Raw genomic sequence first — 47,957 nt, forward strand, 5'->3', positions numbered from 1 at the left:
CGCGCGCGTGTTGTAGTGCTTTTCGTAATACAGATAGAAGAGCGCGGTGATGAGGCTGAACAGCACGAACACTTCGTAGAGGTTCGAGATGGGAATGTGACCGACGTCCGCACCGATCAGGTAGGACTCGTACCAGCGCACCATCAGGCCGACGAACCCCATGAGCACCGCCGCCCACGTGAGCTTCGAGCCGATCGAGCCGCCCGAGGGCGAACGCGAGAGCAGGCCGATCCAGTAGAACAGCGTGGCGAGCACGAACAGCGCACTCATCCACAAGATGGCCGACTGGCTGGAGAGGAAATACTTGAGGAAGAAGGCCTGGTCGGCGCGCGCGAGGTCGCCCTGGTAGATCTGGATCGCGAACAGCGCGAGCACCGCGATACCCGCCATGAGCAGCCGCGCCGGCTTCCAGCGCCAGCCCAGCACGACGAGCGCCGGTGTCGTGCCGCAGAGCACCAGCTTGTCGTAGTAGTTCATGTGCGCGTGATAGCGCGAGAGCGCAAAGCCTGCGCCTGCCACGAGCGCCAGCGCGAACAGCCAGTCCACCACGCTCAGGCGGCGCAGGAAGGGGCGTTCGTCGAACAGGGCGTCGGCGAGAGGATCGTGTGCGCTCGCGGCGCCGTGCGCGTGAGCGGCATTGGCCACCTGAGCACGTTCGGCGCGGCGGGCCTTCGCGGAAGAGGAAACCTGAGACAAGTCCATGGGCTTACCGGTATTGATCGTGAGTGGCTGTCATCGCGTGCGTGGATCAGGGCGCACGGTCCTTGCCGCTGCCGTTCGTGTCGCCCGCATCGCTCGCTGCGCCGGTTTGCGGCGCCGCGCCTAGCGCACGGCCAACCGCGTCGCGGGTACGGGCGAACTCCTTCTCGAAGTCGAGGGTACGGCGGGCGGTCGACATCGCCATGATGACGTCGACGCCGTGGTCCTGATCATCCTGGCCCTTGCGGTCCTTCAACCAGAACCACAGACGCCGCTCACGCACGTAGAACATCGAGAAGATGCCGAGCACGAGCAACAGGCTGCCAAGATACACGACTTTCTTGCCCGGCGCGCGCGTCAACTGAAATACCGAAGCTTGCACCTGCTTGAATGAATCGAGCTGTAGATAGACGGGAGATCCATACAGGAAGCTGTCGGAAATCGCGTTGATCGAGTCTTGTACGAAGCGCGCGGCGTCGGCGTCGGGCTTCAGGTCGGGTTCGCCGGCCTGCTCGCGCGCGAGCTGCCAGAGGTCCCACGTCGCGCCCTCCAGCATGCGCAGCAGCAGGCTCGCCGCCTTTTCCTGCTGGTCCTTCGGCACCGACTTGTCGATGAAGGCGGCCACGGCCTGGAAGCCGCCGGCGGCGCCCGCAGCTGCCGTCGCACCTGTCGGCGGAGGCATTGCGCCCGCGAAAAGGGTCAAGACACGCTCTGCGCTGTCTTCGAGATGCTGTTGCAGTTCGCTGTTCGAGGCGGGGACCGAACGCGCGGCGAACCGCTTTGCCGCCTGTGCGCGGAGTGCGGGGTCCTCGAAGGCCGCGCGCAGCATCATCCACTCCTTCGGCGTGCCGCCACTGTCGGCGGGAATGCGCAGGTAGCGGAACGGATCGTCGGGATTCTCGCGCATGCCGGCGAGGAACATGCGGTCGCCGCCGCCCACGTCCACGGGCAGCATGTAGTTGTTGTACTCGCGCGCCTGGCCGTCCTTGTCGCGCACCTTGTACTGCACCGAAGGGCCGACGTTATGCAGATCGAGCGGCTTCGAGCTCTTCGCACCGGACCCGAGACGCTCGTCGAACGCCTCCTTGAGCGACTGGTGCGCCACGCCGCGCGCGTCGTTCGCGCCACTGCCGTTCGAGATGTTTTCGACGTTGATCGCGCGGAAGTCCGCGAATTCGATGGTTTGCCCATCCACGCCCGGCACCGTCTGGCCGGCGGGCAGCGCGAGCGGCGCCGAATTGCCGATCGTGCCGCCGAACGGGAAGCTCTTCGCGCTTGCGCCGGACATGGGCCACGCCGTCATCGACATCTGCGAGCCGCCGTCCTGGAAGCTCGACTGGTAGATCGACACGCCGTCGTACTCGAATGGCTCGTTCACCTCGATGCGCGCGGGAATGCGCTGCCCCGTCTTGTGGTCGATCACGACGATGTCGCTCGCAAAGAGCTTGGGCATGCCGGTCGAGTAGTAATCGACGATGAACTTGTTGAGCTGGATGGAGAACGGCAAGTCCTGGATCAGCGATCCGTCGGGCTGGTTCAGGATGGCCGTGGAAACGAACTGGCCTTCCGGGACCCAGGCGTAGCCGCGGAAGGTCGGGTTGGACTGCGAGAGCCGGTGCTCGGGCGGTATGTCGTTGATGACCGTGTTGCTGCGAATCGGCGTCTTGTCGAAGAGCCACATCTGGAATTTGATCGGCAGATTGCTGTCGAGCAGGCCGCCGAGACAAATGATCACGATCGCGAGGTGCGCGAAGATGTAGCCGATCTTCGTGAGCGCGCCGCGCTTGGCCGCGATGAGCGTGGCGCCGTCGGACTCGCGCGTGACGAATTTGTAGCCCATGCGCTGCGCCAGCTTGCCGAGCGTGGCGGCCGTTTGTGCGCGCGTGGCGCCCTCCACTGCGAACTCGCCCTTGTGATGGAACGCGCGCAAGCTGCCTTCGCGGACCTTGTCCTTCCAGCTCTTCATGTCCGCGAGCATCTTCGGCGCGTTGCGGATCACGCACAGCGAGACCGACACGACGAGAAAGCCGAGGATCGTCATGAACCACCACGCGCTGTAGACCGTGTAGAGGCTCAGCGAGCGGAAGATGTCGGCCCAGAAGGGGCCAAACTGATTGACGTAGTTCGGGTACGGGTCATCCTGCGTGAGCACCGTGCCGATGATGCTCGCAATGGCGAGCACAACGAGCAGCGCAATCGCGAAGCGCATCGAACTGATCAGTTCGACAGCGCTTTTCACCGCCTTCTGGCGAACATTCAACTGCAAACCCTGCGTGGTGACGCTCATTCAAACTCCGCTTTTCGCTCTTGCCGGCTTCTTGCCGGCTTCTTGCTGATGAGGCGCTACAGCAAAAAAGGGTGCAGGCGCGCCGCCAGCATGACGACGCCCTCACCCTTTTCTTGTTTTTCGGCCGGCCGCCCGATCAAACAGGCGGCAGGCCTATGACGCTCAATGCAGGCCGGCCGCGTAATCGGCGACGGCCTTGATTTCGTCGTCCGAGAGCCGGTGCGCGATGGTGCGCATCGGATCGTTATTGTTACGCGTGCCCTGCTGGAAGGCATTGAGCTGTGCAACGACATATTCCGACCACTGGCCCGAGAGCCGCGGATACTGGATCGGAATGCCCTGGCCCGTGGGTCCGTGGCACGCCGCACACGCCGGCACGCCCTTGTCGGCGATACCGCCGCGCCAGATCGACTGGCCGAACGGCACGGTCTTCGCGTCGCGCGCGTAGCCGGGTTTGGGTGTCTGGGAGGCGAACCAGGCCGCCACGTTGATCATATCCTGGTCTGACAGCGCAGCAGCAAAGCCCGCCATGATGGGGTTCGCGCGCGCCGCTGGCTTGCCGCCGGGCTGCGGTTTGAAGTCCTTGAGTTGCTTGACGAGATAGTCGGCGTGCTGGCCGGCAAGCTTGGGATAGGCGCCGCCGGTGCTGTTGCCGTCGGCCGCGTGACAGGCCGCGCACACCTGTGCGGCAATGGCTTGCCCCCGGGCGAGGTCGGGCTTGGCCGGCGTTCCCTGATCCGCCGCGCTTGCGTGCCCCGCCATCATGAATAAACCCGCTGTTAGACCCGACGCTATCGCACTCTCGAACACCTTCAAGCACTTGCCCAGTCGATTCATTCGCGCACCTTGTTTCGTCTTGTGGGAATCAGGTTCTGCAATGGACGACAGCGACCGATCTACCTCGAAAGGCCCGCGCTGGCCTCACTGGTATTCAGTAAACCATCGCATTGTACAATAGCGCGCAAGGCAGCTCCGCGCCAGTCGGGCCTGCCCCCGATATCCCAGATTCCATCCCGGGCGCCTCCGGGCCCGGCGGGCCACCCGCCGCGTTGTTTCATATTGTGGTCCTTTTCCGATGGCATTCCTGCTGCACCAAGCCCGCTTCTTCACGACGGTGAACCATATGCGCGACCTGCCCGCTACGGCGCGGCCCGAGGTTGCGTTCGCCGGCCGTTCGAACGCCGGCAAATCCACCGCCATCAACCTGCTGTGCAACCAGAAACGGCTCGCCTTCGCCTCGAAGACGCCGGGCCGCACCCAGCATATCAACTACTTCTCGGTCGGCCCCGCGGACGACCCCGCGGGCTATCTCGTCGACCTGCCCGGCTACGGCTACGCCGAAGTGCCGGCAGCCGCGAAGGCGCACTGGGAACAGTTGCTCTCGCTGTACCTGCAAACGCGCGCCCAACTCTCGGGCCTCATCCTGATGATGGACGCCCGCCGCCCGCTCACCGACCTCGACCGCCGCATGGTCGAATGGTTTGCGCCGACGGGCAAGCCGATCCACGCACTCCTCACGAAGTGCGACAAATTGACGCGTCAGGAAAGCGTGCTCGCGCTGCGCACGGCGAACAAGGCGTTCGACGAATACAGCAAGCAAGGCTATGAAGGGAAGCTGAGCGCGCAGCTTTTTTCGGCGCTCAAGCGGGTGGGGCTCGACGAGGCGCACGCCGTGATCGAGAGCTGGATCGTGCCGCAGGAATCGCTCGGCGAGACCAACACGCAAGCGTAATAGCACCGCTGGCCCGTCGCTCCAGGCAGGCCCTCAGCCGTCGAAAAGCCCACACAGTCGGGCGTTTCACGCGTTTTCATCAGATCTTTTCGCAACGCAGGCGCGGCTTTCGCCGTGCCATGTGCGTTACCGCACACAGACCGCACCGACGCCAGGCGCAAACGCCCTTTTGGGTCTTCGCGTCGGGGCCTTGCCACGCCAAGTCCGCGGCACATAAAAAAACCCGCCGTGATTTCCGGCGGGTTAAACAGCCTTATCGAAAAACGACAGGCACCCGCTCAGGGAGGAGAAGCGGGGAGCTCGGCGCCAGGCGCCTCGCTCGATCGGTATGATATACCATTGTCCCGAAAAGTTTCCTGCGCTCCCGGGACCCATCCCGTTTCAAGATATCCGCCGACATGAGCTTCTATCCGCATCATCGTCCGCGCCGCATGCGACGTGACGATTTCTCGCGCCGTCTGATGCGCGAAAACCTCCTCACCACGAATGATCTGATCTACCCCGTATTCGTCATTGCGGGCAACAACGTGCGCGAAGCCGTGCCGTCGATGCCCGGCGTCGAACGTGTGTCGATCGATCTGCTGATGGGCGTCGCCGAGCAGTGCGTCGAACTCGGCATTCCCGTGCTTTCGCTCTTCCCTGTTGTCGATCCGGCGCTCAAGACGCCCGATGGCATCGAGGCAACGAACCCCGACGGTGTGATTCCGCGCGCCGTGCGCGAGCTGAAGAAGCACTTCCCCGACCTCGGCGTGCTTTGCGACGTCGCGCTCGACCCGTATACGAGCCACGGCCAGGACGGCGTGCTCGACGAGAACGGCTACGTCATCAACGACGAAACCATCGAGATCCTCGTCGCGCAGGCGCGCGCGCAGGCCGAAGCGGGCGTCGATATCGTCGCGCCTTCGGACATGATGGACGGCCGTATCGGCGCGATCCGCGAGATGCTCGAGAGCGAGAACCACATCCACACGCGCATCATGGCGTATTCGGCCAAGTACGCTTCGGCGTTCTACGGACCGTTCCGCGACGCCGTGGGCTCGGCGTCGAATCTGGGCAAGGGCAACAAGATGACCTACCAGATGGACCCGTCGAACTCCGACGAAGCGCTGCGTGAAGTGCGCCTCGACATCGAGGAAGGCGCCGATATGGTGATGGTGAAGCCCGGCATGCCGTACCTCGACATCGTGCGCCGCGTGAAGGACGAATTCCGCTTCCCGACCTACGTGTATCAGGTGAGCGGCGAATACGCCATGCTCAAAGCCGCCGCGCAGAACGGCTGGCTCGATCACGACAAGGTGATGATGGAATCGCTGCTCGCGTTCAAGCGCGCGGGCGCCGACGGCATCCTCACGTATTTCGCGCTCGACGCCGCTCGTTTGCTGCGCGCACAGAAGTAAGCGCCGCGCGCACTGCATGAAAAAAGGCACGTCTGCGGACGTGCCTTTTTGTTTTTTGCTCGCGCAATACCGCAGATCCCGATCAGGCCGAAGGCGCTCCCTGCGTCTGCGGCGCGGGTGCCGTCAAGCGATCGAGACGCGCGAGGAAGCGGTCGGCGTTTTCGTAGCCGACCACGCGCAGCACTTCCCGGCCCTGCGTATCGAAGAAGATGATGCCAGGCGGTCCGAAGAGTCCAAAGCGCTTGAGCAGCGCCTGATCGTCGGAATTGTTGGCCGTGACGTCTGCGCGCATCAGGCCCAGTTCCGCGAGGCGTGCCTGCACGCGAGGGTCGCTGAACGTGAACTTCTCCATCTCCTTGCAGCTCACGCACCAGTCGGCGTAGAAGTCGAGCATCGACGGCTTGCCCGCTGTCTTGAGCGCCGCGTCCAGTTGCGCCGGCGAGCGCACGGGGGCAAAGACCAGCGCGTTCGCTGCGCTGGCGCCGGCGGACTGCGCCGCGCCGGTTGCGGCAACATCGCTCGTGCCACCCACGCGCGCGGCAAGCACCGCAAGCGGACGCAGCGGATCGGTCGAGCCCGCCGCAAGACCGACGATCAGCGTCGCCGCCCAGATTGCGAACGCCGCGCCGAGACCGCGCCCGAGGCGGCGCCAGACGTTGGCCGCACCCGCGTTCGGCGTGAAAAGCCCAAGCGCGGCGGCCGCGAGCAGCAGCCAGAGGGCGGCGAGCAGCATCTGCGCGGTGGCGCCGAGCACCGGCCAGACGATCCACAGCGCGGCCGCCAGCAGCACGACGCCGAAGAATACCTTCACGCCATCCATCCATGCGCCCGCGCGAGGCAGCAGCGAGCCCGCGCCGAGGCCGAGGATCATCAGCGGCACACCAAGACCCAAGCCCATCGCAAAGAGCGCTGCGCCGCCCAGCACGGCGTTGCCCGTGTGCGCGATAAAGGCGAGCACCGCGAAAAGCGGCGCGGTCATGCAGGCGCCCACCACGAGCGCGGAAAGCGCACCCATCACGGCGACCGCCGCAAATTTGCCGCCGGAGCGGCCCTGCGTGGCGCGCGAGGCGCCATCCTGCCAGCGCTGCGGCAGCGCGATGTCGTAGCCCGCGATCAGCATGACCGCGAACGCGGCAAGGAGCACCGCGAACACGCCGAGCACCCACGGATTTTGCAACCACGCCCCCAGGCTCTGCCCAACCAGCGCAGCGGCAATGCCCAGCACCGTGTAGACGAGCGCCATGCCGAGCACGTAGACGAACGAGAGCGCGAAGCCACGCGAGCGCGTGACGCGAACGCCCTCACCAACGATGATCGCCGAAAGGATCGGGATCATCGGATACGAACAGGGCAAGAGGCTCAGCACCATGCCGGCCACGAAGTACAGGCCGACCACGGCGAAAAAGCCGCCGCCCTGAAGCAACGACTGCGCATAGTCGGCGCTCGTGGCGCGCTCGTACCAGGGCTCCCCGGTGTCGCCAGCAGCGGGCGCTGCGTTGGATTGCGTCAGGGGCGTGGGCGTCGAGCGTGCCGCACCCGGAACGGTGCTCTGGCCAGCCGTAGCGGCCTGCAAAGCCGCGCCACTCACGTGGAACACGTGCTCAGCAGGCGGATAACAGATGCCGGCATCGGCACAGCCCTGCGACGTCACCGCGAGATCGAATGGACCGCTCGCCTTCTGCACCGGCACGTGAATCGTCAGCTCGCCACGATAGGTCTCGACGTTCTTCTGGAAAGTCGGATCGAACTTGATGTGGCCGGGCGGGATTTGCGCCTCGCCCAGTTCGGCCGTCCCGTTGCGCGCGGCGAAAGCGAAGCGCTCGCGGTACATGTAGTAGCCGTCTGCGATCTTGAAATGCACATCGACCATGCCCGGCGCTTCGCTCGCGCTGAAGGTGAAGGCCTGATCGGGCGGCAGAAAGTCATCGTCGGCGGCGCGCGCGAGTGAAGTGCCGAACAGCAGAGGCAGCACGCAGCAGACGAGCAGGAGGAAGCCGGACAGCGAGGCGTACGGCGCGACGCGGGGGCGCCGATCGAAGCGGTTAGACATGTAGGGTGCGCTGAGTCTCGGCATTGACCCATTGACCGTAGGCGTTCGACGCCGTGGCCTGCCACGAGAGAATCTCGGGCGTTTCGTAGGGATGCTGGGTCTGGATGAACTGTTCGAGCTCGGCCGCGCGGGCGAGGCTCGTCTTGAAGAGCAGCTGAATCTCGTTGCCTGACTCGATGCTGCCCTGCCAGTGGTACTGCGAGTGCACGGCGCCAAGGCGCGTCACGCACGCAGCGAGACGCTGCGCGAGCGCCCCGGAGGCGAGCTTTTCGGCGGTGCCCTCGTCGGGCACCGTGGTCAGCATCAGGGTCACATTGAGGGTCACGACGAACTCCGGCTGCGCCCTCTTTCAAAACAAGGGCTTGAGGCAAGACGTGATGCTACCACCGCCCCGACCGGCGCGTGCTGCGCGCCCGTTGATGCCCCTGCCGCGTGAGGTGCATGCGATCCGGTACTTTGTGTGCCGCCGGGCGCACTACACCACCGCTCAGGTTCCCGAGAGGCTGAGCGATGTGCGCACCACGGCTCCCGAGCGCTGTAACTTCGCGAGTTCGCGCGCCTGCACCACGCTCATGAACTCGGCCCAGTCCCGCGCCAGAGCGGCTTTGTCGACCTTGTCGGTGTCGCCGAGCTTGTAGCGCTCGCCAGCCCGATAAGGCAGTTCCCAAGGTGCACGGTGCCAGGACCGCTCGGCAAGCGCAAGCAGCCGCGGATACACCATGTACTCGAAAAGCCGATCGTTACGCATCACCTCGCCCCACGCCTGGCCCTGCATGCCTTCGACGCGCGGTGCGGCGCCCGTACCCGTCACCTCGAACGGATTGCCATCCCGATCGGGCATGATCTCGGCGTTCTGCGGCAGGTTATCGGGGGCAAGCGAGAAGACCTTGAAGCTGTCCGTTGCGTGCGAGCCCCAGTAGTAACCGCGCTCATGCGGATCGATCGTGTGAGGAAAGTCGAAGTAGAGGTAGTCGGGCAGCGCGAGGACCGCACGGTAGCCCTTCTGGCTCCACGATTGCGCGGTATCCGCGCCGCCCCAGAAGAGCGTGTCCCAGAGCGTCACCATCACACTGCTCGTGGCGAAGTCCTGTGGACCGCTGGCGTGCTTGAGACCGTCCTGCCACGCCGCCATCGCACCAATGCCGTTGGCGCTCACGAGCCGACTGACGTCGATCGCGAACATCGTGGGCAATTCGTCGACCGACGCCACCCTGCCTTGTCGAATCAGCGCGGCGCACCATGGCGAACGTGCCCACGGTTTGTCCTGTGCGGCGAGGTCGATGCGCCCCTTGGCGGGATCGCCGCCGTCGCGCGCCTGAAAGCCGGCGCCAAGCAGAATGTTCTTTGCCTCGTCGCCGCCGAAGTGCCAGATCGAGAGCGGCGCGCCTGCCTCGCGATGCATGGCGGCGATTTCGCCGATGACCTTGCCTGCGAAGCGGCGCGCGCCGTCGGAACAGGGGTTCAGATCGGTCCGTCGGTCGTAGAACTGCACCGACGTAATATTCGACGTGTCCTGAGGATCGAGCAGACGATACTCGTTGGCGCCTTGTTCGTCGCCCTGCGAATGCAGCTTGCGATAGCGCGCCTCCATCGACACCACCGCCGCGCGAGCATGCGCTGGCATATCGATTTCCGGGATGACCTCGATGAAGCGGTCGGCGGCATAGCGCACGAGCGCGATGTATTCGGCGCGGCTCAGGTAGCCGCCGCCCGATTCGTTGTTTGGCCCAGAGGCCAATTGGGGGATGAGGCACCGGGTTTCGCCGGGATCGTGGCAACGCTGTCCGCCGATGTCGGTCAACTCCGGCAAGCCGGGAATCTGGATGCGCCAGCCTTCGTCGTCGGACAGATGCAGGTGCAGGCGATTGAGCTTGTAGGCGCTCATCTGGTCGATGAGGCGCTGCAGGGTCGCAGGATGGCGGAAGTTGCGCGCGAGGTCGACCATCATCCCGCGATGTGTGTAGCGAGGCGCGTCTTCGATGGTCAGTGCCGGCACGCGACCGCCCCCAGCGGGAGTCAGGGAGAACAGGGTCTGCACGGCGTAGTAAAGGCCCGGTGCGTCGAAAGCGTCAATGGCCACCCCATCTCGCGCGATGATCAGCCGATAGCCCCCCGATACCGCGATGTCCGCTGGCAACGTGTTGGGCGCGAGGCGGCCCGTTATCTGCATGGACGCTCCCGTCAAGCCGAGCGCTGATGCGCGTGCCTGCAGCGCGGCAAGCTGCCCGCCCGGTAAATCCGGCAACCCGAGCGCCACCCCGCCGATCTGGACGTCACCATCGCCCGCCTGCTCGCGCACAACGGCGGGAATCGTTCGCGCCGCAATCCGTTCGGCGGAAGGTGGCGAAGACTCCGCACGCGCACGTTGAACCTGCGCGGGCGTCTGCAGGAAAGCGGCTGCGCTATCCGGGCTGGGCGGCAGGCTTTCGACATACTGGGTTTCGTCGTCGGTATTGTTCGCCTTGAGGACGATCGGCGCCGCGCCGTCGACCACGACATAGGCGCGCGGCAACACATCGCTATAGCGCCGGTACCAGTACTCCCCCACGAAGGGCACTTCGATACGCTGACCCGGCGCCAGCGAGAATGCGGCTCGCTGGGGCGACAACGCGTACAGGTCGCCCGTAATGTGGCGCCACGAAATCGTAGCGTTGTCGATCGCGAGTATGCGCCGGATGCTGTGCATGTAGAGCGCCCAACCGCCTGCGCTCACGCGTTCTGTTCCCAGATTCTCGAGGATCAGGCGGCCACGCGCACAACTCGCCCAATCCGCGCCAAGGTTCGCGCAGGAAACACCGCTCTGGGTCGCGTCGTTCGTGTCGATGGCCACACTGAGCTTCAGGCTTGACGCGATCCGTTGCGCCTGGGCCTGGGTTGCGCCTGCGCTACTGTCGTCGGAGCCACTGCAAGCAGCAAGTGACAAGGCAGCGGTCAGCGCGCAAAGCACTGCGACGAGCCGAGCGACTGAAGGATCCGAGGATCGTATTCGCGCGCAGCGAGCACTCCGTGGATGAGGCAAACCCATCGCGCACAACATCTTAAGTTGTCCGAATAAATCTCGAGAAAAATAAGACACGGTCTCCTCCGCTTTCAATCGCAGCTGCATTCGTGCCTGACTATACGTTGACGGTTCCGCATCGAGGTCGCGGTACATCAAACTCAGCGGCATTCGGTGGCGCTGCGTGCAATCGGGCGGAGCCAAAAGCAAAAAAGCCAGGCTAGGCCTGGCTTTTTTGCGTGCCGCTCGATCCGCAGTCAACAACTGCGTCAAGCGACTGAAAGCTTATTCCGCTTCCTGGACGTTCTCTTCCGCGACTTCCGGACGATCGAGCAGTTCGACCAGTGCCATCGGTGCGTTGTCGCCAACACGGAAACCGAACTTCAGGATACGCAGGTAGCCGCCCGGACGGTTCGCGAAACGCGGACCGAGCACGTCGAACAGCTTCGTGACCGAGTCACGATCGCGCAGGCGGTTGAATGCGAGACGACGGTTTGCGAGCGACGGCTTCTTGCCCAGCGTGATGAGGGGCTCGACAACCTTACGGAGTTCCTTCGCCTTCGGCAGCGTCGTCTTGATGACTTCGTGCTCGATGAGCGAGTTGGACATGTTACGGAGCATTGCCAGACGGTGGCTGCTCGTGCGGTTCAGTTTCCGCAGACCATGACGGTGACGCATTTCAATTTCCTTGAAACAAAGTTTTGGTCCAGCTCTTCTATCGCTTCGCGACTACCGAAGCACGGGCCGGTACGTGAAAAAGGCAAGACGCGGATTTTAAAGGAAAATCCGCGTCCGTGCCACATACATTACTTGTCGAGACCAGCCGGCGGCCAGTTTTCGAGCTTCATGCCGAGCGTGAGACCGCGCGAAGCGAGCACTTCCTTGATCTCGTTGAGCGACTTGCGACCCAGGTTCGGGGTCTTGAGCAGCTCGTTCTCGGTGCGCTGGATCAGGTCGCCGATGTAGTAGATGTTCTCGGCCTTCAGGCAGTTCGCCGAGCGAACCGTGAGTTCGAGATCGTCCACCGGACGCAGCAGGATCGGGTCGATCTGCGGTGCGCGCGACGGGGCTTCCGCCGCCGTTTCCGTGCCTTCCAGTGCAGCGAACACCGACAGCTGATCCACGAGGATGCGCGCCGACTGGCGGATCGCTTCCTCAGGCGAGATCACGCCGTTGGTTTCGATGTTCATCACGAGCTTGTCGAGGTCGGTACGCTGTTCAACGCGAGCGCTTTCCACGGCGTAGCTCACGCGGCGAACCGGCGAGAACGATGCGTCCAGCACGATACGGCCGATGATCTTGGCCGACTCGTCGCCATAGCGGCGCACGTTGCCCGGCACGTAGCCACGGCCCTTCTCGATCTTGATCTGCACGTCGAGCTTGCCGCCCTTCGTGAGGTGCGCAACCACGTGTTCCGGGTTGATCACTTCGCAGTCGTGCGAGAGTTCGATGTCGCCAGCGGTGACAACGCCTTCGCCTTCCTTGCGCAGCGTAACCGTCACTTCGTCACGGTTATGCAGCTTGAAAACAACGCCCTTCAGGTTCAGCAGCAGGTTGACCACATCCTCTTGCACACCATCAAGCGTCGAGTATTCGTGCACGACGCCTGCGATCGTCACTTCGGTCGGCGCGTAGCCCACCATCGACGACAGCAGCACGCGCCGGAGCGCGTTACCCAAGGTGTGGCCATAACCGCGTTCGAACGGCTCCATGACCACTTTCGCGTGGTTGTCGCCGAGCGATTCCACAGCGATGATCTTGGGTTTCAACAAACTGGTTTGCATAGGTTTTCCTTTTCAATACCCTCGGCTCGTTACACCGATAAGGCTGAGATGGCAACAACCTGAAAAAAACGGCCGAGGCCGCCTCCTGCGCGAAGCACAGAGGTTACCCCGGCCGTCAATCCGATTACCGCGAATACAATTCGACGATCAGGCTTTCGTTGATGTCGCCAGCGATGTCGCTGCGCTCAGGCATACCCTTGAACGTGCCTTCGAACTTCTTCGCGTCGACCGACACCCAACCTGCCATGCCGCCTTGCTCTGCGAGCGAGAGGGCTTCGACGATACGCGCCTGCTTCTTCGCCTTTTCGCGAATCGCAACGACGTCGCCTGCCTTCACTTGCATCGACGGGATGTTCGCGACGACGCCGTTCAGCGTGAGAGCCTTGTGGCTCACGAGCTGACGCGCTTCAGCGCGGGTCGATGCGAAGCCCATGCGGTACACGACGTTGTCGAGACGCGACTCGAGCAGTTGCAGCAGGTTTTCGCCGGTGTTGCCCTTGATACGGTCAGCTTCCGCGAAGTAGCGGCGGAACTGGCGCTCGAGCACGCCGTAGATACGCTTCACTTTCTGCTTTTCGCGAAGCTGCGTGCCGTAGTCGGACGTACGGGCGCCCGAAGTGCGGCCGTGCTGGCCCGGCTTGCTGTCAAGCTTGCACTTGTCGGCGAGCGAGCGGCGTGCGCTCTTCAGGAAGAGGTCGGTGCCTTCACGGCGGGACAGCTTGGCCTTCGGGCCGATATAACGTGCCACGTTGCTTTCCTTCGATAATTGATCACGCGAAACCTTAGTGGGAAAACCCGCGGTATCGCGCTAGTCCGGCCCTTTGAGCCGAACGGTGGGCTTAGTCAATTCAATAACGCCGAGAGCCTGGGTCGCCGTTTCCGGCGGCTCAGGCGTTCGGCTCAAACGACGCCTTAGATACGGCGGCGCTTCGGCGGACGGCAGCCGTTGTGCGGGACCGGCGTCACGTCGGAGATCGCGGTGATCTTGATGCCAAGACCATGCAGCGCGCGCACCGCCGATTCGCGGCCAGGACCGGGGCCCTTGATCCGCACTTCGAGGTTCTTGACGCCGTATTCCATTGCAACACGGCCAGCCGATTCGGCTGCGACCTGAGCTGCGAAGGGGGTCGACTTACGCGAGCCCTTGAAGCCCTGACCGCCCGACGTTGCCCAGGCAAGTGCATTGCCTTGACGATCGGTGATCGTGATGATGGTGTTGTTGAACGACGCGTGAACGTGAACCACGCCCTCGGCGACGTTCTTCTTAACCTTCTTGCGAACGCGTTGCGCCGCGGAGTTGTTCGAAGCCTTAGCCATTACGTTTTCCTGTAACTTTCAGTTCCGCTTACTTCTTCAGCGACTGTGCTGCGCGGCGCGGACCCTTACGCGTACGTGCGTTGGTACGCGTACGCTGGCCACGCAGGGGCAGGCCCTTGCGATGGCGCACGCCGCGGTAGCAGCCGAGGTCCATCAGGCGCTTGATGTTCATCGTCACTTCACGGCGGAGATCGCCTTCGACGACAAACTTGCCCACTTCCTCACGCAGCTTTTCCAGATCCGCGTCGTTCAGGTCCTTGACCTTCTTGTTGAACGGCACACCGGCGGCCACGCAGATGTTGCGCGAACGCGTGCGGCCAACACCGAAAATTGCCGTCAGGCCGATTTCAGTGTGCTGGTGGTTCGGGATGTTAACCCCTGCAATACGAGCCATTGTTTTTCCTCAAACAAAAAGCGCAAGCGCGCTAATCAGCCTTGGCGCTGCTTGTGGCGCGGGTCCGAGCTGCAGATCACGCGAACGACGCCGTTGCGCTTGATGATTTTGCAGTTGCGGCAAATGCGCTTTACCGATGCCATCACTTTCATGATATTACCCTTTTTCCTAAATCACTTCGCCCGGAACACGATCCGCGCACGCGACAGATCGTAAGGCGTCAACTCAACCGTCACCTTGTCGCCCGGGAGAATGCGGATGTAGTGCATCCGCATCTTTCCGGAAATATGTCCCAGAACGACATGGCCGTTTTCCAGCTTCACCCGGAAGGTTGCGTTGGGGAGGTTTTCGATCACCTCGCCTTGCATCTGGATTACATCGTCTTTGGCCATAGGTCCTTTTAACGCATCGGGACGCCGCCGCCCTTGAAGTTGGCCTTCTTGAGCAGCGATTCATATTGTTGCGACATTACGTACGACTGCACCTGCGCCATGAAGTCCATTGTGACGACGACAATGATCAGCAGCGACGTTCCACCAAAATAAAACGGCACATTCCAGCGCAGCACCAGAAACTCCGGCAGCAGGCAAACGAACACGATATAGATCGCACCGGCCAGCGTCAGACGCGTGAGGATGCGGTCGATATAACGTGCCGTCTGATCGCCCGGGCGGATGCCAGGTACGAACGCGCCACTCTTCTTCAGGTTGTCGGCCGTCTCCCTGCTGTTGAACACCAGTGCGGTGTAGAAGAAGCAGAAGAACACGATCGCCAACGCATACAGCAACACGTACACGGGCTGGCCAGGCTTGAGGGCTTCGGCCACATTGTGCAGCGTGTCCGCAAACCAGCCGGTTCGCGAACCCGAACTGAACCAGTTCAGGATAGTTGCCGGGAACAGGATGATCGACGACGCGAAGATCGGCGGAATCACACCCGACATGTTCAACTTGAGCGGCAGGTGGGACGACTGCCCGCCGTAAATCTTGTTACCGACCTGACGCTTCGCATAGTTCACGAGGATCTTGCGCTGGCCGCGTTCGATGAACACCACCAGGTACGTCACGGCTGCGATCAGAACGACCACGATGATTGCCGAGATGATGCTCATCGAGCCGGTGCGAACCAGTTCGAAAAGCCCACCGAGCGCATTCGGGAAGCCTGCCGCAATCCCGCCGAAGATGATGATCGAGATACCGTTGCCAAGCCCGCGTTCCGTGATCTGCTCACCAAGCCACATCAGGAACATCGTGCCCGTTACGAGCGTCACGACCGTCGTCAAGCGGAACACCATGCCCGGATCGATCACGAGGCCGGGCTGGTTTTCCAGCGCGACCGCGATGCCGAACGCCTGAAACGTCGCCAGCACCACCGTGAAGATCCGCGTGTACTGCGTGATCTTGCGTTGTCCAGCCTGCCCTTCTTTCTTCAGCGCTTCCAGCTGCGGCGAGACAATCGCCATCAGCTGCAGGATGATCGACGCCGAAATATACGGCATCACACCCAGCGCGAAGATCGTGAACCGCGACAGTGCGCCACCCGAGAACATGTTGAACATGCCAAGGATGCCGCCCGACTGGCTTTGAAAGAGCTTCGCCAGCTGGTCCGGATCGATACCCGGGACCGGAATATGCGCGCCGATACGATAAACGACCAACGCCAGCAGCAGGAACACTGCCCGCCGACGCAGGTCGCCGAACTTCGGAGCGCTGCGACCGGTTTTTGCGAGACTCGGGCTGTTAGCCAAGTAGCTTCTCCGATGCAGATGCTAGTGACGGCGGGCAAGCCCGCGCGCACCACTCACAATCACTCGGCAAAAGAACCGCCTGCTGCTTCAATCGCAGCACGCGCATTCTTCGTCGCACCCAGACCCTTCACGACGACCTTACGCTTGATCTCGCCGGTAGCGATGATCTTCGCGCTGCGGGTCAGTTCGCCCACGAGGCCTGCCTGCTTGAGAGCCAACAGATCGATTTCGTCGACCGGCAGCTTCTCGAGGTCGGCGAGGCGCACTTCACCAACGAATTCCTTCGTCAGCGAGGTGAAGCCACGCTTCGGCAGACGACGCTGCAGCGGCATTTGACCGCCTTCGAAGCCAACCTTGTGGAAGCCGCCCGAACGCGATTTCTGACCCTTGTGACCACGGCCAGCGGTCTTGCCGAGGCCGGAGCCGATGCCGCGACCGACGCGACGCTTAGCGTGCTTCGCGCCTTCTGCCGGCTTCAGGTTATTCAATTCCATTTCAAACTCCTGGAGTCTTTGGTCGACCGCTTAGCCGATGACCTTAACGAGGTACGAGACCTTGTTGATCATGCCGCGCACAGCCGGCGTGTCCTGCAGCTCGGAAACCGAGTTCAGGCGGCGCAGGCCGAGACCGCGCACGGTGGCACGGTGCGTTTCGCGGGTCCCAATCAGGCTCTTGACGAGCTGAACCTTGACAGTTTTTTCAGACATGGTGCCCACCCTTAGCCCAGAATGTCTTCGACGGACTTGCCGCGCTTCGCTGCGATGTCAGCCGGGGTCGATTGCTTGCGCAGACCGTCCAGCGTGGCACGAACGAGGTTGTACGGGTTCGTCGAACCGTGGCTCTTGGCCACGACGTTCTGCACGCCCATCACGTCGAACACTGCGCGCATCGGGCCGCCGGCGATCACGCCCGTACCTGCCTTCGCCGGAGCGAGGAGGACGACCGATGCGCCGTGCTTGCCGTGCACTTCGTGTTGCAGGGTGCCGTTCTTCAGGGGCACCTTGAACATGTTGCGGCGAGCTTGTTCCATCGCCTTCTGGACAGCAACGGGCACTTCCTTCGACTTGCCCTTGCCCATACCGACGCGGCCATCACCGTCGCCAACCACGGTCAGTGCGGCGAAGCCGAGAATACGGCCACCCTTCACGACCTTGGTCACGCGGTTGACCGAAATCATTTTTTCGCGGAGGCCGTCGTCGCGTTCGTCAGCCTGAACTTTCGCTTGCATCTTTGCCATGACGAATTCCTTCCTTAGAACTTGAGCCCGGCTTCGCGCGCAGCATCAGCCAGCGCCTTGACGCGGCCGTGATAGCGGAAACCCGAGCGGTCAAAGGCGACGGATTCGATGCCGGCGGCCTTAGCCTTTTCTGCAATACGCTTGCCGATCAGCGAGGCTGCTGCGACGTTGCCGCCCTTGCCCGACTGGTCAGCCAGTTGCGCACGCACTTCAGCTTCAAGCGTCGACGCGCTGGCCAGCACCTTGGTGCCGCAGGGCGAGAACACTTGCGCATAGATGTGCGTGTTCGTGCGATGCACGGCCAGACGCGCGACCTGCAGCTCAGCGATCTTGAGACGCGTCTGACGAGCGCGGCGCAGGCGAGATTGAGTCTTATCCATGATTGCGCACCCTTACTTCTTCTTCGTTTCTTTGAGGATCACGACCTCGTCGGCGTAACGCACACCCTTGCCCTTGTAGGGCTCCGGCGGGCGATAACCGCGCACTTCTGCAGCGGTTTGGCCGACTTTCTGCTTGTCGATCCCCTTGATCACGATTTCCGTTTGCGACGGGGTTTCAGCCTTGATGCCTTCCGGCATCTGGTGCACCACGGGGTGCGAGAAACCCAGCGACAGGTTCAGCTTGTCGCCTTGCGCTTGAGCACGGTAACCGACGCCAACCAGCGTCAGCTTGCGCTCAAAACCCTTCGTCACGCCTTGCACCATGTTCGCGACAATTGCGCGCATCGTGCCCGACATTGCATTGGCTTCGCGGCTTTCATCGGTCGGCTCGAACTTGAGCGTACCGTTGTCGTTCACCACCTTCACGAGGCGGTTCGCAGCTTGCGAAATCGTACCCAGCGGGCCCTTGACGGTAATCTTCTCGTCGCTGAGCGTCGCTTCTGCGCCTTGCAGCGCGATCGGGCTCTTACCTACTCGAGACATGTTTCTTCTCCTTAGGCCTTAAGCGACGTAGCAGATAACTTCGCCGCCGACGCCAGTAGCGCGCGCCTTGCGGTCCGTCATCACACCCTTGGGCGTCGACACGATCGCAACGCCCAGGCCATTCATGACCTGCGGGATATCGTTGCGGCCGCGGTACACGCGCAGACCCGGCTTCGAAACGCGTTCGATGCGCTCGATAACGGGACGGCCAGCGTAGTACTTCAACGCGATGTTCAATTCCGACTTCGCACCTTCGGTTTTCACCGCGAAGTCGTCGATATAACCTTCGTCCTTCAGAACCTGCGCAATCGCAATCTTCACTTTCGACGAGGGCATAGCAACCGAAACCTTCTCGACCATCTGCGCATTGCGGATGCGAGTCAGCATATCGGCGATAGGATCACTCATGCTCATTTATGTTTCTCCTATTACCAGCTCGCCTTGGTGATGCCAGGGATCTCACCACGGAACGCGATTTCACGAATCTTGTTACGTGCGAGACCGAATTTGCGGAACGTGCCACGCGGACGGCCCGTGATCGCGCAGCGGTTACGCTTGCGAGTCGGGTTCGAGTTGCGGGGCAGTTGTTGCAGTTCGAGGCGAGCTGCGTAGCGCTCTTCTTCCGACTTGCTTTGGTCGTCGATGATCGCCTTCAGCGATGCGCGCTTCGGCGCAAATTTCGCTGCCAGACGAGCGCGCTTCTTTTCACGTTCGATCAGTGCCAGTTTAGCCACGGTAACCTCAGTTTCTGAACGGGAACTTGAAGCCGGCGAGCAGTGCCTTTGCTTCTTCGTCGGTCTTCGCGGTCGTCGTGATGCTGATGTTCAGCCCACGCAGCGCGTCGATCTTGTCGTAGTCGATTTCGGGGAAAATGATCTGCTCTTTCACACCGATGTTGTAGTTACCACGGCCGTCGAACGCCTTGCCCGACACGCCACGGAAGTCGCGCACGCGGGGCAGCGCAACCGTCACGAAACGGTCCAGGAATTCGTACATGGCGTTGCCACGCAGCGTGACCATCGTGCCGATCGGGTAGCCTTCGCGGATCTTGAAGCCGGCGATTGCCTTGCGCGACTTCGTGATGACGGGCTTCTGGCCGGCGATCTTCGTGAGGTCGCCAACGGCGTGCTCGAGGACCTTCTTGTCAGCGACGGCTTCACCAACACCCATGTTCAGGGTGATCTTGGTGAGGCGCGGCACTTCCATGACCGACTTGTAACCGAACTTCTCGATCAGGCCAGGAACGACCTTCTCTTTATAAAATTCTTGCAAACGTGCCATTTTTTACTCCGCAGCGTCAGGCGCTCAGAACAGCACCGGTCGTCTTCAGGAAACGGACCTTCTTGTCCCCTTCGACCTTGATGCCCACGCGCGACGGCTTACCGTTCGCGTCGACCAGTGCGACGTTCGAGATAGCCACCGGCATTGCCTTGGCTTCCACGCCACCCGTCGTACCCTTCATGGGGTTCGGCTTCACATGCTTTTTAGCGATGTTGATGCCTTCGACAGTGACGCGCTCTTCGCCGATGGCCAGCACGACGCCGCGCTTGCCCTTGTCTTTGCCAGTGACGATGATGACTTCGTCACCCTTGCGAATCTTGTTCATCGCGACTCCTTACAGCACTTCCGGCGCCAGCGAAACGATCTTCATGAATCGTTCGCTACGCAGCTCACGCGTAACCGGCCCGAAAATGCGGGTGCCGATCGGCTCAAGCTTGGTATTCAAAAGCACGGCGGCGTTGCCATCGAACTTGATCAGCGAGCCGTCTTGACGGCGCACGCCCTTCGCAGTGCGAACCACAACAGCGTTGTAGATTTCGCCCTTTTTCACGCGCCCGCGCGGCGTTGCTTCCTTGACGCTCACCTTGATGATGTCGCCAATGCTGGCATAACGACGCTTCGAGCCGCCGAGCACCTTGATGCACAGGACTTCACGTGCACCCGTGTTGTCGGCTACTTCAAGCCGAGTTTCGGTCTGGATCATGGTTTATCTTTCCCAACTTAATCCGGTCGCGCCACCATGGCACATCCGGTCAGTCTTGGTCCCGTCAGCCGCGCCGCCACTAGAACGACCGCTCAGCTGCTTGGGTAAGAACAGCAGCGACGGCAAACGAAACCGGCCATCGCATTCCGGTGAATCTTGCTAACCCGGACTGGCGCCCGGATCTGCTTCCCCACCTACATTCGCCTGCTGCTTTGCCAACAGCAAGCCCAAAAGGAGGGAAGACCAAGATTATAACCAGACAATCTTGGCCTCGCAAGCGAAATCTTCAGCGATTTCAATTACTTCTACACCCCGGAGAATGACTCCCCGGGGTGCTGCGTCACTTTTAGATGACGCGTGCTGCTTCGATCAGCTTCGACACGGTCCAGGCCTTCGTCTTCGAGAGAGGACGGGTTTCCTGAATTTCAACGAGGTCACCCTCGTTGTACGTGTTCGCTTCGTCGTGAGCGTGGTACTTCTTCGACTGCACGACGTACTTGCCGTAGATCGGGTGCTTAACGCGGCGCTCGACCAGGACGGTGACCGTCTTGTCCATCTTGTTGCTGACGACCTTGCCGACCAGCGTCCGCTTAAGCGAGGTTTTCACGCTTTCGTTCATTTCTGGTTCGCCTTCTGAGTCAGGACGGTCCGCACACGTGCGATGTCGCGACGAACCTTCTTCAGCTGGCTCGTGTTCGTGAGCTGCTGGGTCGCGAGTTGCATGCGCAGGCCGAATTGCGCCTTCAAGAGGTCCGACAGCTCTTTGTCGAGCGCGGCCTTGTCTTTCTGAAGAAGTTCAGATGCCTTCATCAATCACTCCTTAGGCGCCGAGCTGGCGAACCATGAAGACCGTCTTCAGCGGCAGCTTGGCTGCAGCCAGACGGAAGGCTTCACGGGCCAGTTCTTCGGACACACCATCCATTTCATACAGCATCTTGCCCGGCTGAATCTCGGCGACGTAGTACTCAGGGTTACCCTTACCGTTACCCATACGCACTTCCGCCGGCTTTTGCGAGATCGGCTTGTCCGGGAAGATACGGATCCAGATGCGGCCGCCACGCTTGATGTGACGCGTCATTGCACGACGCGCTGCTTCAATCTGACGCGCGGTCAGGCGACCACGACCGATAGCCTTCAGACCGTATTCACCGAACGAAACCGCGTTGCCGCGCGTTGCGATACCGGTGTTACGACCCTTCTGCTCTTTGCGATACTTCCTGCGTTTCGGTTGCAGCATCGTTATTCTCCACTCTTGCCGTCACCGCCGGCGCCACGGCGCGGTGCGCCACGACGGGCACCCGGTGCACCTTCGCCATCACGGCGCGGACGACGATCGCCCGGGCGCGCGTTGCGGCGCGGACGCTTTTCTTCGGCGACTTCTTCCACCACCGGTGCGTCGTTGCGGCCGAGCGTGTCGCCCTTGTAGACCCAAACCTTCACGCCGATGATGCCGTACGTCGTCTTCGCTTCCGAGGTTGCGTAGTCGATGTCAGCACGCAGCGTGTGAAGCGGCACTCGACCTTCGCGGTACCACTCGGTACGTGCGATTTCGATACCGTTCAGACGGCCGGCGCTCATGATCTTGATGCCCTGGGCACCCAGACGCATTGCGTTCTGCATCGCGCGCTTCATTGCGCGACGGAACATGATGCGGCGCTCGAGCTGCTGCGTGATCGAATCGGCGATCAGTTGAGCATCGGTTTCCGGCTTGCGGATTTCTTCGATGTTCACGTGAACCGGAACGCCCATGCGCTTCTGGAGTTCGGCCTTGAGGAGTTCGATGTCCTCGCCCTTCTTGCCGATCACCACACCCGGGCGCGAGCTGTAAATCGTGATGCGAGCGTTCTTTGCCGGACGCTCGATCACAACACGGCCCACCGAAGCGTTCTTCAGCTTCTTCTTCAGGTATTCACGAACACCGATGTCTTCCTTCAACATCGCCGCGAAATTGTTGTTGTTCGCGTACCAACGCGAAGCCCAATTGCGGCTGACGGCCAAACGGAAGCCAGTCGGATGAATTTTCTGTCCCATCGTATGGCTCCTTAATTCCCGACCGTCACAGTGATGTGACAGGATTGCTTCTCGATGCGGTTGCCGCGGCCCTTGGCGCGCGCGGTGAAACGCTTCAGCGAAGCTGCCTTGTCGACGTAGATGCTCTTGATCTTGAGCTCGTCGATGTCAGCACCTTCGTTGTGTTCCGCGTTTGCGATCGCCGAGAGCACAACCTTTTTCACGATGCCAGCCGCTTTCTTCGGCGAGAACGTCAGAACGTTCAGTGCCTTGTCGACCGGCAGACCGCGGATCTGGTCAGCCACAAGGCGCGTCTTCTGCGCCGAGATGCGGGCACCGCGATGAATTGCCTTCACTTCCATCTTGATTGCCCCTTATTTCTTGGCCTTCTTGTCGGCTGCGTGACCCTTGAACGTACGGGTCAGTGCGAACTCGCCAAGCTTGTGGCCGACCATGTTTTCCGTGACATACACCGGAACGTGTTGACGGCCGTTATGAACGGCGATCGTCAGGCCGATGAAGTCCGGCAGGATCGTCGAACGACGCGACCAGGTCTTGATCGGTTTCTTGTCGCGCGTAGCTGCAGCCGCCTCAACCTTCTTCAGCAAATGGGCGTCGCAGAACGGACCTTTCTTAATAGAACGTGCCATTGCCTACTCCTTAACGCTTGTGACGGCGCTGGACGATCATGCTCGTCGTGCGCTTGTTGCTGCGGGTGCGATAGCCCTTCGTCGGCGTGCCCCACGGGCTCACCGGGTCGCGACCAGCCGCAGTCTTGCCTTCGCCACCACCGTGCGGGTGGTCGACCGGGTTCATTGCAACGCCACGGACCGTCGGGCGGATACCGCGCCAGCGGTTCGCGCCAGCCTTACCGATTTGACGGAGGCTGTGCTCTTCGTTGCCGACTTCACCGATCGTTGCGCGGCACTCAACGTGCACGCGACGGATTTCACCCGAACGCAGACGAACCTGCGCGTAGATGCCTTCACGTGCCAGCAGCATTGCCGACGTACCAGCCGAACGCGCGATCTGCGCGCCCTTGCCCGGCAGCATTTCGATGCAGTGGATCGTCGTACCGACCGGAATGTTGCGGATCGGCAGTGCATTGCCTGCCTTGATCGGCGCTTCCGAACCCGACATCAGCTGCGCACCAACCGCCACGCCCTTCGGCGCGATGATGTAGCGGCGCTCGCCGTCTGCGTACAGAACCAGCGCGATGTTCGCGCTACGGTTCGGGTCGTACTCGAGACGCTCGACCTTCGCTGCGATACCGTCCTTGTTGCGACGGAAATCGATCACGCGGTAGTGCTGCTTGTGACCACCACCCTGGTGACGCGTCGTGATACGACCGTTGTTGTTACGACCGGCCTTCGAGGACTTCTTTTCGAGCAGCGCTGCGAACGGCGCACCCTTATGGAGGTCCTTGTTGACGATCTTGACCATCGCGCGGCGACCCGGCGAGGTCGGCTTAACTTTCACGATTGCCATGATTACTTGGCCTCCGCTTCAAAGTTGATTTCCTGGCCGGGCTTCAGGCAGACATACGCCTTCTTCACGTCCTTGCGCTTGCCGTTGAAGCGGCCAAAGCGCTTGGCTTTACCCTTCTGGACCAGCACGTTGACGGACTCGACTTCCACCTTGAACAGCAGCTCGACAGCAGCCTTGACTTCCTGCTTGTTCGCGTCCGGCGCGACTTCGAAGACGACTTGTTCGTTCTTCTCCGCAACCAGCGTCGCCTTTTCGGAGATCACCGGTGCGAGCAGGACCTGCATCAAACGATGATCGTTCTTGCGAATCTCGCTCATGACAGCAACTCCTCGATCTGGGCGACCGCTGCCTTCGTGATCAGGATCTTCTTGAAGTAGATCAGCGAGAGCGGGTCGGCAAAGCGCGGCTCAACGACTGCCACGTGGGGCAGGTTGCGCGACGCCAGGAACAGGTTCTCGTCGACCGTGTCGGTGATGACCAGCACGGATTCGAGACCCATGGCCTTGAATTTTTCGGCCAGCAGCTTCGTCTTCGGCGCTTCGAGCGAGAGCTCTTCCACGACCGAGATGCGGCCTTCGCGGGCCAGCTGCGAGAAGATCGAGCAGAGACCTGCGCGATGCATCTTCTTGTTGACCTTGTGCGAGAAGTTTTCTTCCGGCGAATTCGGGAAGATGCGACCACCGCCACGCCACAGCGGGCTCGACGACATACCGGCGCGAGCGCGGCCCGTACCCTTCTGACGCCACGGCTTCTTGGTGGTGTGCTTGACCTGTTCGCGGTCCTTCTGCGCGCGGTTACCGCTGCGCGCGTTCGCCTGATAGGCAACAACGATCTGGTGGATCAGCGCTTCGTTGTAGTCACGACCGAACACGACGTCCGATGCGTTGACTGCTGCGCCTTCCTGACCATTAGCGTTCAGGAGCTTCAGTTCCATTATTGCGCTCCTTTCTTGGCGCGGGCCTTGACAGCCGGCGTCACGAAAACCTTGCCGCCCTTTGCACCCGGGACAGCACCCTTCACGAGCAGCAGCTTGCGCTCTGCGTCGATACGGGCGATTTCGAGGTTTTGCACCGTCACGGTTTCGTCACCCATGTGACCGGTCATGCGCTTACCCGGGAAAACACGACCCGGATCCTGCGCCATACCGATCGAGCCCGGCACATTGTGCGAGCGCGAGTTACCGTGCGAAGCACGACCCGAAGCGAAGTTGTAACGCTTGATGGTACCGGCGTAGCCCTTACCGATCGAGGTGCCTTGCACGTCGATCTTCTGGCCTTCTTCGAAGAGTTCCACACCGATCACAGCGCCAGCGGACAGTTCGGCGGCCTTAGCGGCGTCGATCTGGAATTCCTTGAGGATTTCACCGGCTTGAACGCCAGCTTTGGCGAGATGACCTGCGAGCGGCTTCGTCACGCGCGATGCGCGGCGAGTGCCGAAAGCAACCTGCACGGCCGTGTAGCCGTCGGTTTCAACAGTCTTGATCTGCGTCACGCGGTTGTCGGACACGTCCAGCACGGTCACGGGAATCGAATCCCCGTCAGCCGTGAAGATACGCGTCATGCCAACCTTGCGACCTACGAGTCCAAGGCTCATCGTTTTCTCCATTCCCGACTGCGATTGGTCGGGGCTAATTTACAAAGTACCGGCGCGTTTTCGAGGTAAAGGCTCGAAAGGGACACACCGATTTTTTGCGCAAACGCGCGAAAAGACGTCAAGTATAACGTCCCTCCTCGTTTTCCGCAAGCAATCAAAGACTTAGCGCCGCCAGAGAATCTGACAGCGCTGGAGACTCTTACTGCAGCTTGATTTCGACGTCCACGCCAGCCGGGAGGTCCAGCTTCATCAGCGCGTCAACGGTCTTGTCCGTCGGGTCGACGATGTCCATCAGGCGCAGGTGGGTGCGGATTTCGAGCTGGTCGCGCGACGTCTTGTTGACGTGCGGCGAACGCAGAATGTCGAAACGCTGGATACGCGTCGGCAGCGGCACCGGACCGCGGACGATGGCACCCGTGCGCTTCGCCGTATCGACGATTTCAGCGGCCGACTGGTCGATCAGACGGTAGTCGAAAGCCTTCAGACGGATACGGATTTTTTGGTTCTGCATGACAATTCCTTGAAAAGAGCGAGGCGGACTTGCGCCGCCAGACGATATAAAGAGCGCAGGACCACCCCGCGGCAAGGCGCCGCAAGGTGGTCCCAGGGTACATCAACTTCTACAGCAAGCCGAGTATTCTACTCGATTTACTCGATGATCTTTGCAACCACGCCGGCGCCGACGGTACGGCCACCTTCGCGGATTGCGAAGCGCAGACCTTCTTCCATCGCGATCGGAGCGATCAGCTTCACCGTGATCGACACGTTGTCGCCCGGCATGACCATTTCCTTGTCCTTCGGCAGCTCGATCGAGCCCGTCACGTCCGTCGTACGGAAGTAGAACTGCGGACGGTAGTTGTTGAAGAACGGCGTGTGACGGCCGCCTTCGTCCTTGCTCAGCACGTACACTTCAGCCGTGAAGTGCGTGTGCGGCGTGATCGAACCCGGCTTGGCCAGAACCTGGCCACGCTCCACGTCTTCACGCTTCGTGCCGCGCAGCAGGATACCCACGTTGTCGCCTGCCTGACCCTGGTCGAGCAGCTTGCGGAACATTTCCACGCCCGTGCAGGTCGTCTTCACCGTCGGCTTGATACCGACGATTTCGATTTCCTCGCCGACCTTCACGATGCCGCGCTCAACGCGACCCGTCACCACCGTGCCGCGACCCGAGATCGAGAACACGTCTTCCACCGGCATCAGGAACGCGCCGTCAACTGCACGCTCCGGCGTCGGGATGTACGTGTCCAGTGCGTCGGCCAGGTTCATGATCGCCACTTCACCCAGTTCGCCCTTGTCGCCTTCCAGCGCCAGCTTGGCCGAACCCTTGATGATCGGCGTGTCGTCGCCCGGGAAGTCGTACTTCGACAGGAGCTCGCGCACTTCCATTTCGACCAGCTCGAGCAGCTCGGCGTCGTCGACCATGTCGCACTTGTTCAGGAACACGATGATGTAAGGCACGCCAACCTGACGGGCGAGCAGGATGTGCTCACGCGTTTGCGGCATCGGGCCGTCAGCGGCCGAGCACACCAGGATTGCGCCGTCCATCTGTGCCGCGCCCGTGATCATGTTCTTCACGTAGTCAGCGTGGCCCGGGCAGTCGACGTGTGCGTAGTGGCGGTTAGCCGTTTCGTACTCGACGTGCGCGGTGTTGATGGTAATACCACGTGCCTTTTCTTCCGGCGCCGCGTCGATCTGGTCGTACGCCTTCGCTTCGCCGCCGAACTTCGCGGTCAGAACCGTCGTGATCGCTGCCGTCAGCGTGGTCTTGCCGTGGTCAACGTGACCGATCGTGCCCACGTTCACGTGCGGCTTGGTCCGTTCGAATTTACCTTTTGCCATGTTTCTCTTCTTTCAAAAAAGTGGTGAATCGGTGACTGAGCGATGCGGACCGGACTCACGCCCGATCCGCTTATGCGCCGATGCTTACTTCGCCTTCGCGCTGATGATCGCGTCGGCCACGTTACGCGGTGCTTCTGCGTAGTGCTTGAATTCCATCGTGTACGTTGCACGACCTTGCGTCAGCGAGCGCAGCGACGTCGAGTAGCCGAACATTTCCGACAGCGGCACTTCGGCGCGAACGATCTTGCCGCCGCCAACCATGTCTTCCATGCCCTGGACGATACCGCGACGGCCCGACAGGTCGCCCATCACGTTGCCCATGTAGTCTTCCGGCGTTTCGACTTCAACAGCCATCATCGGCTCGAGGATGACCGGCTGCGCCTTGCGCATGGCTTCCTTGAACGCCATCGAACCGGCCATGCGGAACGCATTTTCGTTCGAGTCAACGTCGTGGTACGAACCGAACGTCAGGTGAACCTTGACGTCGACGACCGGGAAGCCCGCCAGCACGCCTGCCTTCAGCGTGTCCTGGATACCCTTGTCCACCGCCGGGATGTATTCGCGCGGAATCACACCGCCCTTGATCTCGTCGAGGAACTCGTAGCCCTTGCCCTGTTCGTTCGGCTCGAGCGTGATGACCGCGTGACCGTACTGGCCGCGACCACCCGACTGCTTGACGAACTTGCCGTCCACGTCCTTCGCCGTTGCGCGGATCGTTTCACGGTAGGCAACCTGCGGCTTGCCGACGGTCGCTTCCACGCCGAATTCGCGCTTCATGCGGTCGACCAGAATTTCGAGGTGGAGCTCGCCCATACCCGAAATGATGGTCTGGCCCGATTCCTCGTCCGTCTGGACGCGGAACGACGGGTCTTCCTGCGCCAGGCGGTTCAGGGCGATGCCCATCTTTTCCTGGTCAGGCTTCGTCTTCGGCTCGACGGCCTGCGAAATCACCGGCTCCGGGAACACCATGCGTTCCAGGATGATCGGGTTCTGCGGGTCGCACAGCGTGTCACCCGTGGTCGCTTCCTTCAGGCCGACAGCAGCAGCGATGTCGCCGGCACGAACTTCCTTGATTTCTTCGCGGTTGTTCGCGTGCATCTGCAGAATACGGCCGAGGCGTTCCTTCTTGCCCTTGGTCGAGTTCAGCACGGTGTCGCCCGAGTTGACGATGCCCGAGTACGCGCGGAAGAAGATCAGCTGACCGACGAACGGGTCGGTCATGATCTTGAACGCGAGTGCTGCGAACTTCTCGTCGTCAGCTGCGCGGCGCTCTGCCACTTCGCCGTTTTCGAGTTCGCCCTTGACCGGGGGAATATCCACCGGCGACGGCAGGAAGTCGATCACGGCGTCGAGCATGCGCTGCACGCCCTTGTTCTTGAACGCGGTGCCGCACAGCATCGGCTGGATTTCGCACGCGATCGTACGGTCGCGCAGTGCCTTGACGACTTCCGCTTCCGTGAGCTCTTCGCCGCCGAGGTACTTCTCCATCAGCTCTTCGCTGGCTTCAGCCGCCGACTCGATCATCTTCTCGCGCCACTCGTTGCACGTGTCAACGAGTTCAGCCGGGATGTCGACGTAGTCGAACTTCGTGCCTTGCGAGGCCTCGTCCCAAATGATCGCCTTCATCTTGATCAGGTCGACCACGCCAGTGAACGTGTCTTCCGCGCCGATCGGCACCACGACCGGAACCGGATTCGCCTTCAGACGCGTTTTCAGCTGGTCGTAGACCTTGAAGAAGTTCGCGCCGGTACGGTCCATCTTGTTGACGAACGCGAGACGGGGAACCTTGTACTTGTTCGCCTGACGCCACACCGTTTCCGACTGCGGCTGCACACCGCCCACTGCGCAGTAGACCATGCACGCGCCGTCGAGCACGCGCATCGAGCGCTCGACTTCAATCGTGAAGTCAACGTGGCCCGGGGTGTCGATGATGTTGATGCGGTGCTCGGGGTAGTTGCCGCCCATGCCCTTCCAGAACGCGGTCGTAGCAGCGGACGTGATCGTGATACCACGCTCCTGTTCCTGCTCCATCCAGTCCATGGTTGCGGCGCCGTCGTGAACTTCACCAATCTTGTGGTTCACGCCGGTGTAAAACAGAATGCGCTCGGTCGTCGTCGTCTTGCCGGCGTCGATGTGAGCGCTAATACCGATGTTACGGTAGCGCTCGATAGGAGTCTTGCGAGCCACTTTGATCCTCTATCGGGAGGTGCGCGCCGGGTCATCCCGACCGGGTTGATCCCAACGCGCCTGAACACAAACGGGCGAGGCGCTTGATAAGCGCACCCGCCCGGAATTTTTTCCGTTTTTCGAGCAAACCCCGGTAGGGGCTTTCTCTTAGAAGCGGAAGTGCGAGAACGCCTTGTTCGCTTCTGCCATCCGGTGAACTTCGTCGCGCTTCTTCATCGCGCCGCCACGGCCTTCGGCCGCTTCGGTGAGTTCACCTGCCAGACGCAGAGCCATCGACTTCTCGCTGCGCTTCTTCGCGGCTTCACGCAGCCAACGCATCGCCAATGCCATACGACGCGAGGGGCGCACTTCGACCGGAACCTGATAGTTCGCACCACCAACGCGGCGGCTCTTCACTTCCACCACCGGCTTCACGTTGTTGAGTGCGACAGTGAACACTTCCAGCGGGTCCTTGCCACCCTTGGTCTGGATCTGTTCGAAAGCGCCGTACACGATACGCTCGGCAACCGACTTCTTGCCGGAGAGCATCAGCACGTTCATGAACTTGGCTACATCAACGTTGCCGAACTTCGGATCCGGCAATATTTCCCGCTTGGGGACTTCGCGACGACGCGGCATGTTTCTTCCTTTAACTTTTCAGTTGAAGCGCGGGTGAATCCCTTGCGCTCCGCGGCCACCAACTAACCCGATTCATCCATTACGACTTACCAGCCTGGTCGGGTGACCACTTACTCGACAGCACCGGCCAATCCGGCACCTGTCGCTTTTATCGCCTGCACTCTCGCGAGCGCGACGACACCTGACTCTTACTTCGCAGCCTTGGCGCGCTTTGCGCCGTACTTCGAACGAGCCTGCTTACGATCCTTGACGCCCTGGGTATCCAGCGAGCCACGAACCATGTGGTAACGCACACCCGGCAAGTCCTTCACACGGCCGCCGCGGATCAGCACGACCGAGTGTTCCTGCAGGTTGTGGCCTTCACCACCGATGTACGAAATGACTTCGAAGCCGTTCGTCAGGCGCACCTTGGCGACCTTACGGAGTGCCGAGTTCGGCTTCTTCGGCGTCGTCGTGTACACACGGGTGCACACGCCGCGACGCTGAGGGCAGTCCTGCAGGGCCGGCGACTTGCTCTTCGAAGCTTCCGAAGCGCGGCCTTTGCGAACCAGTTGATTGATGGTTGGCATTGTTTATTCCTGAAATTGAACAAAATCGACGCATTTATTTCCGGGCAAAGCGGAAACGCACGCGTATCGAACTCCGGAATTGGGTATTCGATGTTAGTTTTCGTCAAATCAATCGACGAGCACGCACATCCCAAAGACCGGAACCCAGCATGATATTCCGAAAATACCAAGCGAGTCAACGGCTTGCGACATTTCGGACGACGGAAGAAGTGACAGCGGCGTGACAATCCGGCGGCGCCCGGAATACCCGGAGGAAACGCCGCGCCTTATTCGTCGCCGACGACCTCGACGAGCTCCTCACCGAAGCGCTCGAGTTTTCGCGCGCCGATACCCGGAATGTCCCGCAAATCGTCCACCGACTCCGGCCCGTTGCGCGCGATTTCCGCCAACGTGGCGTCGTGGAAGATGACGTAGGCCGGCACGCCTTCGCTCTTGGCGGTTTCGGTACGCCACAGGCGCAGGCGCTCCCAGCGCGAGCGCTGGCGCGGGCTCATGCCAAGGGTCGGATCGGCGCGCTCGCTCGTGCGGCTCGACGACGTGCGCGTACGCGTGGGCTTCACGTAGCGGCGCATCGTGACGTTCTGCTCGCCCTTGAGGACCGGCTTGCTCGCCTCGGTGAGCACGAGCGAACCATAGCCGTCGTGGTCGACGGTGAGATAACCGAACGCCACCAGTTGCCGGAAGATTGCGCGCCACTCCGGCTCCGAAAGCGCCGAGCCGATGCCGAAGGTGGAGATTTTCTCGTGCCCGCGCTGCAGGATCTTCTCGTTGCGGTTGCCGCGCAGGATGTCGATCAGATGGCCGGCGCCGAAGTTGAAGCCGCTCGCGCGCTGCGCGCGGAACACGCAAGAGAGCGCCATTTGCGCTTCACGCGTCGCATCCCAGGTGGCGGGCGGCTCGAGGCACGTGTCGCAGTTGCCACACGGTTTGCTCTCCTCGCCGAAGTACGCGAGCAGCCGTACGCGTCGGCACGAGGCCGTTTCGCACAAGCCGAGCAGCGCGTCGAGCTTGCCCGTCTGCACACGCTTGTGCTGCTCGTCGGCTTCGGACTCGTCGATCATCTTGCGCTGCTGTACCACGTCGCCGAGGCCATAAGCCATCCACGCATTGGCCGCCAGCCCGTCGCGCCCCGCGCGGCCGGTTTCCTGGTAGTAGCCTTCCACACTCTTCGGCAAATCGAGATGCGCGACGAAACGCACGTCCGGCTTGTCGATGCCCATACCGAATGCGATGGTGGCGCACATCACCACGCCCTCCTCGCGCTGGAACAGCTCCTGGTGCTTCTGGCGCACCTCGAATTCCATGCCCGCGTGATACGGCAGCGCACGCAGCCCCTGCCCTTTCAACCACTCTGCAGTTTCTTCGACCTTACGGCGCGAGAGGCAATACACGACGCCCGCATCCGTGGTGCCGTCGGCGCGCGTGTGCTCCGCGCGGATGAAGTCGAGCAGCTGCGAGCGCGCGTTGTCCTTTTCAGCGATCCGGTAACGGATGTTCGGCCGGTCGAAGCTCGAGACGAACACGCGTGCGTCGTCGAGCGCGAGCCGGTGCGCAATTTCGTCGCGCGTGATGGCGTCGGCCGTCGCCGTGAGCGCAATGCGCGGCACGTTCGGAAAGCGTTCGTGCAGCACCGAGAGCTGGATGTATTCGGGCCGGAAGTCGTGGCCCCATTGCGAGACGCAATGCGCTTCGTCGATCGCAAAGAGCCCGATGCGCGTGCGCTCGAGCAAGTCGAGAAAGCGCGGCGTCATGAGGCGCTCGGGTGCGACGTAAAGCAGGTCGAGATCGCCTTCGCGCAACGCCCGCTCGGTCGCCGCGGCTTCGGCGCCGCTGAGCGTGGAATTGAGATAAGCGGCGCGCACGCCCACTTCCGTGAGCGCGGCCACCTGGTCCTGCATGAGCGCGATGAGCGGCGACACCACGATGCCGGCCCCTAGTCCGGCTTCGTGTCGCACAAGCGCCGGAATCTGGTAGCAGAGTGATTTGCCGCCGCCGGTAGGCATGAGCACCAGCGAATCGCCGCCCCCTGCAACGTGCTCGACGATTTCGGCTTGCTGCCCTCTAAACGCGGGATAGCCGAAGACTTCGTTGAGGATTTCGAGGGAGCGGGACATGAAGGGCACGGGATTCTGAAGCGGTCGGCGCATTCTACCAACCGCGGCGCTCCTCAAACCGCACTTCAAGCAACGTTAGCCGAAAGGTCGAGGCGCTGTACCGGATTCGAAGGCCGTTACCCAGCGGGAAACAAGAGCCCCTGAGGGCTGCGCGCGCATGCCGCGAGCGCAGACAACCAGGGTGAAACGGAGATAGTCAGGCGGCTTGACGCCCGCGCGCGATGCGCACTGCACCGACGATCGTCACAACGGCCACGATCGCGGCCACGATCGCGAATACGCTGGCCCCGAAGAGCACGAAGTTCGCGCCGACGAACATCAACGAGCCGACCGTGAGCAGCGCGGCGCCGCCCTTGGCCCGGCGCGCCAGCAACATGATGAAGCCGATAATCAGGAACGCCCACATCACGAGGAAGGTCGCGAAGAAGTTCGCCGCAGATTGATTGCTGACGTGATGCAGTAGCTGCGAAAAGCTGGCGACACACGCCACCAGATTCAGGATGAGACCGACCCCGACCACCCACATGATTACCGCCTCCAGATTCAGAAAAATGCCGCCAGCGTCGTACGAAAAGACCCACACAGGCGGACTTGGCGCGCTACGTTAGCACGCCTGACCGATGTGCGCAGCGAGCGGGCCGGCACTGCGGCACGAGGCCGCAGGCGCGAGCGGGCAAACGCCAGCGCCAATAAAAAAAGCCGCCCGGTGAATACCGGGCGGCTTTTGCGAGGGCACGTCAGCCCGAGGCACAAGGCGGCTTGCACCGCCCCAGGCTTACTCGTCCGTCGTATGCGGCTGTTGCGGCTGCTCGGCGGCCGGGGTTTCCGGCGTACCGAACTCGAACGCTTCTTCCGCTGCGATCTGGTCGAAACGCTCGCGATCCGACGATTCCTTCGCACGGCGCGCCTTGTGGAAGGCGAGACCCGTACCGGCCGGAATCAGACGACCGACGATCACGTTTTCCTTCAGGCCACGCAGATCGTCGCGCTTGCCCATGATCGCCGCTTCGGTCAGCACGCGCGTCGTTTCCTGGAACGATGCCGCCGAGATGAACGAGTCGGTCGAGAGCGATGCCTTCGTAATACCGAGCAGCACGTTCTCGTACGTTGCCGGGCGCTTGTCCTCGGCGTTCATCTTGTCGTTTTCGTCCAGCATGTCCGAACGCTCGACCTGCTCGCCCGGAATGAAGCGCGTATCACCGTTGTCGGTGATCTGCACACGACGCAGCATCTGACGCACGATCACTTCGATGTGTTTGTCGTTGATCTTCACGCCCTGCAGACGGTACACGTCCTGCACTTCGTCCACGATGTAACGCGACAGCGCTTCGATACCCTGCAGACGCAGGATGTCGTGCGGATCGGCCGGGCCGTCCACGATCATTTCGCCCTTGTTGACGACCTGACCGTCGTGGACCAGCACCTGCTTTTCCTTCGCGATCAGGAACTCGTGCTGATTGCCTTCGAGGTCCGTGATAACGAGACGCTGCTTGCCCTTCGTGTCCTTACCAAACGACGTCGTACCCGTGACTTCCGCCAGGATACCTGCGTCCTTCGGCGAACGTGCTTCGAACAGTTCCGCCACACGCGGCAGACCACCGGTAATGTCACGCGTCTTCTGCGCTTCGGTCGGGATACGTGCGAGCACTTCACCGACCTGCACTTGCTGACCGTCCTTCACGGTGATCAGTGCGCCGACCTGGAAGCCGATCTGCACCGAGTGCTCCGTGCCCGGGATCTTCACTTCGTCGCCGTTCGCGTCGAGCAGCTTGACCTGCGGACGCACGCTCTTCGCAGCCTGCGAACCGCGGCGCTTCACGTCGATCACGACGAGGGTCGACAGACCCGTGACGTCGTCGATCTGCTTGGCCACGGTCACGCCTTCTTCGACGTTCTCGAACTTCACCGTACCGCCGTACTCGGTGATGATCGGGCGCGTGAGCGGATCCCACGTTGCGAGCTGCGTGCCGGCCTTGATCGCGGCGCCATCGAGCTGCAGCAGCGTCGCGCCGTACGGCACCTTGTGACGCTCGCGCTCGCGGCCGTGATCGTCAGCGATGATGGCTTCGCCCGAACGCGAGATGACAACCTGCTCGCCCTTCGCATTCGTGACGTAACGCATCGTCGCCGTGAAGCGCACGGTACCGTTCGACTTGGCTTCCACCGACGAGGCCACTGCCGCACGCGATGCCGCACCACCGATGTGGAACGTACGCATCGTGAGCTGCGTGCCCGGTTCGCCGATCGACTGTGCTGCGATCACGCCGACTGCTTCGCCGACGTTCACACGCGAACCACGACCCAGGTCGCGGCCGTAGCACGATGCGCACAGGCCGTAACGCGTTTCGCAGGTCAGCGGCGTGCGCACGCGCACTTCGTCGATGCCGAGGCTTTCGATCGTTTCGACTGCGTCTTCGTCGAGCAGGTCGCCCGAAGCGTAGATCGTTTCCTGGGTTTCAGGATTGACGACGTCCGCCACCGCCACGCGGCCGAGAATACGGTCGCGCAGCGCTTCGACGACTTCACCGCCTTCCACGAGGGCCTTCATCGCCACGCCATTCGACGTGCCGCAATCTTCCTCGACGACCACGAGATCCTGCGTGACGTCGACGAGACGACGCGTCAGGTAACCCGAGTTCGCGGTCTTCAGTGCCGTATCAGCCAGACCCTTACGTGCACCGTGGGTCGAGATGAAGTACTGCAACACGTTCAGACCTTCGCGGAAGTTCGCGGTAATCGGCGTTTCGATAATCGAGCCGTCCGGCTTCGCCATCAGACCGCGCATACCCGCCAGCTGACGGATCTGGACCGCGGAACCCCGCGCGCCCGAGTCGGCCATCATGTAGATCGAGTTGAACGATTCCTGACGCGTTTCCTTGCCGTCGCGGTCGATGACCGGTTCCGTCGCGAGCTGCTCCATCATCGCCTTGCCGACCGCTTCCGACGTTGCCGACCAGATGTCGACCACGTTGTTGTAGCGTTCTTGCGCGGTGACGAGACCCGACATGTACTGACGGTCGTACTCCTTCACCTTCTTCGCGGCGTCGCCGACGATGGTTTCCTTCTGCGGCGGCACGAGCATGTCGTCCACGCAGATCGAAATACCGGCGCGCGTTGCAAGGCGGAAGCCCGACTGCATCAGCTGGTCGGCGAAGATCACCGTTTCACGCAGACCGCACTTGCGGAACGCGGTGTTGATCAGACGCGAGATTTCCTTCTTCTTCAGCGGCTTGTTCAGCACCGTGAACGGCAGGCCCGGCGGCAGGATTTCCGAGAGGATCGCGCGGCCGACCGTGGTCGCGTACAGCGTGATCTTCGGCACGAATGCCGGTGCGCCTTCCGACTTGTCCTCGTTATGGACCATTTCGGTAATACGCACGTTCACGCGCGAGGCCAGCTCGACTTCCTTGTTCTCGTAGGCGCGCAGTGCTTCCGACACGCCCGTGAACGTCATGCCTTCGCCCTTGCCGTTGATCGCTTCACGCGTGGCGTAGTACAGGCCGAGCACGATATCCTGCGACGGCACGATCGACGGATCGCCGTTGGCCGGGAACAGGACGTTGTTCGACGCGAGCATGAGCGTACGCGCTTCCATCTGCGCTTCGAGCGACAGCGGAACGTGCACAGCCATCTGGTCACCGTCGAAGTCGGCGTTGAACGCCGCGCAAACGAGCGGGTGCAGCTGGATTGCCTTACCTTCGATCAGCACCGGCTCGAAAGCCTGAATGCCAAGACGGTGCAGCGTCGGCGCACGGTTGAGCATGACCGGATGCTCGCGGATCACCTCTTCGAGGATGTCCCACACCACCGGCGTCTGGTTCTCGACTTCCTTCTTCGCAGCCTTGATGGTCGTGGCAACGCCCATCGTTTCCAGCTTGTTGAAGATGAACGGCTTGAAGAGTTCGAGCGCCATCAGCTTCGGCAGACCGCACTGGTGCAGCTTGAGCGTCGGACCCACCACGATGACCGAACGGCCCGAGTAGTCCACGCGCTTGCCCAGCAGGTTCTGACGGAAGCGGCCGCCCTTACCCTTGATCATGTCGGCGAGCGACTTCAGCGGACGCTTGTTCGCGCCCGTCATCGCCTTGCCGCGACGGCCGTTGTCGAGCAGCGAGTCAACCGCTTCCTGGAGCATCCGCTTTTCGTTGCGGACGATGATCTCCGGCGCCTTCAGCTCGAGCAGACGCTTCAGACGGTTGTTACGGTTGATGACGCGGCGATACAGGTCGTTCAGGTCCGAGGTCGCGAAGCGGCCACCGTCCAGCGGCACGAGCGGACGCAGTTCGGGCGGCAGCACCGGCAGCACTTCGAGCACCATCCATTCGGGCTTGATGCCCGAACGCTGGAAGGCCTCGAGCACCTTCAGGCGCTTCGCGTACTTCTTGATCTTCGCTTCCGAGCCGGTGTTCTTAAGCTCCGTGCGCAGCGTCTCGACCTGTTCGTCGATGTTGATCGCACGCAGCAGCTCGCGCACGCCTTCCGCGCCCATTTCAGCGCGGAATTCGTCACCGTACTCTTCGACCTTGTTGTAGTAATCCTCTTCGGTCATGATCTGCCGCGCCTTCAGCGGCGTCATGCCCGGTTCGATCACCACGTACGCTTCGAAGTACAGCACGCGCTCGATGTCGCGCAGCGTCATGTCGAGCACCATGCCCAGACGCGACGGCAGCGACTTCAGGAACCAGATGTGAGCGACCGGCGAGGCCAGCTCGATGTGGCCCATGCGTTCGCGACGCACCTTGGCGAGCGTGACTTCCACGCCGCACTTCTCGCAGATCACGCCACGATGCTTCAGGCGCTTGTACTTGCCGCAAAGGCATTCGTAGTCCTTGATCGGACCAAAAATCTTCGCGCAAAACAGACCATCCCGCTCCGGCTTGAACGTGCGGTAGTTGATGGTCTCCGGCTTCTTCACTTCGCCGAACGACCACGAACGGATCTTGTCCGGCGAGGCCAGACCGATCTTGATCGCGTCAAAAACTTCTTCTTGTTGGACTTGCTTGAATAGATCGAGCAGAGCTTTCATTGCCTTCTCTCCGTAGTCCGATTAGTTGCGGTCGAGGTCGATGTCGATGCCGAGCGAGCGGATTTCCTTCACCAGCACATTGAAGGATTCCGGCATGCCCGCGTCGATCACGTGGTCGCCCTTGACGAGGTTTTCGTACACCTTCGTCCGGCCCGTCACGTCATCGGACTTCACCGTCAACATTTCCTGCAGCACATACGAAGCGCCATACGCTTCGAGCGCCCACACTTCCATTTCACCGAAGCGCTGACCACCGAATTGCGCCTTACCACCCAGCGGCTGCTGCGTCACGAGCGAGTACGGACCCGTCGAACGCGCGTGCATCTTGTCGTCGACAAGGTGGTGCAGCTTCAGGTAGTGCATGTAGCCCACGGTGACCGTACGCTCGAACATCTCGCCCGTGCGGCCGTCGTACAGACGCACCTGGTTCTTCGACGGCGTCATGCCGAGGTTCGTCGCGATGTCGTCCGGGAACGCCAGGTCGAGCATCTTCGACATTTCCTCTTCGGTCGCACCGTCGAACACCGGCGTTGCGAACGGCACGCCTTCGCGCAGGTTCTTCGCGAGTTCGAGGATCTCGTCGTCGCTGAAGCTGTCGAGGTCTTCCTTGTGGCCCGATTCGTTGTAGATCTTCGTGAGGAACTCACGCATCTCCGCAACCTTCGTCTGACGCGCGAGCATTTCGCCAATACGCCAGCCCAGACCCTTCGCGGCCCAACCGAGGTGCACTTCGAGAACCTGACCCACGTTCATCCGTGACGGCACGCCGAGCGGGTTCAGCACGACGTCTGCCGGACGGCCATCAGCCATGTACGGCATGTCTTCGATCGGAACGATCTTCGACACCACACCCTTGTTACCGTGACGGCCTGCCATCTTGTCGCCAGGCTGCAGACGACGCTTCACCGCGAGGTACACCTTGACCATCTTCAGCACGCCCGGCGGCAGTTCGTCGCCTTGCGTGAGCTTCTTGCGCTTTTCTTCGAAAGCCAGATCGAACTGGTGACGCTTCTCTTCGATCGAGTTCTTGATCGCTTCGAGCTGCGCCGCTGCTTCTTCGTCCGCGAGACGGATGTCGAACCAGTGGTAGTGATCCAGGTCTTCGAGGTACGCGCGCTCGATCTTCGTGCCCTTCGCGAGCTTCTTCGGACCGCCGTTCGCGACCTTGCCTTCGAGCATACGTGCGAGACGCTGGAACGCGTCGCCTTCCACGATACGCAGCTGGTCGTTCAGGTCGAGGCGATAGCGCTTCAGTTCATCGTCGATGATCTGTTGTGCACGCTTGTCGCGCTGGATGCCTTCACGCGTGAACACCTGCACGTCGATGACCGTGCCGCTCATGCCCGAGGGCACACGCAGCGACGTGTCCTTCACGTCCGAAGCCTTCTCGCCGAAGATCGCGCGCAGCAGCTTTTCTTCCGGCGTGAGCTGGGTTTCGCCCTTCGGCGTGACCTTGCCCACGAGCACGTCGCCCGCTTCGACTTCCGCGCCGATGTACACGATGCCCGACTCGTCGAGACGGCCAAGCTGCACTTCCGCGAGGTTCGAAATGTCGCGCGTGATTTCTTCCGGTCCGAGCTTCGTGTCGCGTGCAACGACATTCAGTTCTTCGATGTGGATCGACGTGTAACGGTCGTCCGCAACCACCTTCTCCGAGATCAGGATCGAGTCTTCGAAGTTGTAGCCGTTCCACGGCATGAACGCGATCAGCATGTTCTGGCCGAGCGCGAGCTCGCCCAGATCGGTCGATGCGCCGTCAGCCAGCACGTCGCCGCGCGCAACCTTGTCGCCCATCTTCACGATCGGACGCTGGTTGATGTTCGTGTTCTGGTTCGAACGCGTGTACTTGATCAGGTTGTAGATATCGACACCAACCTCACCCGCCACCGCTTCGTCGTCGTTCACACGAATCACGATACGGCCTGCGTCGACGTAGTCCACCACGCCGCCACGCAGCGCCTGAACCGTCGTGCCCGAGTCGACCGCAACCGTGCGCTCGATACCCGTACCGACGACCGGCTTTTCCGGACGCAGGCAAGGCACGGCCTGACGCTGCATGTTCGAACCCATCAGTGCACGGTTCGCGTCGTCGTGCTCGAGGAACGGAATCAGCGAAGCAGCAACCGAGACGATCTGCGACGGCGCCACGTCCATGTACTGGATGCGGTCCGGCGTGACCATCAGCGTTTCGCCCGCTTCACGCGACGAGACGAGTTCGTCGGTCAGCGTGCCGTCTTCGGCCACTGCCGCGTTCGCCTGAGCGATCACGTAACGGCCTTCTTCGATCGCCGACAGGTAGTCGATCTGGTCGGTCACCTTGCTGTCCACGACCTTGCGATACGGCGTTTCGAGGAAGCCGTATTCGTTCAGGTGCGCGTACAGTGCGAGCGAGTTGATCAGACCAATGTTCGGACCTTCCGGCGTCTCAATCGGACACACGCGGCCATAGTGGGTCGGGTGCACGTCGCGGACTTCGAAGCCTGCGCGCTCACGCGTCAGACCGCCCGGGCCCAGTGCGGAAACACGACGCTTGTGCGTGATTTCCGAGAGCGGGTTGGTCTGGTCCATGAACTGCGACAGCTGCGACGAACCGAAGAACTCGCGAATCGCCGACGAAATCGGCTTCGAGTTGATCAGGTCGTGCGGCATCAGGTTTTCGCTTTCGGCCTGGCCGAGGCGTTCCTTCACTGCACGTTCGACGCGCACGAGACCCGCGCGGAACTGGTTTTCCGCGAGTTCGCCCACGCAACGCACGCGACGGTTGCCCAAGTGGTCGATGTCGTCCACTTCGCCCTTGCCGTTGCGCAGCTCGACGAGGATCTTGATGGTCGCGAGGATGTCGTCGTCCTGCAGCGTCATCGGGCCGACGATTTCGTCACGGCCCACGCGGCGGTTGAACTTCATACGACCCACCTTCGAGAGGTCGTACGCTTCTTCGCTGTAGAACAGGCGGTTGAACAGCGCCTCGACTGCTTCTTCGGTCGGCGGCTCGCCCGGACGCATCATGCGGTAGATCGCGATGCGCGCGGCCATCTTGTCGGCGGTTTCGTCGATACGCAGCGTCGACGAGATGTACGGACCCTGGTCCAGATCGTTCGTGTAGAGCGTCTGGATGTCCTTGATCTTCGCTTCGCGCAGCTTCTCGAGCACGCTTTCCGTGATCTCGTCGTTTGCGTTCGCGATCACTTCGCCCGTGTCGCCGTCGACGACGTTCTTCGCGAGAACGCGGCCGAGCAGATAATCTTCGGGGACCGAAATGTAGGTGGTCTTCGCGTTTTCGAGGTCGCGGATGTGCTTCGCGTTGATCCGCTTGTCCTTCTGGACGATGACCTTGCCTTCGCGATCGCTGATGTCGAAGCGCGCGACTTCACCGCGCAGACGCTCCGGCACGAACTCCATCTGCGCGCCTTCCGGCATCAGCGTGAAGTTGTCGAACACGAAGAAGTTCGCGAGGATCTGTTCCGGCGTGAGGCCGATAGCCTTCAGCAGGATCGTGACCGGCATCTTGCGGCGACGGTCCACACGGAAGTACAGCACGTCCTTCGGGTCGAACTCGAAATCGAGCCACGAACCGCGGTAAGGAATGATACGGGCCGAGAAAAGCAGTTTGCCCGAGCTGTGCGTCTTGCCCTTGTCGTGTTCGAAGAACACGCCAGGCGAGCGGTGCAGCTGCGAGACGATGACACGCTCGGTGCCGTTGATAACGAACGAACCGGTCGGCGTCATGAGCGGAATTTCGCCCATGTACACTTCCTGTTCCTTCACTTCCTTCACGACCGGCTTGCTCGGCGATTCCTTGTCGAGCAGGACGAGACGGACCTTGGCGCGCAGCGCCGAGCAGTACGTCAAACCGCGTTGCTGGCATTCCTTGATGTTGAATGCCGGCGACGACAGCATGTAGCTGACGAACTCTAGACGAGCAAAGCCGTTATGGGAAACAATAGGAAAAACGGACGAAAACGCTGCCTGCAGACCTTCCGGTTTGCGTTGTGCGGTCGCCGTTTCTGCTTGCAGGAAAGTGCTGAATGATTCAAGCTGGGTAGCCAGCAGGAAAGGAACCTGGTGAACGATGGGGCGTTTCGCGAAACTCTTGCGAATACGCTTCTTCTCGGTGAAGGAATAGTGCATACGATCTCCGAATCACGGCGGGTAGGACGACCCGAGTGTTCACCGACTGAGACCCGATGGCTTCGCGAGCCCTGGAAGCTTGGTGGTTGGCCTCTACCAACCGCTGGCTGACGGCAACGGATTTCGGCTTGTCATAACTTGCCCGCTGCCCGACCAAACTTGCCTTCTGCAGTCGCTTCAGAAGACAAAGAGAAGCGTCGTGCGCCCAGATGGTGCCCTTGAGGCTTTCACCCGGCGAAAGACGTTTTTCTTTGGCTTCTAGGTCCCGCATTCCGCCTCCGACTTCAAAAAAATCGAACACAAAAATGCAGAACCCACAAAGCACAAAAAGGCCGGCGGTGTAAAAACCGCCAGCCTTCGCACAGCGCGCTGAAACTTACTTGATTTCAGCCTTCGCGCCGGCTTCTTCCAGCTTCTTCTTCGCTTCTTCAGCAGCAGCCTTGGGCACCGCTTCCTTCACGGGCTTCGGTGCACCGTCGACCAGGTCCTTCGCTTCCTTCAGGCCGAGACCCGTCAGTTCACGAACGGCCTTAATGACCGAAACCTTGTTCGCGCCTGCTTCAAGCAGGTTGACCGTGAATTCGGTCTGCTCTTCAGCAGCAGCAGCAGCGCCGCCGCCTGCCGGGCCAGCGACTGCCACAGCAGCTGCCGACACGCCAAACTTCTCTTCGAATGCCTTGACCAGTTCGTTCAGTTCGAGAACCGACATCGAGCCAACGGCTTCGAGGATGTCTTCTTTTGCGATTGCCATTTGAAATTACTCCAGATTTGAATTCGGAAACAGCTAGCGATCTTCGCTCGCTCTTGCTCGTTCGTCTGCCTGAAATCAGGCAGCTTCTGCTTGCTTCTTCTCCGCCAGCGCGGCCAGAGCACGCGCGAAGCCGGAAACAGGAGCTTGCATAACGAACAGCAGTTTCGAGAGCAGTTCTTCGCGGCTCGGGATGTTGGCCAGCGCTTGCACGCCTGCCACGTCCATCACCTTGCCTTCGTAGGAACCAGCCTTGATGACCAACTTGTCATTGCCCTTCGCGAAGTCATTGACGACCTTCGCAGCAGCAATTGCATCTTCCGAGATGCCGTAGATCAGGGGGCCAGTCATCTGCTCTGCCAGCGGAGCAAACGGGGTACCTTCGACAGCGCGACGCGCCAGCGTGTTCTTCAACACGCGCAGGTACACCTGCTGCTCACGCGCTTTCGCGCGCAGCTTGGTCAGATCGCCAACCGCGATTCCACGATACTCGGCCAGCACCATGGTCTGAGCCTTCGCGACTTGCGCGGAGACTTCAGCCACGACGGCCTGCTTACCTTCTTTGTTCAGTGGCACGGTTAACCTCCAGATTCGACACACTTTGCTTTCGCTACATGTGCCGCGTTCAACAACGGCGACCGACCAGTCCGGAGTAAATCAGTTTGCATCTTCAGGCGTTGCCGCCCGCATCCGCTCACATCAGCACTTCAAAACCTTTTCGGGTTCGCCATCTGCGTTGGCTTTGCATTAAGGAAGCACCCAACTGCTGCACTTCCGCCAACGGTCTTTGACAACCGGTTGCACCGCGCAAACTGCCGCTGCACAACCGCCCAAAGCCCTTTAAATCCGCGCTGCTGTTCTTTCAAACCTCAGCGCGGCGAAACTATTACGCTGCGAGCGACGTTTGGTCGACGCGAACGCCAACGCCCATCGTGCTCGAGACAGCGATCTTGCGCAGGTACACGCCCTTGCTCGTTGCCGGCTTCGCCTTGGTCAGCGCGTCGAGGAGCGCGTCCAGGTTGCTGCGCAGCGCGGTCGGCTCGAACGATGCACGGCCGATGGTCGCGTGGATGATACCGGCCTTGTCGACACGGAATTGCACCTGACCAGCCTTCGCGTTCTTGACCGCGGTCGCCACGTCCGGCGTCACGGTGCCGACCTTCGGGTTCGGCATGAGGCCGCGCGGGCCGAGGATCTGACCGAGCGTACCGACAACGCGCATCGTGTCCGGCGAAGCGATCACGATGTCGAAGTTCAGGTTGCCGCCCTTGATCTGCTCGGCGAGGTCTTCCATACCGACGATCTCAGCGCCTGCTGCCTTGGCTTGCTCAGCCTTTTCACCTTGCGCGAACACTGCAACGCGGACCGACTTGCCGGTACCTGCGGGCAGAACGACCGAACCACGAACGACCTGGTCCGACTTCTTCGCATCGATGCCGAGCTGCACTGCAACGTCGATCGACTCGTCGAACTTCGCCGTGGCGCATTCCTTCACGAGCGACAGTGCGTCGCCGATCGGGTATTGCTTCTGGCGGTCGATCTTGGCAGCCAGTGCCTTTTGACGCTTCGAAACCTTAGCCATTTACACGCCCTCCACGACAATGCCCATCGAGCGGGCGCTACCAGCGATCGTGCGGACCGCTGCGTCCATATCGGCTGCCGTGAGGTCCGGCATCTTGGTCTTGGCGATTTCCTCGGCTTGCGCGCGGGTAATCGTAGCGACCTTGTCGGTGTGCGGCTTGGCCGAACCCTTGTCGACCTTCGCTGCCTTCTTGATCAGAACCGTAGCCGGCGGCGTCTTCAGGATGAACGTGAAGCTCTTGTCCGCGAATGCCGTGATCACGACCGGAACCGGCAGACCCGGTTCCATGGCTTGAGTCTGCGCGTTGAACGCCTTGCAGAACTCCATGATGTTCAGGCCGCGCTGACCCAGTGCCGGGCCGACCGGCGGCGACGGATTGGCTTTACCTGCAGGAATCTGCAGCTTGATAAAGCCGATGATTTTCTTTGCCATGTTGAAAACCTCTTTGGAACGCGTGAGCGTTCTGGTGAGTGGTAGCGCGCGCTCGCCACAATCTTCGCTGTGCCAACTGCTTTGGCGACATCTACAGCCGACTGGACTACTGGCGCTCCTCTACGGCCATAACGCGGACCGTAAGCGCGGAAAAACGGACCGCACCAGAGGCGCGATCCGTAGTATTCGATTTACAGCTTTTCGACCTGGCCGAATTCGAGTTCGACCGGTGTGGCGCGACCGAAAATGGTGACGGAGACCCGGACGCGCGACTTTTCGTAGTTGACTTCTTCGACGCTGCCGTTGAAGTCCGTGAACGGACCTTCCTTCACGCGGACCATCTCGCCGACTTCGAACAGGGTCTTGGGGCGTGGCTTCTCAACGCCTTCCTGCATCTGCGACATGATCTTTTCGACTTCGCGCGGCGAAATCGGGCTCGGGCGATTACGCGCCCCGCCGACAAAACCGGTCACCTTTGCCGTGTTCTTCACGAGGTGCCACGTTTCGTCCGTCATTTCCATCTCAACCAGGACATAGCCCGGGAAGAAACGACGTTCGGTCACTGATTTGTGACCACCCTTCACCTCGACCACCTCTTCAGTCGGAACGAGGATCTGGCCAAACTTGTCTTGCATGCCAGCACGTTCGATGCGCTCCTGAAGCGCACGTTGCACGCTCTTCTCCATGCCGGAGTAGGCGTGCACCACATACCAACGTTTTCCGCTCGGGGATGCCGGTGTATCGCTCATATCATTTCCAACCCAGAATCGCCGAGAAAATCACCCACTCGATGGACTTGTCGCAAACCCACAGAATGATGGCCATTGCCAGCACAAAACCGAAGACCACCAGGGTCGTTTGCGTGGCCTCTTTGCGAGTCGGCCAGACGACCTTGCGAACTTCCTTGTACGAGTCTTTGGCAAACGCGATGAAGCTCTTGCCGGGCGCCGAGAGAAGACCGACTACCACCCCCGCGATCACGCCCACTGCGAGCGCTGCACCGCGGACATACCACTCCTGGCTACCGAGCCAGTAGAACCCTACGAACCCGGCCACAACCAACAATACGCCCACTGCAAGCATCAGCTTGTCGCTGGAAGTATTAACAGTTTCGACGGAAGGATTCGCCATAACACCTTAAAGAACAACGCGCCGAAGCGCGAGAAGTTGGCAGGGGCAGAGGGAATCGAACCCCCAACCTTCGGTTTTGGAGACCGACGCTCTGCCAGTTGAGCTATACCCCTAAACCATTTTGGGGTTGGCGGCATCGCCAACCCCGAAACCACTTAGTCGATCAACGAGACTGGCAAAAACTTACTCGATGATCTTTGCAACCACGCCGGCGCCGACGGTACGGCCACCTTCGCGGATTGCGAAGCGCAGACCTTCTTCCATCGCGATCGGAGCGATCAGCTTCACCGTGATCGACACGTTGTCGCCCGGCATGACCATTTCCTTGTCCTTCGGCAGCTCGATCGAGCCCGTCACGTCCGTCGTACGGAAGTAGAACTGCGGACGGTAGTTGTTGAAGAACGGCGTGTGACGGCCGCCTTCGTCCTTGCTCAGCACGTACACTTCAGCCGTGAAGTGCGTGTGCGGCGTGATCGAACCCGGCTTGGCCAGAACCTGGCCACGCTCCACGTCTTCACGCTTCGTGCCGCGCAGCAGGATACCCACGTTGTCGCCTGCCTGACCCTGGTCGAGCAGCTTGCGGAACATTTCCACGCCCGTGCAGGTCGTCTTCACCGTCGGCTTGATACCGACGATTTCGATTTCCTCGCCGACCTTCACGATGCCGCGCTCAACGCGACCCGTCACCACCGTGCCGCGACCCGAGATCGAGAACACGTCTTCCACCGGCATCAGGAACGCGCCGTCAACTGCACGCTCCGGCGTCGGGATGTACGTGTCCAGTGCGTCGGCCAGGTTCATGATCGCCACTTCACCCAGTTCGCCCTTGTCGCCTTCCAGCGCCAGCTTGGCCGAACCCTTGATGATCGGCGTGTCGTCGCCCGGGAAGTCGTACTTCGACAGGAGCTCGCGCACTTCCATTTCGACCAGCTCGAGCAGCTCGGCGTCGTCGACCATGTCGCACTTGTTCAGGAACACGATGATGTAAGGCACGCCAACCTGACGGGCGAGCAGGATGTGCTCACGCGTTTGCGGCATCGGGCCGTCAGCGGCCGAGCACACCAGGATTGCGCCGTCCATCTGTGCCGCGCCCGTGATCATGTTCTTCACGTAGTCAGCGTGGCCCGGGCAGTCGACGTGTGCGTAGTGGCGGTTAGCCGTTTCGTACTCGACGTGCGCGGTGTTGATGGTAATACCACGTGCCTTTTCTTCCGGCGCCGCGTCGATCTGGTCGTACGCCTTCGCTTCGCCGCCGAACTTCGCGGTCAGAACCGTCGTGATCGCTGCCGTCAGCGTGGTCTTGCCGTGGTCAACGTGACCGATCGTGCCCACGTTCACGTGCGGCTTGGTCCGCTCAAACTTACCCTTGGCCATTTTCGACTCCTAAGAGGATTTTTCCGTACGTTGCGCGGGGCGCGCAAACAATCACTGGCTTGCTGCTGCCTGCTCGATGCGGGGCTTCTGAGGCCCGCTAGATACCGGCTGGTGCCCATGGGCAGGATCGAACTGCCGACCTCTCCCTTACCAAGGGAGTGCTCTACCACTGAGCCACATGGGCAAAAACTGCTCTAAACCGCTTTATTGCTTCGCTGGAGCGGGTGAAGGGAATCGAACCCTCGTCGTAAGCTTGGAAGGCTTCTGCTCTACCATTGAGCTACACCCGCGAGGTTCGCCGGCTTGGTACTGCTGCCGGCCCGACACTTACTACAGCTGAATTCTGGTGGAGGAGGTTGGATTCGAACCAACGTAGGCGTAAGCCAACAGATTTACAGTCTGCCCCCTTTAGCCACTCGGGCACCCCTCCGCAGAGAACTGATGATTATGGGGGAACATCCGAATCGTGTCAAGCACTTTGTTCGGCGCCGATCCCACAACGCTCTCACTTATAGGGAGAGCGAAAAAGCAAAAACCCCGGCTTTTTAGGGCCGGGGTTTCGCTTGTAG

General features: G+C 61.3%; 51 protein-coding genes, 4 tRNA genes and 1 pseudogene. 2 read left to right on the top strand and 54 right to left on the bottom strand.

All coding sequences use genetic code 11. The features are described from left to right. From U5A52_RS40265 to U5A52_RS40275, 3 genes and pseudogenes are all read right to left on the bottom strand, one after another. Positions 1 to 702: pseudogene (locus tag U5A52_RS40265) on the bottom strand (c-type cytochrome biogenesis protein CcsB); the annotation flags it as partial. Positions 703 to 748: 46 nt separating this feature from the next. Further along, the gene (locus U5A52_RS40270; RefSeq protein ID WP_321939833.1) at positions 749 to 2,986 is read right to left on the bottom strand and encodes a cytochrome c biogenesis protein ResB; all 2,238 of its coding nucleotides are present in this window, start codon (positions 2,984 to 2,986) and stop codon (positions 749 to 751) included. 162 nt (positions 2,987 to 3,148) lie between these two features. Beyond that, a complete protein-coding gene (locus U5A52_RS40275) occupies positions 3,149 to 3,823 on the bottom strand; it encodes a c-type cytochrome (protein ID WP_321917564.1) in 675 nt (224 codons plus the stop codon). 238 nt (positions 3,824 to 4,061) lie between these two features. On the opposite strand from U5A52_RS40275, the gene yihA reads away from it, so the two are divergent. Both yihA and hemB read left to right on the top strand, forming a co-directional pair. Continuing rightward, positions 4,062 to 4,718: a ribosome biogenesis GTP-binding protein YihA/YsxC gene (yihA, locus tag U5A52_RS40280; RefSeq protein ID WP_321939835.1), complete on the top strand. Its 657-nt coding sequence runs from the start codon at positions 4,062 to 4,064 to the stop codon at positions 4,716 to 4,718. Positions 4,719 to 5,116: 398 nt separating this feature from the next. Then, a complete protein-coding gene (gene hemB / locus U5A52_RS40285) occupies positions 5,117 to 6,115 on the top strand; it encodes a porphobilinogen synthase (RefSeq protein ID WP_321939836.1) in 999 nt (332 codons plus the stop codon). Between the two features lie 82 nt (positions 6,116 to 6,197). On the opposite strand, the gene dsbD is transcribed toward hemB, so the two are convergent. The 51 genes from dsbD to U5A52_RS40540 form a co-directional block, all read right to left on the bottom strand. After that, positions 6,198 to 8,165 (bottom strand): protein-disulfide reductase DsbD, encoded by a 1,968-nt coding sequence (dsbD, locus tag U5A52_RS40290; protein WP_321939837.1) that lies wholly within the window; start codon positions 8,163 to 8,165, stop codon positions 6,198 to 6,200. Beyond that, the gene (gene cutA, locus U5A52_RS40295; RefSeq protein WP_199272101.1) at positions 8,158 to 8,469 is read right to left on the bottom strand and encodes a divalent-cation tolerance protein CutA; all 312 of its coding nucleotides are present in this window, start codon (positions 8,467 to 8,469) and stop codon (positions 8,158 to 8,160) included. Before cutA ends, dsbD begins: the two co-directional genes overlap by 8 nt. 183 nt (positions 8,470 to 8,652) lie before the next feature. Continuing rightward, a complete protein-coding gene (locus U5A52_RS40300) occupies positions 8,653 to 11,202 on the bottom strand; it encodes a family 20 glycosylhydrolase (RefSeq protein ID WP_415774131.1) in 2,550 nt (849 codons plus the stop codon). Between the two features lie 246 nt (positions 11,203 to 11,448). Next, on the bottom strand, positions 11,449 to 11,841 hold the full coding sequence (gene rplQ / locus U5A52_RS40305) for a 50S ribosomal protein L17 (protein ID WP_027797304.1): 393 nt from the start codon (positions 11,839 to 11,841) through the stop codon (positions 11,449 to 11,451). A gap of 128 nt (positions 11,842 to 11,969) precedes the next feature. Next, complete coding sequence (locus tag U5A52_RS40310; RefSeq protein WP_027819335.1) at positions 11,970 to 12,947, bottom strand: DNA-directed RNA polymerase subunit alpha; 978 nt, start codon at positions 12,945 to 12,947, stop codon at positions 11,970 to 11,972. Between the two features lie 124 nt (positions 12,948 to 13,071). Next, the gene (gene rpsD / locus U5A52_RS40315; RefSeq protein ID WP_158758789.1) at positions 13,072 to 13,695 is read right to left on the bottom strand and encodes a 30S ribosomal protein S4; all 624 of its coding nucleotides are present in this window, start codon (positions 13,693 to 13,695) and stop codon (positions 13,072 to 13,074) included. A 164-nt stretch (positions 13,696 to 13,859) separates the two neighbouring features. Beyond that, entirely contained in the window at positions 13,860 to 14,264 is a 405-nt protein-coding gene (rpsK, locus tag U5A52_RS40320) for a 30S ribosomal protein S11 (protein ID WP_006052224.1), read from the bottom strand. Between the two features lie 28 nt (positions 14,265 to 14,292). Further along, positions 14,293 to 14,658: a 30S ribosomal protein S13 gene (gene rpsM, locus U5A52_RS40325; protein ID WP_028213337.1), complete on the bottom strand. Its 366-nt coding sequence runs from the start codon at positions 14,656 to 14,658 to the stop codon at positions 14,293 to 14,295. Between the two features lie 35 nt (positions 14,659 to 14,693). Beyond that, complete coding sequence (gene rpmJ, locus U5A52_RS40330) at positions 14,694 to 14,810, bottom strand: 50S ribosomal protein L36 (protein WP_027819338.1); 117 nt, start codon at positions 14,808 to 14,810, stop codon at positions 14,694 to 14,696. 21 nt (positions 14,811 to 14,831) lie between these two features. Then, positions 14,832 to 15,050 carry a translation initiation factor IF-1 gene (infA, locus tag U5A52_RS40335; RefSeq protein ID WP_004521905.1) on the bottom strand — a complete coding sequence of 73 codons (219 nt, stop codon included), beginning with the start codon at positions 15,048 to 15,050 and terminating at the stop codon, positions 14,832 to 14,834. 8 nt (positions 15,051 to 15,058) lie between these two features. Next, positions 15,059 to 16,405, bottom strand: coding sequence for a preprotein translocase subunit SecY (gene secY / locus U5A52_RS40340; protein ID WP_028206524.1), 1,347 nt, complete (start codon positions 16,403 to 16,405; stop codon positions 15,059 to 15,061). A gap of 59 nt (positions 16,406 to 16,464) precedes the next feature. After that, on the bottom strand, positions 16,465 to 16,899 hold the full coding sequence (gene rplO, locus U5A52_RS40345) for a 50S ribosomal protein L15 (protein WP_028228146.1): 435 nt from the start codon (positions 16,897 to 16,899) through the stop codon (positions 16,465 to 16,467). Positions 16,900 to 16,929: 30 nt separating this feature from the next. Next, complete coding sequence (gene rpmD / locus U5A52_RS40350) at positions 16,930 to 17,112, bottom strand: 50S ribosomal protein L30 (RefSeq protein WP_010106952.1); 183 nt, start codon at positions 17,110 to 17,112, stop codon at positions 16,930 to 16,932. 11 nt (positions 17,113 to 17,123) lie between these two features. Continuing rightward, positions 17,124 to 17,642, bottom strand: a complete 519-nt coding sequence (gene rpsE, locus U5A52_RS40355; RefSeq protein WP_028206522.1) for a 30S ribosomal protein S5 — start codon at positions 17,640 to 17,642, stop codon at positions 17,124 to 17,126. Positions 17,643 to 17,656: 14 nt separating this feature from the next. Beyond that, entirely contained in the window at positions 17,657 to 18,022 is a 366-nt protein-coding gene (gene rplR, locus U5A52_RS40360) for a 50S ribosomal protein L18 (RefSeq protein WP_027819343.1), read from the bottom strand. A gap of 12 nt (positions 18,023 to 18,034) precedes the next feature. Further along, a complete protein-coding gene (gene rplF / locus U5A52_RS40365; protein ID WP_321917555.1) occupies positions 18,035 to 18,565 on the bottom strand; it encodes a 50S ribosomal protein L6 in 531 nt (176 codons plus the stop codon). Between the two features lie 18 nt (positions 18,566 to 18,583). After that, on the bottom strand, positions 18,584 to 18,979 hold the full coding sequence (gene rpsH, locus U5A52_RS40370) for a 30S ribosomal protein S8 (RefSeq protein WP_027819345.1): 396 nt from the start codon (positions 18,977 to 18,979) through the stop codon (positions 18,584 to 18,586). 14 nt (positions 18,980 to 18,993) lie between these two features. Next, positions 18,994 to 19,299 (bottom strand): 30S ribosomal protein S14, encoded by a 306-nt coding sequence (gene rpsN / locus U5A52_RS40375; RefSeq protein ID WP_028206520.1) that lies wholly within the window; start codon positions 19,297 to 19,299, stop codon positions 18,994 to 18,996. Positions 19,300 to 19,306: 7 nt separating this feature from the next. Next, positions 19,307 to 19,846, bottom strand: coding sequence for a 50S ribosomal protein L5 (rplE, locus tag U5A52_RS40380; RefSeq protein ID WP_069268213.1), 540 nt, complete (start codon positions 19,844 to 19,846; stop codon positions 19,307 to 19,309). A gap of 16 nt (positions 19,847 to 19,862) precedes the next feature. Further along, positions 19,863 to 20,171 (bottom strand): 50S ribosomal protein L24, encoded by a 309-nt coding sequence (rplX, locus tag U5A52_RS40385; RefSeq protein ID WP_321917550.1) that lies wholly within the window; start codon positions 20,169 to 20,171, stop codon positions 19,863 to 19,865. Positions 20,172 to 20,180: 9 nt separating this feature from the next. Then, entirely contained in the window at positions 20,181 to 20,549 is a 369-nt protein-coding gene (gene rplN, locus U5A52_RS40390; RefSeq protein ID WP_028206517.1) for a 50S ribosomal protein L14, read from the bottom strand. A 346-nt stretch (positions 20,550 to 20,895) separates the two neighbouring features. Continuing rightward, positions 20,896 to 21,168, bottom strand: a complete 273-nt coding sequence (gene rpsQ, locus U5A52_RS40395) for a 30S ribosomal protein S17 (RefSeq protein WP_028206516.1) — start codon at positions 21,166 to 21,168, stop codon at positions 20,896 to 20,898. Next, positions 21,165 to 21,359, bottom strand: coding sequence for a 50S ribosomal protein L29 (rpmC, locus tag U5A52_RS40400; RefSeq protein ID WP_028206515.1), 195 nt, complete (start codon positions 21,357 to 21,359; stop codon positions 21,165 to 21,167). The genes rpsQ and rpmC overlap by 4 nt, the downstream gene beginning before the upstream one ends. 10 nt (positions 21,360 to 21,369) lie before the next feature. After that, entirely contained in the window at positions 21,370 to 21,786 is a 417-nt protein-coding gene (gene rplP / locus U5A52_RS40405; RefSeq protein ID WP_042269753.1) for a 50S ribosomal protein L16, read from the bottom strand. A gap of 2 nt (positions 21,787 to 21,788) precedes the next feature. Next, positions 21,789 to 22,580 carry a 30S ribosomal protein S3 gene (gene rpsC / locus U5A52_RS40410; protein WP_027797287.1) on the bottom strand — a complete coding sequence of 264 codons (792 nt, stop codon included), beginning with the start codon at positions 22,578 to 22,580 and terminating at the stop codon, positions 21,789 to 21,791. Between the two features lie 11 nt (positions 22,581 to 22,591). Beyond that, positions 22,592 to 22,921: a 50S ribosomal protein L22 gene (rplV, locus tag U5A52_RS40415; protein ID WP_004199272.1), complete on the bottom strand. Its 330-nt coding sequence runs from the start codon at positions 22,919 to 22,921 to the stop codon at positions 22,592 to 22,594. Between the two features lie 12 nt (positions 22,922 to 22,933). Next, positions 22,934 to 23,209, bottom strand: coding sequence for a 30S ribosomal protein S19 (gene rpsS / locus U5A52_RS40420; RefSeq protein ID WP_027797286.1), 276 nt, complete (start codon positions 23,207 to 23,209; stop codon positions 22,934 to 22,936). Between the two features lie 10 nt (positions 23,210 to 23,219). Next, positions 23,220 to 24,047 carry a 50S ribosomal protein L2 gene (gene rplB, locus U5A52_RS40425; protein WP_321917547.1) on the bottom strand — a complete coding sequence of 276 codons (828 nt, stop codon included), beginning with the start codon at positions 24,045 to 24,047 and terminating at the stop codon, positions 23,220 to 23,222. 2 nt (positions 24,048 to 24,049) lie between these two features. Further along, a complete protein-coding gene (rplW, locus tag U5A52_RS40430; RefSeq protein ID WP_028206513.1) occupies positions 24,050 to 24,364 on the bottom strand; it encodes a 50S ribosomal protein L23 in 315 nt (104 codons plus the stop codon). Then, positions 24,361 to 24,981 carry a 50S ribosomal protein L4 gene (gene rplD / locus U5A52_RS40435; RefSeq protein WP_028222627.1) on the bottom strand — a complete coding sequence of 207 codons (621 nt, stop codon included), beginning with the start codon at positions 24,979 to 24,981 and terminating at the stop codon, positions 24,361 to 24,363. Before rplD ends, rplW begins: the two co-directional genes overlap by 4 nt. Then, positions 24,981 to 25,640: a 50S ribosomal protein L3 gene (gene rplC, locus U5A52_RS40440; protein WP_028222628.1), complete on the bottom strand. Its 660-nt coding sequence runs from the start codon at positions 25,638 to 25,640 to the stop codon at positions 24,981 to 24,983. The genes rplD and rplC overlap by 1 nt, the downstream gene beginning before the upstream one ends. 199 nt (positions 25,641 to 25,839) lie before the next feature. Continuing rightward, a complete protein-coding gene (gene rpsJ, locus U5A52_RS40445; RefSeq protein ID WP_017777154.1) occupies positions 25,840 to 26,151 on the bottom strand; it encodes a 30S ribosomal protein S10 in 312 nt (103 codons plus the stop codon). A gap of 137 nt (positions 26,152 to 26,288) precedes the next feature. Next, entirely contained in the window at positions 26,289 to 27,479 is a 1,191-nt protein-coding gene (gene tuf / locus U5A52_RS40450) for an elongation factor Tu (protein ID WP_028371383.1), read from the bottom strand. Positions 27,480 to 27,563: 84 nt separating this feature from the next. Then, entirely contained in the window at positions 27,564 to 29,666 is a 2,103-nt protein-coding gene (gene fusA / locus U5A52_RS40455) for an elongation factor G (protein WP_321917543.1), read from the bottom strand. Between the two features lie 147 nt (positions 29,667 to 29,813). Continuing rightward, positions 29,814 to 30,284, bottom strand: coding sequence for a 30S ribosomal protein S7 (gene rpsG, locus U5A52_RS40460; protein ID WP_158758793.1), 471 nt, complete (start codon positions 30,282 to 30,284; stop codon positions 29,814 to 29,816). A gap of 188 nt (positions 30,285 to 30,472) precedes the next feature. Further along, a complete protein-coding gene (gene rpsL / locus U5A52_RS40465) occupies positions 30,473 to 30,853 on the bottom strand; it encodes a 30S ribosomal protein S12 (RefSeq protein WP_124154012.1) in 381 nt (126 codons plus the stop codon). Between the two features lie 266 nt (positions 30,854 to 31,119). After that, positions 31,120 to 32,967 carry a DNA helicase RecQ gene (recQ, locus tag U5A52_RS40470; RefSeq protein WP_321917539.1) on the bottom strand — a complete coding sequence of 616 codons (1,848 nt, stop codon included), beginning with the start codon at positions 32,965 to 32,967 and terminating at the stop codon, positions 31,120 to 31,122. 196 nt (positions 32,968 to 33,163) lie between these two features. Then, positions 33,164 to 33,493 (bottom strand): hypothetical protein, encoded by a 330-nt coding sequence (locus U5A52_RS40475; protein ID WP_321939841.1) that lies wholly within the window; start codon positions 33,491 to 33,493, stop codon positions 33,164 to 33,166. A 249-nt stretch (positions 33,494 to 33,742) separates the two neighbouring features. Next, a complete protein-coding gene (gene rpoC / locus U5A52_RS40480; RefSeq protein ID WP_321939843.1) occupies positions 33,743 to 37,993 on the bottom strand; it encodes a DNA-directed RNA polymerase subunit beta' in 4,251 nt (1,416 codons plus the stop codon). A gap of 21 nt (positions 37,994 to 38,014) precedes the next feature. Further along, on the bottom strand, positions 38,015 to 42,121 hold the full coding sequence (gene rpoB / locus U5A52_RS40485) for a DNA-directed RNA polymerase subunit beta (RefSeq protein WP_321917533.1): 4,107 nt from the start codon (positions 42,119 to 42,121) through the stop codon (positions 38,015 to 38,017). 376 nt (positions 42,122 to 42,497) lie between these two features. Beyond that, positions 42,498 to 42,872, bottom strand: coding sequence for a 50S ribosomal protein L7/L12 (gene rplL, locus U5A52_RS40490; RefSeq protein WP_027821097.1), 375 nt, complete (start codon positions 42,870 to 42,872; stop codon positions 42,498 to 42,500). 75 nt (positions 42,873 to 42,947) lie between these two features. Beyond that, complete coding sequence (gene rplJ / locus U5A52_RS40495; RefSeq protein ID WP_069269335.1) at positions 42,948 to 43,445, bottom strand: 50S ribosomal protein L10; 498 nt, start codon at positions 43,443 to 43,445, stop codon at positions 42,948 to 42,950. A gap of 310 nt (positions 43,446 to 43,755) precedes the next feature. Beyond that, positions 43,756 to 44,451, bottom strand: coding sequence for a 50S ribosomal protein L1 (gene rplA, locus U5A52_RS40500; RefSeq protein ID WP_042272956.1), 696 nt, complete (start codon positions 44,449 to 44,451; stop codon positions 43,756 to 43,758). Further along, a complete protein-coding gene (rplK, locus tag U5A52_RS40505; protein ID WP_027797945.1) occupies positions 44,452 to 44,883 on the bottom strand; it encodes a 50S ribosomal protein L11 in 432 nt (143 codons plus the stop codon). A 191-nt stretch (positions 44,884 to 45,074) separates the two neighbouring features. Next, positions 45,075 to 45,632: a transcription termination/antitermination protein NusG gene (nusG, locus tag U5A52_RS40510; protein ID WP_028208939.1), complete on the bottom strand. Its 558-nt coding sequence runs from the start codon at positions 45,630 to 45,632 to the stop codon at positions 45,075 to 45,077. A gap of 1 nt (position 45,633) precedes the next feature. After that, positions 45,634 to 46,014, bottom strand: coding sequence for a preprotein translocase subunit SecE (gene secE, locus U5A52_RS40515; protein WP_321917529.1), 381 nt, complete (start codon positions 46,012 to 46,014; stop codon positions 45,634 to 45,636). 37 nt (positions 46,015 to 46,051) lie between these two features. Beyond that, positions 46,052 to 46,127: transfer RNA gene (locus U5A52_RS40520), tRNA-Trp, on the bottom strand. 70 nt (positions 46,128 to 46,197) lie between these two features. Continuing rightward, complete coding sequence (tuf, locus tag U5A52_RS40525) at positions 46,198 to 47,388, bottom strand: elongation factor Tu (protein WP_028371383.1); 1,191 nt, start codon at positions 47,386 to 47,388, stop codon at positions 46,198 to 46,200. A 109-nt stretch (positions 47,389 to 47,497) separates the two neighbouring features. Further along, positions 47,498 to 47,572: transfer RNA gene (locus U5A52_RS40530), tRNA-Thr, on the bottom strand. Between the two features lie 32 nt (positions 47,573 to 47,604). After that, a tRNA-Gly gene (locus tag U5A52_RS40535) sits at positions 47,605 to 47,678 on the bottom strand. 54 nt (positions 47,679 to 47,732) lie between these two features. After that, positions 47,733 to 47,818, bottom strand: a tRNA-Tyr gene (locus U5A52_RS40540). Between the last annotated feature and the right edge of the window lie 139 nt (positions 47,819 to 47,957).

This window comes from Paraburkholderia sp. J8-2 (assembly GCF_905220195.1).
In the GTDB taxonomy this organism is placed as follows: Bacteria; Pseudomonadota; Gammaproteobacteria; order Burkholderiales; family Burkholderiaceae; genus Paraburkholderia.

Excerpts from the sequence above, each read along its gene's own strand:
- rpsG (WP_158758793.1), bottom strand. The coding sequence starts at position 30,284 with ATGCCGCGTCGTCGCGAAGTCCCCAAGCGGGAAATATTGCCGGATCCG.
- rpmC (WP_028206515.1), bottom strand. The coding sequence starts at position 21,359 with ATGAAGGCATCTGAACTTCTTCAGAAAGACAAGGCCGCGCTCGACAAA.
- rplR (WP_027819343.1), bottom strand. The coding sequence starts at position 18,022 with ATGGATAAGACTCAATCTCGCCTGCGCCGCGCTCGTCAGACGCGTCTC.
- rpsQ (WP_028206516.1), bottom strand. The coding sequence starts at position 21,168 with ATGAACGAAAGCGTGAAAACCTCGCTTAAGCGGACGCTGGTCGGCAAG.
- rpmD (WP_010106952.1), bottom strand. The coding sequence starts at position 17,112 with ATGTCTGAAAAAACTGTCAAGGTTCAGCTCGTCAAGAGCCTGATTGGG.
- rpsK (WP_006052224.1), bottom strand. The coding sequence starts at position 14,264 with ATGGCTAAGGCTTCGAACAACTCCGCGGCGCAACGCGTTCGCAAGAAG.
- hemB (WP_321939836.1), top strand. The coding sequence starts at position 5,117 with ATGAGCTTCTATCCGCATCATCGTCCGCGCCGCATGCGACGTGACGAT.
- U5A52_RS40475 (WP_321939841.1), bottom strand. The coding sequence starts at position 33,493 with ATGTGGGTGGTCGGGGTCGGTCTCATCCTGAATCTGGTGGCGTGTGTC.
- rpsS (WP_027797286.1), bottom strand. The coding sequence starts at position 23,209 with ATGGCACGTTCTATTAAGAAAGGTCCGTTCTGCGACGCCCATTTGCTG.
- rplX (WP_321917550.1), bottom strand. The coding sequence starts at position 20,171 with ATGAACAAGATTCGCAAGGGTGACGAAGTCATCATCGTCACTGGCAAA.
- secE (WP_321917529.1), bottom strand. The coding sequence starts at position 46,014 with ATGGCGAATCCTTCCGTCGAAACTGTTAATACTTCCAGCGACAAGCTG.
- rpsC (WP_027797287.1), bottom strand. The coding sequence starts at position 22,580 with ATGGGACAGAAAATTCATCCGACTGGCTTCCGTTTGGCCGTCAGCCGC.
- rplC (WP_028222628.1), bottom strand. The coding sequence starts at position 25,640 with ATGAGCCTTGGACTCGTAGGTCGCAAGGTTGGCATGACGCGTATCTTC.
- cutA (WP_199272101.1), bottom strand. The coding sequence starts at position 8,469 with ATGCTGACCACGGTGCCCGACGAGGGCACCGCCGAAAAGCTCGCCTCC.
- rplN (WP_028206517.1), bottom strand. The coding sequence starts at position 20,549 with ATGATCCAGACCGAAACTCGGCTTGAAGTAGCCGACAACACGGGTGCA.
- rplF (WP_321917555.1), bottom strand. The coding sequence starts at position 18,565 with ATGTCTCGAGTAGGTAAGAGCCCGATCGCGCTGCAAGGCGCAGAAGCG.
- tuf (WP_028371383.1), bottom strand. The coding sequence starts at position 27,479 with ATGGCAAAAGGTAAATTCGAACGGACCAAGCCGCACGTGAACGTGGGC.
- tuf (WP_028371383.1), bottom strand. The coding sequence starts at position 47,388 with ATGGCCAAGGGTAAGTTTGAGCGGACCAAGCCGCACGTGAACGTGGGC.
- dsbD (WP_321939837.1), bottom strand. The coding sequence starts at position 8,165 with ATGTCTAACCGCTTCGATCGGCGCCCCCGCGTCGCGCCGTACGCCTCG.
- rpsJ (WP_017777154.1), bottom strand. The coding sequence starts at position 26,151 with ATGCAGAACCAAAAAATCCGTATCCGTCTGAAGGCTTTCGACTACCGT.
- yihA (WP_321939835.1), top strand. The coding sequence starts at position 4,062 with ATGGCATTCCTGCTGCACCAAGCCCGCTTCTTCACGACGGTGAACCAT.
- rplO (WP_028228146.1), bottom strand. The coding sequence starts at position 16,899 with ATGGAATTGAATAACCTGAAGCCGGCAGAAGGCGCGAAGCACGCTAAG.
- rplV (WP_004199272.1), bottom strand. The coding sequence starts at position 22,921 with ATGGAAGTGAAGGCAATTCATCGCGGTGCCCGCATCTCGGCGCAGAAG.
- rplE (WP_069268213.1), bottom strand. The coding sequence starts at position 19,846 with ATGGCACGTTTGCAAGAATTTTATAAAGAGAAGGTCGTTCCTGGCCTG.
- rpsM (WP_028213337.1), bottom strand. The coding sequence starts at position 14,658 with ATGGCTCGTATTGCAGGGGTTAACATCCCGAACCACCAGCACACTGAA.
- rplB (WP_321917547.1), bottom strand. The coding sequence starts at position 24,047 with ATGGCAATCGTGAAAGTTAAGCCGACCTCGCCGGGTCGCCGCGCGATG.
- U5A52_RS40300 (WP_415774131.1), bottom strand. The coding sequence starts at position 11,202 with ATGTTGTGCGCGATGGGTTTGCCTCATCCACGGAGTGCTCGCTGCGCG.
- U5A52_RS40270 (WP_321939833.1), bottom strand. The coding sequence starts at position 2,986 with ATGAGCGTCACCACGCAGGGTTTGCAGTTGAATGTTCGCCAGAAGGCG.
- U5A52_RS40310 (WP_027819335.1), bottom strand. The coding sequence starts at position 12,947 with ATGCAAACCAGTTTGTTGAAACCCAAGATCATCGCTGTGGAATCGCTC.
- rpoB (WP_321917533.1), bottom strand. The coding sequence starts at position 42,121 with ATGCACTATTCCTTCACCGAGAAGAAGCGTATTCGCAAGAGTTTCGCG.
- rpsH (WP_027819345.1), bottom strand. The coding sequence starts at position 18,979 with ATGAGCATGAGTGATCCTATCGCCGATATGCTGACTCGCATCCGCAAT.
- rplD (WP_028222627.1), bottom strand. The coding sequence starts at position 24,981 with ATGGAACTGAAGCTCCTGAACGCTAATGGTCAGGAAGGCGCAGCAGTC.
- infA (WP_004521905.1), bottom strand. The coding sequence starts at position 15,050 with ATGGCCAAAGACGATGTAATCCAGATGCAAGGCGAGGTGATCGAAAAC.
- U5A52_RS40275 (WP_321917564.1), bottom strand. The coding sequence starts at position 3,823 with ATGAATCGACTGGGCAAGTGCTTGAAGGTGTTCGAGAGTGCGATAGCG.
- rplP (WP_042269753.1), bottom strand. The coding sequence starts at position 21,786 with ATGCTGCAACCGAAACGCAGGAAGTATCGCAAAGAGCAGAAGGGTCGT.
- rpoC (WP_321939843.1), bottom strand. The coding sequence starts at position 37,993 with ATGAAAGCTCTGCTCGATCTATTCAAGCAAGTCCAACAAGAAGAAGTT.
- recQ (WP_321917539.1), bottom strand. The coding sequence starts at position 32,967 with ATGTCCCGCTCCCTCGAAATCCTCAACGAAGTCTTCGGCTATCCCGCG.
- nusG (WP_028208939.1), bottom strand. The coding sequence starts at position 45,632 with ATGAGCGATACACCGGCATCCCCGAGCGGAAAACGTTGGTATGTGGTG.
- rplK (WP_027797945.1), bottom strand. The coding sequence starts at position 44,883 with ATGGCAAAGAAAATCATCGGCTTTATCAAGCTGCAGATTCCTGCAGGT.
- rplW (WP_028206513.1), bottom strand. The coding sequence starts at position 24,364 with ATGAGCGAGATTCGCAAGAACGATCATCGTTTGATGCAGGTCCTGCTC.
- rpmJ (WP_027819338.1), bottom strand. The coding sequence starts at position 14,810 with ATGAAAGTGATGGCATCGGTAAAGCGCATTTGCCGCAACTGCAAAATC.
- rpsL (WP_124154012.1), bottom strand. The coding sequence starts at position 30,853 with ATGCCAACCATCAATCAACTGGTTCGCAAAGGCCGCGCTTCGGAAGCT.
- rplQ (WP_027797304.1), bottom strand. The coding sequence starts at position 11,841 with ATGCGTCACCGTCATGGTCTGCGGAAACTGAACCGCACGAGCAGCCAC.
- rplA (WP_042272956.1), bottom strand. The coding sequence starts at position 44,451 with ATGGCTAAGGTTTCGAAGCGTCAAAAGGCACTGGCTGCCAAGATCGAC.
- rpsE (WP_028206522.1), bottom strand. The coding sequence starts at position 17,642 with ATGGCAAAGATGCAAGCGAAAGTTCAGGCTGACGAACGCGACGACGGC.
- rplL (WP_027821097.1), bottom strand. The coding sequence starts at position 42,872 with ATGGCAATCGCAAAAGAAGACATCCTCGAAGCCGTTGGCTCGATGTCG.